Source organism: Rhodohalobacter sp., from assembly GCF_034521535.1.
Taxonomy (GTDB): Bacteria; Bacteroidota; Rhodothermia; order Balneolales; family Balneolaceae; genus Rhodohalobacter.
This window is the reverse complement of sequence record NZ_JAXHMF010000002.1, coordinates 519,043-576,713: the sequence shown is the minus strand read 5'-3', so window position 1 is coordinate 576,713 and position 57,671 is coordinate 519,043. Positions and strand designations below refer to the sequence as shown.

49 protein-coding genes (2 of these 49 only partly in view) are annotated in these 57,671 nt (G+C 44.5%); 19 read left to right on the top strand and 30 right to left on the bottom strand.

Annotation, left to right across the window (positions count from 1 at the left end):
• The 3 genes in view from dnaN to U5K35_RS04835 are tightly spaced (at most 52 nt apart) and all read left to right on the top strand, a layout consistent with a single transcriptional unit that may run on beyond the window.
• Positions 1-16 carry the final stretch of a DNA polymerase III subunit beta gene (dnaN, locus tag U5K35_RS04845; RefSeq protein WP_322570337.1) on the top strand. The gene continues 1,100 nt to the left of window position 1, outside the view, so 16 of the gene's 1,116 nt are visible here — the last part of the coding sequence; the start codon falls outside the window, past its left edge; its stop codon occupies positions 14-16.
• Between the two features lie 6 nt (positions 17-22).
• Positions 23-811 (top strand): SAM-dependent chlorinase/fluorinase, encoded by a 789-nt coding sequence (locus tag U5K35_RS04840; RefSeq protein ID WP_322570336.1) that lies wholly within the window; start codon positions 23-25, stop codon positions 809-811.
• A 52-nt stretch (positions 812-863) separates the two neighbouring features.
• The gene (locus U5K35_RS04835; protein ID WP_322570335.1) at positions 864-1,715 is read left to right on the top strand and encodes a class I SAM-dependent methyltransferase; all 852 of its coding nucleotides are present in this window, start codon (positions 864-866) and stop codon (positions 1,713-1,715) included.
• 484 nt (positions 1,716-2,199) lie between these two features.
• Here U5K35_RS04835 and argS read toward each other — a convergent pair whose 3' ends face one another.
• Together argS and U5K35_RS04825 are read right to left on the bottom strand one after the other, a co-directional pair.
• Positions 2,200-3,834, bottom strand: a complete 1,635-nt coding sequence (gene argS / locus U5K35_RS04830) for an arginine--tRNA ligase (protein WP_322570334.1) — start codon at positions 3,832-3,834, stop codon at positions 2,200-2,202.
• Between the two features lie 134 nt (positions 3,835-3,968).
• On the bottom strand, positions 3,969-4,526 hold the full coding sequence (locus U5K35_RS04825) for a hypothetical protein (protein WP_322570333.1): 558 nt from the start codon (positions 4,524-4,526) through the stop codon (positions 3,969-3,971).
• A gap of 164 nt (positions 4,527-4,690) precedes the next feature.
• On the opposite strand from U5K35_RS04825, the gene U5K35_RS04820 reads away from it, so the two are divergent.
• The 5 genes from U5K35_RS04820 (at position 4,691) to U5K35_RS04800 (ending at position 12,534) form a co-directional block, all read left to right on the top strand.
• A complete protein-coding gene (locus U5K35_RS04820; protein ID WP_322570332.1) occupies positions 4,691-7,180 on the top strand; it encodes a prolyl oligopeptidase family serine peptidase in 2,490 nt (829 codons plus the stop codon).
• Between the two features lie 108 nt (positions 7,181-7,288).
• Positions 7,289-8,878, top strand: coding sequence for a D-aminoacylase (locus U5K35_RS04815; RefSeq protein WP_322570331.1), 1,590 nt, complete (start codon positions 7,289-7,291; stop codon positions 8,876-8,878).
• Positions 8,879-9,038: 160 nt separating this feature from the next.
• Complete coding sequence (locus U5K35_RS04810; protein WP_322570330.1) at positions 9,039-10,943, top strand: penicillin acylase family protein; 1,905 nt, start codon at positions 9,039-9,041, stop codon at positions 10,941-10,943.
• A gap of 17 nt (positions 10,944-10,960) precedes the next feature.
• On the top strand, positions 10,961-11,344 hold the full coding sequence (locus tag U5K35_RS04805; RefSeq protein WP_322570525.1) for a penicillin acylase family protein: 384 nt from the start codon (positions 10,961-10,963) through the stop codon (positions 11,342-11,344).
• Positions 11,345-11,694: 350 nt separating this feature from the next.
• A complete protein-coding gene (locus U5K35_RS04800; RefSeq protein ID WP_416221589.1) occupies positions 11,695-12,534 on the top strand; it encodes a bifunctional helix-turn-helix domain-containing protein/methylated-DNA--[protein]-cysteine S-methyltransferase in 840 nt (279 codons plus the stop codon).
• A gap of 40 nt (positions 12,535-12,574) precedes the next feature.
• Here U5K35_RS04800 and U5K35_RS04795 read toward each other — a convergent pair whose 3' ends face one another.
• Positions 12,575-14,017: a SusD/RagB family nutrient-binding outer membrane lipoprotein gene (locus U5K35_RS04795; protein WP_322570328.1), complete on the bottom strand. Its 1,443-nt coding sequence runs from the start codon at positions 14,015-14,017 to the stop codon at positions 12,575-12,577.
• Between the two features lie 18 nt (positions 14,018-14,035).
• Positions 14,036-17,116 (bottom strand): SusC/RagA family TonB-linked outer membrane protein, encoded by a 3,081-nt coding sequence (locus tag U5K35_RS04790; protein WP_322570524.1) that lies wholly within the window; start codon positions 17,114-17,116, stop codon positions 14,036-14,038.
• 462 nt (positions 17,117-17,578) lie between these two features.
• Here U5K35_RS04790 and U5K35_RS04785 point away from each other — a divergent pair, with 462 nt between their 5' ends.
• Positions 17,579-18,928: a D-alanyl-D-alanine carboxypeptidase gene (locus U5K35_RS04785; protein ID WP_322570327.1), complete on the top strand. Its 1,350-nt coding sequence runs from the start codon at positions 17,579-17,581 to the stop codon at positions 18,926-18,928.
• An 806-nt stretch (positions 18,929-19,734) separates the two neighbouring features.
• Here U5K35_RS04785 and U5K35_RS04780 read toward each other — a convergent pair.
• Positions 19,735-21,486 carry a T9SS type A sorting domain-containing protein gene (locus U5K35_RS04780; RefSeq protein ID WP_322570326.1) on the bottom strand — a complete coding sequence of 584 codons (1,752 nt, stop codon included), beginning with the start codon at positions 21,484-21,486 and terminating at the stop codon, positions 19,735-19,737.
• A 332-nt stretch (positions 21,487-21,818) separates the two neighbouring features.
• On the opposite strand from U5K35_RS04780, the gene U5K35_RS04775 reads away from it, so the two are divergent.
• Both U5K35_RS04775 and U5K35_RS04770 read left to right on the top strand, forming a co-directional pair.
• Positions 21,819-22,802, top strand: coding sequence for a rhodanese-related sulfurtransferase (locus tag U5K35_RS04775; RefSeq protein ID WP_322570325.1), 984 nt, complete (start codon positions 21,819-21,821; stop codon positions 22,800-22,802).
• Positions 22,744-23,631: a pseudouridine synthase gene (locus U5K35_RS04770; protein WP_322570324.1), complete on the top strand. Its 888-nt coding sequence runs from the start codon at positions 22,744-22,746 to the stop codon at positions 23,629-23,631. The genes U5K35_RS04775 and U5K35_RS04770 overlap by 59 nt, the downstream gene beginning before the upstream one ends.
• Positions 23,632-23,666: 35 nt before the next feature.
• On the opposite strand, the gene U5K35_RS04765 is transcribed toward U5K35_RS04770, so the two are convergent.
• From U5K35_RS04765 to U5K35_RS04725, 9 genes are all read right to left on the bottom strand, one after another.
• On the bottom strand, positions 23,667-24,056 hold the full coding sequence (locus U5K35_RS04765) for a hypothetical protein (protein WP_322570323.1): 390 nt from the start codon (positions 24,054-24,056) through the stop codon (positions 23,667-23,669).
• Between the two features lie 437 nt (positions 24,057-24,493).
• Positions 24,494-24,721 carry a hypothetical protein gene (locus U5K35_RS04760; RefSeq protein ID WP_322570322.1) on the bottom strand — a complete coding sequence of 76 codons (228 nt, stop codon included), beginning with the start codon at positions 24,719-24,721 and terminating at the stop codon, positions 24,494-24,496.
• A gap of 9 nt (positions 24,722-24,730) precedes the next feature.
• A complete protein-coding gene (locus U5K35_RS04755) occupies positions 24,731-25,093 on the bottom strand; it encodes a hypothetical protein (RefSeq protein ID WP_322570321.1) in 363 nt (120 codons plus the stop codon).
• Positions 25,077-25,316: a hypothetical protein gene (locus U5K35_RS04750; protein ID WP_322570320.1), complete on the bottom strand. Its 240-nt coding sequence runs from the start codon at positions 25,314-25,316 to the stop codon at positions 25,077-25,079. The genes U5K35_RS04755 and U5K35_RS04750 overlap by 17 nt, the downstream gene beginning before the upstream one ends.
• Before the next feature lie 8 nt (positions 25,317-25,324).
• Positions 25,325-25,825: a hypothetical protein gene (locus U5K35_RS04745; RefSeq protein WP_322570319.1), complete on the bottom strand. Its 501-nt coding sequence runs from the start codon at positions 25,823-25,825 to the stop codon at positions 25,325-25,327.
• 200 nt (positions 25,826-26,025) lie between these two features.
• The gene (gene mdh / locus U5K35_RS04740; RefSeq protein WP_322570318.1) at positions 26,026-26,982 is read right to left on the bottom strand and encodes a malate dehydrogenase; all 957 of its coding nucleotides are present in this window, start codon (positions 26,980-26,982) and stop codon (positions 26,026-26,028) included.
• A gap of 132 nt (positions 26,983-27,114) precedes the next feature.
• Positions 27,115-27,984 (bottom strand): NAD(+)/NADH kinase, encoded by an 870-nt coding sequence (locus U5K35_RS04735; RefSeq protein WP_322570317.1) that lies wholly within the window; start codon positions 27,982-27,984, stop codon positions 27,115-27,117.
• Positions 27,981-29,474 (bottom strand): ABC transporter substrate-binding protein, encoded by a 1,494-nt coding sequence (locus U5K35_RS04730; RefSeq protein ID WP_322570316.1) that lies wholly within the window; start codon positions 29,472-29,474, stop codon positions 27,981-27,983. The genes U5K35_RS04735 and U5K35_RS04730 overlap by 4 nt, the downstream gene beginning before the upstream one ends.
• A gap of 2 nt (positions 29,475-29,476) precedes the next feature.
• Complete coding sequence (locus U5K35_RS04725; RefSeq protein WP_322570315.1) at positions 29,477-30,658, bottom strand: D-alanine--D-alanine ligase; 1,182 nt, start codon at positions 30,656-30,658, stop codon at positions 29,477-29,479.
• A gap of 152 nt (positions 30,659-30,810) precedes the next feature.
• Here U5K35_RS04725 and U5K35_RS04720 point away from each other — a divergent pair, with 152 nt between their 5' ends.
• Positions 30,811-31,263 carry a GxxExxY protein gene (locus U5K35_RS04720; RefSeq protein ID WP_322570314.1) on the top strand — a complete coding sequence of 151 codons (453 nt, stop codon included), beginning with the start codon at positions 30,811-30,813 and terminating at the stop codon, positions 31,261-31,263.
• 43 nt (positions 31,264-31,306) lie between these two features.
• On the opposite strand, the gene carB is transcribed toward U5K35_RS04720, so the two are convergent.
• From carB to U5K35_RS04695, 5 genes are all read right to left on the bottom strand, one after another.
• Positions 31,307-34,135 carry a carbamoyl-phosphate synthase large subunit gene (carB, locus tag U5K35_RS04715; RefSeq protein WP_322570313.1) on the bottom strand — a complete coding sequence of 943 codons (2,829 nt, stop codon included), beginning with the start codon at positions 34,133-34,135 and terminating at the stop codon, positions 31,307-31,309.
• Between the two features lie 143 nt (positions 34,136-34,278).
• On the bottom strand, positions 34,279-34,596 hold the full coding sequence (locus U5K35_RS04710) for a glutamine amidotransferase-related protein (protein WP_322570312.1): 318 nt from the start codon (positions 34,594-34,596) through the stop codon (positions 34,279-34,281).
• The gene (locus tag U5K35_RS04705) at positions 34,574-35,383 is read right to left on the bottom strand and encodes a carbamoyl phosphate synthase small subunit (RefSeq protein ID WP_322570311.1); all 810 of its coding nucleotides are present in this window, start codon (positions 35,381-35,383) and stop codon (positions 34,574-34,576) included. Before U5K35_RS04705 ends, U5K35_RS04710 begins: the two co-directional genes overlap by 23 nt.
• Positions 35,384-35,738: 355 nt before the next feature.
• The gene (locus U5K35_RS04700) at positions 35,739-37,448 is read right to left on the bottom strand and encodes an AbgT family transporter (protein ID WP_322570310.1); all 1,710 of its coding nucleotides are present in this window, start codon (positions 37,446-37,448) and stop codon (positions 35,739-35,741) included.
• 35 nt (positions 37,449-37,483) lie between these two features.
• Entirely contained in the window at positions 37,484-37,837 is a 354-nt protein-coding gene (locus tag U5K35_RS04695) for a hypothetical protein (protein ID WP_322570309.1), read from the bottom strand.
• 263 nt (positions 37,838-38,100) lie between these two features.
• Here U5K35_RS04695 and sucB point away from each other — a divergent pair, with 263 nt between their 5' ends.
• From sucB to panD, 3 genes are all read left to right on the top strand, one after another.
• Positions 38,101-39,900, top strand: a complete 1,800-nt coding sequence (sucB, locus tag U5K35_RS04690; RefSeq protein WP_322570308.1) for a 2-oxoglutarate dehydrogenase, E2 component, dihydrolipoamide succinyltransferase — start codon at positions 38,101-38,103, stop codon at positions 39,898-39,900.
• 94 nt (positions 39,901-39,994) lie between these two features.
• Positions 39,995-40,843, top strand: a complete 849-nt coding sequence (gene panC, locus U5K35_RS04685) for a pantoate--beta-alanine ligase (protein ID WP_322570307.1) — start codon at positions 39,995-39,997, stop codon at positions 40,841-40,843.
• A gap of 15 nt (positions 40,844-40,858) precedes the next feature.
• Positions 40,859-41,275, top strand: coding sequence for an aspartate 1-decarboxylase (panD, locus tag U5K35_RS04680; protein WP_416221580.1), 417 nt, complete (start codon positions 40,859-40,861; stop codon positions 41,273-41,275).
• 438 nt (positions 41,276-41,713) lie between these two features.
• On the opposite strand, the gene U5K35_RS04675 is transcribed toward panD, so the two are convergent.
• From U5K35_RS04675 to U5K35_RS04655, 5 genes are all read right to left on the bottom strand, one after another.
• A complete protein-coding gene (locus U5K35_RS04675; protein ID WP_322570305.1) occupies positions 41,714-43,087 on the bottom strand; it encodes a dipeptidase in 1,374 nt (457 codons plus the stop codon).
• Positions 43,088-43,182: 95 nt separating this feature from the next.
• On the bottom strand, positions 43,183-43,950 hold the full coding sequence (locus U5K35_RS04670; protein ID WP_322570304.1) for an SH3 domain-containing protein: 768 nt from the start codon (positions 43,948-43,950) through the stop codon (positions 43,183-43,185).
• A complete protein-coding gene (locus U5K35_RS04665) occupies positions 43,947-45,746 on the bottom strand; it encodes a BatD family protein (RefSeq protein ID WP_322570303.1) in 1,800 nt (599 codons plus the stop codon). Before U5K35_RS04665 ends, U5K35_RS04670 begins: the two co-directional genes overlap by 4 nt.
• A complete protein-coding gene (locus tag U5K35_RS04660; protein ID WP_322570302.1) occupies positions 45,712-46,425 on the bottom strand; it encodes a tetratricopeptide repeat protein in 714 nt (237 codons plus the stop codon). The genes U5K35_RS04665 and U5K35_RS04660 overlap by 35 nt, the downstream gene beginning before the upstream one ends.
• A 72-nt stretch (positions 46,426-46,497) precedes the next feature.
• Complete coding sequence (locus U5K35_RS04655; RefSeq protein WP_322570301.1) at positions 46,498-47,259, bottom strand: YebC/PmpR family DNA-binding transcriptional regulator; 762 nt, start codon at positions 47,257-47,259, stop codon at positions 46,498-46,500.
• Between the two features lie 223 nt (positions 47,260-47,482).
• On the opposite strand from U5K35_RS04655, the gene bshA reads away from it, so the two are divergent.
• The 3 genes from bshA to U5K35_RS04640 all read left to right on the top strand — a co-directional run bounded on the left by bshA (position 47,483) and on the right by U5K35_RS04640 (position 51,867).
• On the top strand, positions 47,483-48,613 hold the full coding sequence (gene bshA / locus U5K35_RS04650) for an N-acetyl-alpha-D-glucosaminyl L-malate synthase BshA (protein ID WP_322570300.1): 1,131 nt from the start codon (positions 47,483-47,485) through the stop codon (positions 48,611-48,613).
• Positions 48,614-48,682: 69 nt separating this feature from the next.
• Positions 48,683-49,870, top strand: coding sequence for a serine hydrolase (locus tag U5K35_RS04645; protein WP_322570299.1), 1,188 nt, complete (start codon positions 48,683-48,685; stop codon positions 49,868-49,870).
• Between the two features lie 236 nt (positions 49,871-50,106).
• Positions 50,107-51,867 carry a sensor histidine kinase gene (locus tag U5K35_RS04640; protein WP_322570298.1) on the top strand — a complete coding sequence of 587 codons (1,761 nt, stop codon included), beginning with the start codon at positions 50,107-50,109 and terminating at the stop codon, positions 51,865-51,867.
• A 287-nt stretch (positions 51,868-52,154) separates the two neighbouring features.
• On the opposite strand, the gene sucC is transcribed toward U5K35_RS04640, so the two are convergent.
• Entirely contained in the window at positions 52,155-53,363 is a 1,209-nt protein-coding gene (sucC, locus tag U5K35_RS04635) for an ADP-forming succinate--CoA ligase subunit beta (protein WP_322570297.1), read from the bottom strand.
• 157 nt (positions 53,364-53,520) lie between these two features.
• Between sucC and U5K35_RS04630 the strand changes: the two genes are divergently transcribed.
• Complete coding sequence (locus U5K35_RS04630; RefSeq protein WP_322570296.1) at positions 53,521-54,069, top strand: hypothetical protein; 549 nt, start codon at positions 53,521-53,523, stop codon at positions 54,067-54,069.
• Here U5K35_RS04630 and U5K35_RS04625 read toward each other — a convergent pair.
• The 5 genes in view from U5K35_RS04625 to U5K35_RS04605 are tightly spaced (at most 28 nt apart) and all read right to left on the bottom strand, a layout consistent with a single transcriptional unit that may run on beyond the window.
• Positions 54,066-54,785, bottom strand: a complete 720-nt coding sequence (locus U5K35_RS04625) for an N-formylglutamate amidohydrolase (RefSeq protein ID WP_322570295.1) — start codon at positions 54,783-54,785, stop codon at positions 54,066-54,068. The two genes, U5K35_RS04630 and U5K35_RS04625, sit on opposite strands and share 4 nt — an antisense overlap.
• Positions 54,763-55,740, bottom strand: a complete 978-nt coding sequence (locus U5K35_RS04620; protein ID WP_322570523.1) for a glutamate-cysteine ligase family protein — start codon at positions 55,738-55,740, stop codon at positions 54,763-54,765. Before U5K35_RS04620 ends, U5K35_RS04625 begins: the two co-directional genes overlap by 23 nt.
• Before the next feature lie 28 nt (positions 55,741-55,768).
• Complete coding sequence (locus U5K35_RS04615; protein ID WP_322570294.1) at positions 55,769-56,017, bottom strand: hypothetical protein; 249 nt, start codon at positions 56,015-56,017, stop codon at positions 55,769-55,771.
• Positions 56,014-57,480 (bottom strand): RimK family protein, encoded by a 1,467-nt coding sequence (locus U5K35_RS04610; protein WP_322570293.1) that lies wholly within the window; start codon positions 57,478-57,480, stop codon positions 56,014-56,016. The genes U5K35_RS04615 and U5K35_RS04610 overlap by 4 nt, the downstream gene beginning before the upstream one ends.
• A 4-nt stretch (positions 57,481-57,484) precedes the next feature.
• Positions 57,485-57,671, bottom strand: partial view of a C39 family peptidase gene (locus U5K35_RS04605; RefSeq protein WP_322570292.1) — the final stretch only. 515 nt of this gene lie beyond the right edge of the window; only the last 187 of its 702 coding nucleotides appear in the window; the start codon falls outside the window, past its right edge; the stop codon is at positions 57,485-57,487.

The window sequence follows — 57,671 nt, the reverse complement described above, 5'->3', positions numbered from 1 at the left end:
TAACAACTATGCATAGGCAAATATGTCGAACATTGTTACACTTACCACAGACTTTGGCCTGCAGGATCACTACGTAAGTGTAATGAAAGCGGTGATGCTGGGAGTCAATCCGGATCTTCGCTTTATTGATATATCCCATCAAATCCCTCCGCAGGATATCATGGCGGGAGCATGGGTGGTTCGCAATGCTTCTCTGGAGTTTCCTCCGAATACGGTTCACCTCGTTGTAGTTGATCCCGGCGTGGGAACTGAGCGCGATGCCGTTGCGGTCAAAATCAAGGATCAGTTGTACGTTGGTCCGGATAACGGGATTTTCTCTCTGATTGGGGATGAATTTGAATACGAAGCCTACCGCCTTTCAAACCAATCGTTCTGGAAAAAGAAACCCTCCAACACTTTTCACGGCAGAGATATTTTTGCGCCGGTTGCGGCTCATCTTGCCAGTGGCGTAAAACTCAGTGACCTTGGCGAACCGGTTGAAGAACTGGTAACCTATCGCTGGGCCGTTCCGATTTCAGATAAGGATGGAATCCAGGGATGGGTTATGCATATCGACAGGTATGGAAATCTGATTACCAATATCACCTCAGATTTGATTGCTGAATCAGTTGGCGCATCTAAATTCCGGATCTACGCCGGAAATACCATTCTGGACGAAATTGTACCGACGTTTAACTCTGTAGCCGATGGCGAACCGGCCGCGTATATCGGAAGCTCTGAAACTCTTGAGATTGCAATCAATAAAGGCAATGCCCGGGAGATGCTCGGTGTTCAGAAAGGAGCTCAGGTATCTATAATCATACAGAAGTAGCAATTCCGGCTATTGCAGTTGGGCTGTAACTCTGCTGAAAACCGTTCGTAGAATGAATATCAGGAAGTTACAGTTCATCAATGAAAAAGCTCTATTCAATATGAAATTACAGGTTCGCTCCCCCAAACACGATCGCGAAGTTATTGAGATTCCGCTTAAGGCTGCTGAATTGTCTTCACAGTTTAACGGCTCGATAGCCTCTCCAAAAGGTGATGAATACCCTATTGAAAATAATATTATCGATCTTCTGCCGGAAGAAAAAAGTTACTCGATGGCACAGAGCACAAATCATTGGAAACTGACGGCATCTGTTTATGAAGATTTGTGGAGAAAAAGATCGCTTTCACTGCTCACCGGCGAAGAATTTCCTATAGAGAAAGAACAGGAACTATTGGGCGACTGGATTAATCCCCAACCGGAGCAATGGTATCTGGATCTTGGATGCTCAACAGCACTCTATGCCCGAACCCTTAAAAAACGGGAGCCAAAGAGCCATCATGTTGCTGTAGACTTTTCAAAAGCGATGCTTGAAGAGGCAAGAATTAAAGCAGAAGCTGAACAGTTGGATCTTTTTCTGATCAGGGCAGACGGGAGATCGTTACCATTTTTTGCCGGTACGTTTGACGGATTGAGCATGGGAGGAACTTTAAATGAATTGACGGACGAACTGAAAGTACTGTATGAGTGCCGTCGAGTTTTAAAAAGTGACGGTGTATTTTTCATGATGCATCTTGTTAAGGCCGCATCGTGGTACGGAAGACTTTTTCAGGAATCGGCAGAATGGGGAGGATTGCAGTTTTGGTCGGTAGAAGAGAGTAACGAGCTATTCAGAAGAGCCGGGTTCAAAGTGGAAGATCAGTTCACAAAAGGAATCGTCTGTTTTACCAAGCTAAGGCCGAGTTAATTATAGCTTCCTGAAGGGAAGCAATATGATTAGCCTCGGGTGCAACCCGGGGAATAGAGGGATAAGTGGATCTGCAACCCTGTAAGGGTTGAATTAAAAAATTGGCATCTGTCAGATTGAACCCCTTTAGGGTTCTGGAACCTTGCTTTTCTTCATCCACCGGTTGCGCAGACTTTGTCTGCTTTACCCATGGCTAATCACATTCAACCCCATTCGGGGTTTGAAGACATTCGTTACTTAGTGTGAGTTCGAGATAAGAATTTGCTAAAGAGTGTCCCCCTTTTGAAGGGGGCAATGGGGGATGAAAAGTGGTAGATTCAAAGTTAATGATGAATTTTCAAGCCAAACCTTAGTCTATCAGGATCTATCTCCTTCGTCCGTCGGCTGCATGGACTCTCCGCCAGCTTAGCGAAGGAGGACTTTTGGTATCAGTTTCTTATCTCGAACTGACGTTACTTAGTTTGGATCAAGTAAAAAGACTAAATCACATCCGGTCCGGAGCGGTAATCCCAAGAATAGAGAGGCCGTTTGCCAGAACTTGTGCTGTAGCTTTTGCCAGCTCAGTGCGGGCATACATCAAATCTTCATCTTCACCTAAAATCCGGCAGTCGTGGTAGAACGTTGTGAATCCGGACGCCAGTTCGTTCAGGTATGTAATCATCCGATGGGGTTCACGATGTTTTGTTGCCAGCTCAATTGCCTCAGGAAAGCCAAGAAGTTTTTTGATCAATGCAATCTCAGCTTCATGTTTGAGAAGCGATAAATCAGCATCTTCGGATAAATTAGCGGTTTCATCTACTTTTCGTAGGATCGACTGAATTCGCGCGTGGGCATACTGTAAATAGAAAACCGGATTTTTCTCACCGGCTTCCTTAGCCTGGGCAACATCAAACTCGAGATGTGTATTCGGTGAGCGCATCAAAAAGAAAAACCGGGTAACGTCTTCACCCACCTCATCCATGAGTTCATCAAGCGTGACAAAATTGGCTTTCCGGGTACTCATTTTGAAGGGTTTGCCATCTTTCACCAATGTCACAAACTGGTAAACCAATACATCAACCTTCGATTTATCATATCCCAATACGCCGATGCCGTTCATAACGTCGGGATAGGTGTCGATGTGATCTGCACCAAAAACATCCAGGCAGAGATCAAAACCCCGATCCAGTTTATTGGCGTGATAGGCAATATCCGGCAGACGATAGGTGGGCTCACCTGTACTTTTGATCAGCACGGTATCTTTATCTTTACCGAACTCGGTGGTTTTAAACCAAACGGCCCCTTCTTTGTCGTAGGCCATCTCTTTTTTGCGGAAGGTCTCCACGGTTTTATCGATAGAGCCATCTTCATACAGCGTGTTTTCGTTGAAGAAGGAGTCCATCACAATATTCATTCGCACCAGTGTTTTTCGGATTTCATCGAAAATCGCGGATTCTGCCTCCTGCTTAAACTTCGACTCGTCTGCCTCATCAAGCAATGAATCTCCATGCTCATCAATAAGATTTTGGGCAATTTCCTTTATATACTCGCCCTCATAACCGCCTTCAGGGAGTTCAGCGTCTTTGCCTAAAATCTGCAGATACCGGGCCTGAACGCTTTGACCCAGCACGCGCATTTGCCGGCCGGCATTGTTGAAGTAGTACTCGCGTTGAACATCCGCTCCCGACCACTCAAAAAGTCGGGCAACGGTATCACCCAAAACGGCATTTCGTCCGTGACCAACCGTAAGCGGTCCGGTGGGGTTGGCGCTCACAAACTCTACCAATACTTTTTTGCCAATGTGTTGATCTGACTTTCCATACTCGACTGATTCTTTCAGAATTACTTTCAGTTCATCATAGAGATAATTTTCTGCAAATCTGAAATTGATAAAGCCGGGTCCGGCAATTTCCACCGCGCTGATTTTTCCGGGATCAGTATCCATTGTTTCGACCAGCTGTTCAGCAATTTTTCGCGGATTATTCCGCAGCGGTTTGGCAAGCTGCATCGCTACGTTTGTTGCGGCATCACCGTGGGAAGGATCACGTGGGGTTTCAATTACAATTTCCGGAATCTGATCTTCGCTCAGTTCCATCTTTAACAGTGCTTTTCGAATGACGTTTTGCAGATATTGATCCATCAGTACTAGTGTCCTACAGCAGCCGGTTGGCTTTTAGAGTTGATAAGAAACGAATGTAAGCTAAAATTCAGCTTCAGTTTTATGAGCTCTTAAGATATGATTTTTTAAAGCCCATTTCTCCCCATAATAGGGATTTAAAAAAGAGTGGCCTGATCGCTTCCGGATTTCTCCCCTTTGGAAAGTGAAGGGTCATGATGAAAGGCGTGGAGCATTTCAGGCATAAACCGTTTGCCGTAAATTCTTCGGGAAATTCCCTGCAGTGCCTGTTCTCCCCTTGAGGTAATCGTTAAAAAGCCGTGTTCATCTTCCTGTATAAATCCGAACTGCTTGATGTCGTTCACTATCAGGTAAGCCAGTTTAGGGAGTATGCCGATGTTTTTTTCTACGTACTCTCTGTGCGGAGGCTCTTCCGACACTACAATGAGTCCCAGCAAATTCAGTTCCGATTCTGTAAGGGGATATCCCTCAGATCCTTTGGTTAGCAGTTCGTCCCACGCTGTTTGGCTATAGTATAGGCCAAACCACCATTTTGCTTCTTTGAGAAGTTTTCTGGTAACCGCACACGCCAGATACTTCCCCGGCGCGGCCCGGCGAGGTTCACCCCTGTCTCGATACATACTTACCATGGTGGCAAGATCGAGCTCTTGAAGGTTGGGCGGATAAGAAAAAACAAAGTCAGATATCTTCTGCATAGCGAGTTTATTTTGGAACGCTAACTCATTGAAATTGTACCCTTTTTTAGGAAGAAATGGAAGCCATACACTAAGATTGGCAAAATTATGTAAATCTCAATTGTCTGTTAGTTTGAATGTTTGTAGTGTAATTGAATATGTATAACTGTAATAAACTGTATAACATGAGGAAAACGATAATATTTAACGTAAAGTTTTGTGTACTTACGCTTCTGTTTACCGGAGGAATGAGTGCCTGGGCTCAGCAATCACCTGATTTTAACGACAGCTATCTGACCCCGCCGGAGGCAATTTCTGAAGAGATATTGGCTCCAAGTCATCTGAATGTGACACTGGATGAACTGAGTCCTGCTGGTGACTTTTTTATAAACCGCAAACGATCCGGGATCACCCCTCTTTCAAAATTTGCCAAGCCACACTATAACATTGCGGGCCTGCAAATTGATAAAAGAGCAAACCGAACCCGTTCTCTTACAACTCAGCGAGCTACCACGGGTTTAGAGTTGGTAAATTCACGGACCGGTGAGCGAAGAGAATTGAACGTGCCGGACAATTTGACCATCAGCAATCCCCAATGGTCACCCGACGGTTCAAAGATTGCCTGGATGGGACATTCCGAGGATGAAACTCATATCTATGTAACTGACAGGGAATCCGGGAATTCAAGACAAATTACCCGTCGTCCGCTCCTGGCAACACTAAACAGTTCGTTTGAGTGGACATCAGACAGCCGGTCTATTTTTACAGTACTCATTCCGGAGAATCGCGGAGCAGAACCTGTGCGTCCGGAAACTCCAACGCAATTGATTGTTCGATCCACAACAGAAGGTGATAACAGGTTGCGAACCTATCAGTCACTGCTGGAGGATAGATTTGAAGGAGAACTGCTGGAATACTACATCACGGGTCAGCTGGTGAAAATTGATACGCAAAATCGCAGAGCCAGAAATATTGGTTCTCCGGCGATGATACGAAATATCGATGCTGCTCCTTCAGGCGATCATGTCATCGTTCAAACCATTCAAAAACCGTTTTCCTATATCGTACCGGTAAGCCGGTTTGGCTGGACGGAAGAGATTTGGGATCTGGATGGTGAGATTTTGGCTACGTTACGTTCTTCAGATCCTAACAAAGGTGACCCGGATGAAGAGTATATGGAAGATAGTGGCCGGAGAAATATTCAGTGGCGTCCGGACGGAGAAGGCCTCAGCCTTTTGGTAAAACCTGAAGAGGAGGAGGAAGAAGAGGGAGAGGAGAAACCCGAAGAGGAAGAAGAGTCTGAAGAGTCAAAAATTGCAGATCGTGTAGTTCAGTGGATGCCTCCATTTGGAGAGGACGATCAGAAGGTGCTTTATGAGTCGGAGCGGGAAATGCAGTCTGTTGCTTATTCTTCCGATGGCGACATTTTGTTTATCACTGAGCAAAACAATGACAGCGAGGAACTGTTTGCCGTTTATGCTGCCGATACAGCATCTACATATCCTATTTATAAATATGATACAGACGATTTCTACGACAATCCGGGAAATCTCTCCTACCATCGATCTTCCACCGGAGAGTGGGCTGTTCGACTTAGCGAAGACGAATCGAGTGTTTTTCTAAGTGGCACGGAATATTATGAGGATGTAGAGGAAAATGCGCCTCGTCCGTTTATTGACCGTGTGGAAATACAATCGGGTGAAAGTGAGCGGCTATTCCAAAGCTCAGAGGAGTATTATGAATCGGTTGAATCTATTCTGACAGCCAATTCAGATCAGATTATTATTGAGCGTGAATCATCGGATGAGTATCCAAACTATTGGTACGTTGATTTGAACTCGAATGAACGAACTCAGCTGACGGAGAATCAGGATTATAACGAAGCTCTTGCTCAAGCCCCGCGCGATCGTTTTAAAGTGATCAGATCAGACGGTATTGAGTTCTGGATGGAGGTGGTCATGCCGCCGGAATGGGACGGTGAACCGGTTCCCGGATTTATCTGGCACTATCCTCGTGAGTACGATGATCAGGAAGATTATAACGAAAGTATTCGGCGCCACAACAAAAACAGCTATCCGAGAATTGGAACCCGAACGGCTGATATCATGGCTAAAGCCGGTTATGCGGTTCTGAAGCCGGACTGGCCTATTGTTGGTGATAGCGGAACAGCTAATGATAACTTCGTGTGGAGTATTGTTCAAAACAGTACGGCTGTGATTGACAGCTCCGAAGCCAAGGGATATATCGATCGTCATCGCATGGCGATTGGCGGGCACAGCTATGGTGCTTTCGGAACATCCAACGCGATGATACACACCTCATTTTTTAAAGCCGGTATTGCAGGGTCGGGGAATTATAACCGCACGCTTACCCCGCTAGGTTTCCAACGTGAAAGCAGCGATCTGTGGCGTGGAATGGACCGTTATATGCAGATGTCGCCTATTTTCTGGGCAGACCGAATGGACGGTGCGCTTCTGATGTACCACGGTGAGGAGGATCAAAATGTGGGTACCTGGCCGACAAACTCCCGCAGAATGTTTCATGCGCTGAATGGCATTGGGAAAACCGCTGCGCTATACAGATATCCTCATGAAGCACACGGTCCTGCAGCTGAAGAGACACTGCTCGATATGTGGACCCGCTGGGTAGACTGGCTGGATGTGCATGTGAAGTAACTATTGATAATTCACAAAAGCCTGGCAATACGGTCAGGCTTTTTTAATTTGCTCAAAAAGACGTTCGAGCTTCTTTCGCAATAACTAATACTTAGATCAAGGTTTGATATGAAACAGTGTGCCCTTTTTTTAGTTCTGATGATTTGGTTCATAGAACCGTTTGATATCCATGCTCAATCCGGCTTACAGAACTTCGACATACTCATCAAAAATGGAAAAATACTGGATGGAACCGGGAATCCATGGTTCTATGCGGATATTGGGATTAATGGCGACAGAATCGCCTGGATTGGGGAATCGGATGATGTAACCGGTAGGGAAATTATTGACGCTACCGGGCTGTACATTTCTCCGGGCTTTATTGATGTACATACTCATGCAGGACCCGGTCTTGCTTCAGAATCATTGAGTCACGGTCGGCCACTGCTGGCTCAGGGTTTAACCACGGTAATGATCAATCCGGATGGCGGCGGAAGTTTGGACATTGCCGGGCAGCGGGCCGCGCTGAAAGAACATGGAATTGGAGTGAATGTAGCCCAGTTTGTACCCCATGGCAGTGTGCGAAGAGAAGTTTTAGGGCAAGCCAACCGCGCACCCAATACAGATGAACTGGAACAGATGAAAGCTCTTGTGGAAGAAGGCATGAAAGAGGGCGCCTTTGGTTTGTCAACGGGGCTCTTTTATACACCTGCCGCCTATGCCGAAACAGAAGAGGTGATAGAGCTGGCGAAAGTGGCTTCAAGATATAACGGAGTTTACAGCAGCCATATCCGGGATGAATCTGACTATAATGTGGGATTGATCTACTCCGTAGACGAAGTGATTCGTATAGCTGAAGAAGCTGGAATACCCGGGATTGTGACACATATTAAAGCGCTCGGAACCGGTGTCTGGGGGTATTCTGCCGCCGTGATAAGCCGTGTTGAGCGAGCCAGAGATCGTGGGGTTGAGGTTTATGCTGATCAATATCCCTATCCGGCTTCATCCACAAACCTTACAGCTGTGCTGATCCCCTCCTGGGCCCGCGAAGGCGGACGCACAGAAATGCTGCAAAGACTGGATGATCCTGAACTGATCGAAGATATCAAAGTTGAAATGGTGGCCAATCTAAAACGACGCGGAGGCGCTGAGAGCATTCAGATTGCTTCTTATTCTCCCGACAGATCCTATGAAGGTCTACGGTTGAGTGCTATTGCGAATCAAATGGGAATGGATCCTATTGAAACGGCACTCACTCTGATTAAAGAGAGAAATCCTCAGATTGTCTCATTCAATATGCACGAAGATGATGTGGAACGTTTTATGAAGCAGCCGTGGATGATGACAAGCTCTGACGGTGGTTTGGTTGAGATGGGCGAAGGGGTTGTTCACCCGCGTAACTACGGCTCTTTTCCACGCAAAATTTCAAAATACGTGAAGGAGGACAGAACTGTTGATTTGGCTTTTGCAATCAGAAGTATGACCAGTTTGCCTGCATCGGTGTTTAATCTTCACGATCGGGGAGTGATTAAAACCGGACAAATTGCAGATATCACCATTTTTGATCTGGATCGTATTCAGGACAAAGCCACGTTTGATGATCCTCACCAGCTTTCCGAAGGAGTAGAATATGTACTTATCGGCGGTAAATTCGCTATGAAAGCCGGAGAGTTTCAGCCTGAGTTGGTCGGTAAAGTTCTCAAAAATAAAATCGATTAAAATTTAGCACCCAAACCTCCAAGGTTTTAGAAATCCCCCTTCGACTTGTCTTCCATTGCTTTAGCGAAGGGAGAAGGGGGTATGGGGGATGATAAGAATCGCCTTTGTTCTTTATGATCCTCAAATAATCTTAGTTCTCAAATAAAATCAATCCTTGCTCATGCGATATTTCATACCACTTATCATTGTCTCCATTAGTCTATTTTCATGTGGGGCCTCATCGTCAGTTACAAACGATGATAACCGGCAAATAGAAACTCAAACCGATCCGGATGATCTTTCCCAACAGGTCATCATCCGGCGGACAGAATATGGTGTTCCCCACGTCAATGCCGATAACCTGGAAGCGGCAGGTTTTGCCCTGGGATACCTTCAAATGGAGGATTATGGTGAAAGAGTGGCGGAACTGCTTTTGAAGGCCAGAGGTGAGTGGGCGAAATATAATGATTTGAGCGGTGCTGAAAGATCAGCAGCAATTGACAGTGATGCGTCCAGCAGGCTGGAGCATAAACGGGCTGTAGAAACCTGGCAGGATCTGGAAAAAGATACGCGCGATTTTATTCAGGGCTTTGCAAAAGGTGTCAATCGATATATCGAACTGCATCCGGATGAGTTTGATGACTGGGTGAAACCTCATTATTCGGCTTATGATGTTCATGCCAGAAATATTGTCTCGCCAAGCAGCAGTTCAATCCGCAGATTTCTCTCTGCTTTTGAACGGCAGAAAAACAGGGAAAATGATGATGAGATGGCGATGATCCACAGTTCAAACGAAATCTTTCAGCTTGAGGATCAAACCGTATGGGCCAGGCTTGCGGCACGGTCACAGGAACCCCATCCCGATGTGGGTTCCAATGTGTGGGCGTTTGCACCTGAGCGGACTACGTCAGGAAATGCCATTTTGGTTAGAAATCCACACCTGTCGTGGGATGCAGGATATTATGAAGCGCAAGTAAAAGTGCCGGGTAAATTTAATTTTTACGGCGATTTCAGAATTGGTCAGGCAGTTGGAATCATCGGGGGATTTAATGAAAAACTTGGATGGTCTACCACAAATAACGGCCCCGACCTGGATGAGGTCTACTCGTTTGATGCCGACCCCAACAAGCCGGATCATTTTATTCTGGACGGGGCGTCTGTTCCGCTTGAAAAAGAGTTGGTTACCGTTGAGTACAAATTCGGAAATGCCATCGGTACCGAAACCAGGGAGTTTTGGTCTACGCCGTATGGGCCGGTTATACTCAGGGAAGATGGAAAGATTTACGTGATGAAGTCGGCCGGTAACGGTGAATTCAGAACCGGTGAGCAGTTCTTCAAGATGATGAAGGCACAGAACCTGGATGAGTGGAAAGAGGCGATGCAGATGCGTGCCCGGATTTCATCCAACCTGACCTATGCGGATGCCGATGGGAATATTTATTACGTGTGGAATGCAAGTATGCCCGATCGCCCACACGCGGCCGGCGGAGATACGACCGCGTTTCATGTGACATCTTCTGATGAGATGTGGCAGGATTTTACGGACTGGGAACTGCTGCCACAGCTTGAGAACCCTGAAGGCGGATATCTGAGAAATGAGAATGATACCTATCACTTTACCAATCTGAATGAAGTGTTACGACCGGAAGACTATCCTTCATTCTACCCTGAGCCCATTTTGAGACTTCGCAGCCAGCATTCACTCGAACTGGTTCACAATGATGAAAAATTCTCACTCGAGGATATTGTTGAACTGAAGCACAGCGATAAAATGCTTATGGCTGATCGTGTAAAAGAGGATTTGATTGAAGCCGTTGAGCAGACCGATCCGGAAGGTGAAGTTGCTGAAGCTCTACAACTCATCAAGGATTGGGACAATACGGTAACGAGAGATAGCCGTGGTGGAGTGCTCTTTAAAACGTGGTGGAATCGATACTCTTCATCGGCCGACAGCCAGCGCGTGCAGGGTTCGCCGGCATCAGTAGGCTATTCAGCCACTCCCGAAAAACTGTTTAAAGAGCCCTGGTCGTACGATGATCCGACAACCACACCCCTCATGGCCTTGCTGACTATGAACGCGCTGTAGAATCATTTAAATGGGCTATTGATGAATCCAAAGATCGGTATGGTCACTGGAATTTACCTTGGGGCGAAGTTCACAGAGCTGTAATCGGCGACCTGGACCTTGCAGTCGGCGGATGTACAGGCATGCTTGGCTGCTACAGAGTGATCTGGTATACTGATCATGAAGAGGATGAGCAGAAGCTTCAGGTCCGTGGTGGCGACGGTTGGGTATTTGCAGTCGAGTTTGGCGAGACACCCAGGGCCTATACCATTTTGGCTTATGGACAAAGCAATAAAGAGGATTCACCGCACTACAATGACCAGCTTCAAAACTTTGTCAACAATACGATGACACCCGTGGCATTTACAGATGAAGATGTTGAAAATAGTGTGATAAGGGAATACCGTCCCGGTGTAAAATAGATGATTTCCGTCAGGCCGCTTAGTACGGAATATCAGGTGGAATAAATTTACTAACCTAAGTTCGATTAATAATATCTTGATTTAGATGGTTGAAAGTTCCCCTCCTTTTCAAGGAGGGGATTTAGGGGTGGTTTAATTGATGAATTCAGGACACTAAAGACTCAAAACCCTAAGGCTACCTCCCCTGACCCCTCCTTACACAGGAGGGGAACTCAATAATCAGCATTTTAGAATCGAACTCAGGTTACTACTTAACCTTGGAGGTTTCAAAGACCTCCTAAGGTTTTTTGTTTTCTAAAAACCGCAAGAATCGGGTTTTTGGTTTGACTGAACCTTTCTACATTTCCACTATGAATCCCGACTACGACCGAATAGAAAAAGCGATTAACTATCTTCGCGAGAATTTTAAAAGCCAGCCCCGGCTTGATGAAGTAGCTGCCCACGTTGGATTGAGTTCATACCATTTCCAGAAAATGTTTACCAAGTGGGCCGGAGTCAGTCCTAAAAAGTTTCTGCAGTTTATTAGTGTAGAGTATTCAAAACACCTTCTAAAAAAGAACAGAACCCTGTTTGATGTAAGCCATAAAACCGGATTGTCCGGAACCGGCAGGCTTCACGATCTCTTTGTGAATATCGAAGCGATGACGCCCGGTGAGTATAAAAATGGTGGGGCCGGGTTAACGATTCATTACAGCTTCGGTGAAACACCTTATGGAAAAGTTCTTATTGCATCAACGGAAAAAGGAGTTTGTCATACATCCTTTATTGAGGATGATGAACTGCCGGAAACCATATTAACTCAACATTTTCCTAAAGCAGAACTATTGCGGGATAGAAATGAAGTGCATGATAAGGTGCTGCAGCTTTTTCAGGCGAATCTACAGGAGAAAAAATCGATTCAACTGCATTTAAAAGGGACACCCTTTCAACTCAAAGTTTGGAAGGCACTTCTTGAAATACCTGCAGGTGAAGTAAAAACGTACGGTAATCTGGCTGAAAATATTGGGCATCCGAAAGCATATCGAGCCGTGGGCACAGCCGTAGGACAGAATTCTATAGCATTCATTATTCCCTGCCACAGGGTGATCGCATCAACCGGAGTGATTGGTAATTATCGCTGGGGGAGTGACCGAAAAACGGCCATGTTTGGAAGAGAGGCGGCACAAAATAAAAATGCCCGACTTCAGTGAAGAAGCCGGGCATTAAATAATTTAAGGTTTACTCAGTAAATCACTGGGCATCCCAGAATACTCGATCTGTCATAGACCGGTTAGGTACGTTGGCCTCGTTTCTCTGGAGTTCAGAGTCGGGGTAACGAACCAGTCGAATCATCTCGCCACCCAGTGCTGAGTTTACAGGTGCATCGAAGTCAGCATATTGGTAGTCGTATCGACGAGCATCATTCCATGTTTCCGGATTGAGGAAAGTAGCAATGTACTTCTCCTTCATGATTTCGTCGATGGTTAGGTTGCCGGAACCGACTGAAACAACCGGATCATTCCAGTAGTCATCAATGTCAGCAGGATCGACTCCCAATTTCTCCATATGGGCGCGGATTCCGGCTTCGTAAGCTTCGTAAGCCCTGATATCCTGATTGTCGGCCAGTGCAGCTTCAGCTTCAATAAACTTCAGCTCAGCATAGGTCATGTTTTCCAATGGAGTTGTTGGTTCGGCTGCATAGTAAGAATCTACGGCTAATACAGCTCTGACTCCCTGTTCCGGATCGTTTCCTCGACCGGCACCGTTTGTGGTACCTACATACTCACCAAGTCGCGGATCGGACTCATCGGAAACAGGTTCAGTTATGAACTCAATACGGGGATCGAAAACTCCGTACGTTTCACCGTTCAGATGATCTACTGTTTGCTCAGATAACCATCCGCCCAGTAACAGTCCGGCGTTGTTTACCGCAACCCGGTGCCATGGATTGTTGCTCGCATTGCTATCGTCAAAGAACGCCATTTCGAAGTCTTCATCACTGCTTGAGAAGCCGTTATCTACGGCTGTCAATACAGCACCCGGATCATAAGAACCAAGCTTGCTGTAGTGATTCAGAAAACGAGCCTGAAGTGAATACGCTGTACGTGTCCATGCTGCACGGTCCCCGCCAAAAATCATATCGTCTCCGGAAGGCGATGCAGCAGATTCAGCAGCGTTAAGTTCACTGATCGCATCTTCGATATCCTGAAGGATAACAGTGTAGATGCTTTCAGAACCGTCGTAAGTAGGTTGAAGAATTTCAGAGCTGAATGCTTCTGAGTAAGGTACATCACCAAACATATTTACAAGAAGGCTTAGGTTATATGCTCTGAGAACTTTAGCTACTCCGGAATAGTGAGGAGCACCTAATTCATTTGCTTGTTCAATGAGGATGACCAGGTCGCCAATATTGTTGTAAAGGCTCGACCAGGTTCCACCATATGATACAGGTTCATGAATATCAGTACTGGTAGCTGTATTCGGAGATGCAAAATGCTGAACGAAGAAGGATGTTGTAGATCCAACCCGCTGAGTATTCCGCGTAGTTTCGAACGTAGTCTGATACAACAACCCTTCGATAGGGGCTGAAGTCGGATTGTTCGGGTCATCATTAATGTCTAAGTAGTCACTACACCCTAATGCCATGAGTGTAGTCAATACAAATACAAAGAGTAATTTTATTGATTGTTTCATTGTGTGATACCTCATGGATTAAAAGGAGAAGTTTAGAGAGAATACAAGACTTCTTGTACCCGGATAAGCCAGGTCAACAAGTCCGATCAGGTTACTGCCTGAACTTACAAAAGCTTCAGGATCGTACTGTGAAAATGGAGTCCACAACAAGATGTTGTTTGCAGTTACACCTGCGCGAACTCTTGTAAGTGGTAAGTTTTCAAGTACGGACTGCGGAACTGAATACCCAAGCGCAACACTTCTAAGTTTCATGTAAGAAGCATCTTCAGTTGATTCTTCTACAACTCCGCGGTAAGTATTTCTGTGGTAACCTGCGCCGTAGTTTCTGCCGGATTGTGGATCAGCGCCTTGCCCTAACCACACTTCCTGGGTATTTGGAGTTCCGTCTTCCAACACACCATCAAATACAACATAGTCTTCTCGGTTCAGTGTTTTGGTTGTGTGACCAAAAGCAGCATCCCAGTTATCAAGTTTGTTGTATTTATCAACCCCGTAAACAACGTCCAGGTTAAATGAGAAGTCCCAGCTTCTATAGTTAAATTGATTAAACATATTCCATGTCCAATCCGGTGTAGCATCACCTACAATTTTCGGATCACCGTTAACGACAGGGAATCCATCATCGCCAATAATAATTGGCAGACTTGTATCGATTGTGTTTGACTCGGGATCGGCTCCATAACGGGCATAACTGGTTCCCCAGATTGCACCGTAAGATTCGCCCGGAATCAGCTGCATGAATGGATTATTTACATACGCTGAAATACTTCCGAGGAAAATTGCATCAACTCCATCCCGGATACCTACCACTTCGTTTCGGTTTCTGGTAAAGTTAGAAGTGATGTTCCATTGGAAATCCTGAGAGGTAACCGGTGTAGCGTTTACGGTTAGCTCAATACCTGTATTTTCAATTTCACCGGCATTTGTCACAAATCGTGAAGAACCTGTTGCGTTAGAAACAGGAACAGGGATAATCATATCCTTAGAATTTGCTTTATACCAGGTTAAATCAAAACCTAAACGGTTATTGAAAAAACGTAAATCAAGACCAAACTCAGTAGAGGTTGTGCGCTCAGGTTTCAGATCGGAAGAAGCAATGGTAGCTCCCTTTGTAAAACCGGTCTGTCCTGCAAGTGGAAATATTGAAGGCGCAACAAAAACACTCTGAGTTGAGTAAGGTGGTGCATCTTTACCTACTTCTGCATAAGAAGCGCGAAGTTTACCGTATGTCATCCACTCTGGTGTATCAATCATATCGCTAAATACATAGCCTAAGCTAACAGATGGATAGAAGAATGAACGGTTGTCTTCAGGCAGTGTGGATGTCCAGTCATTACGGCCGGTCACATTTAAGTAAACGATCTCGTTCCAATCTAGATTCAAATCACCGTAAGCACCGATCAATCGTCTTTCAGACAATCTTTGATATATGCTCACATTTGTAGCATTACTGAAATGATTGAACTCCGGAACAACAAAGCCTGATCCATAGGCTCTCACAACGTTGGAAGATCTGTCAAAAACATCATTACCCAGTCTTAAACTCATTCCAATCTCTTCGGTGAGATCAGTATTAATGCTTAATGCGAGGTTAGATGTCAGGTCAGTACTTACAATTCTTTCTTCCTGTCTGTATCCTCCAACACTACTCCAAACGAACTCATTTTCAAGTCCTAATGGACCGGGTTCAATGTCTGTTCGTTCGTCGGTGTATGTATCAATTCCCAAGAGGTACTCAAGAGATAACCAATCTGCAAACTCGTATGAAGTTCGAAGATTACCAATCAAACGGTTCACATCATCAACGTAGGTATTGGTCTCTGCGTCGTAAATTGGGTTACGTCCTGAACCACGTCCATCCCTGCTGTCAGATTTCATTGTTCCATCTTCATGTCTCCAGTCAGTAACATCAGCACTTGTATTCCAATATGATAATCGCGCCATAAAGTTAATAAATGGTACGCGGTTACCGCCTGAGTTAATGTAGTTCGCGCTCGCTGCAACAGTAAGAGGTCCTTGGAAAAGCTCACCTGAAAGACGAATATTAGTCCGATCCCAATCGTTGTTCGGTATAATACCTCTGTTGTTAGAGTGCGAAACAGATGTAAAGAATGTGACATTATCTGTACCACCGGAAACACTAATGGAATTGTCAATGCCGATACCGGTTCTCATGGAATTTTCCCAATTGTTATAATAGGTCAGGTCGGGAGTTTCACTGTAAGGAGCTCCCCAGGCCGGCCAGAATCCGTCGGGAGAAGAAGTAAAACCAAATCCGGGTCCATAAACATCCTGATAGTCCGGTCTGTTAATTACATCTTCACGGCTTACGCTGTGAGAAAAGTCGATTTGAAGGTCTCCGGGCTGTCCTTTTTTAGTGGTTATGATGATTGCACCGTTTGCGGCACGCACTCCGTAGAGAGCAGTGGCAGGTGCACTTTTGAGGACAGAGACGGATTCAATATCATTTGGATTCAAATCCATCGCACGGTTTGATAAACCGCGAACATTAATGGCAGCTTCATTTGTAGAGTTATCTATGGGTACACCATCTACAACAAAAAGCGGCTGGTTGTTTGCACCGGGGTCAAGAGATGTAAATCCACGAATAAAGATTTGAGATCCCTGGCCGGCTCCACCACCACCCTGGTTAATTTGCACACCGGAAACTTGTCCCTGAAGTGCGTTTAATAGGTTAGCCGATCCGGTTCGTCCGATATCCTCGGCACTTACGTCCTGGATTGAGTAACCGATTGAGCGGCTTTCTCTTTCAACACCAAAAGCAGTTACGATAACTTCTCCGAGCTCATCAACTGCTGCAGACATTTCAAAGTTTGCGATAACCTCTTCGCCGTCATTAACCGTAATGGTTTGCCGCACTGTAGAAAAACCCACATAGCGAGCCTCAATACGATAGTCTCCGGCGGGGACGTTCGATAGTAAATAGGTTCCGTCCGGGCCAGTTGCATCGCCAATATTAAGCGATGGAATGACCACATTCACACCAATAAGCTCTTCGCCTGTGTCTGCATCTGTAACCGTACCTGAAACTGAGCCTTGAGCAAAGGCCTGAGTGGCAGAGAACAGAAGGAAACACACGAGCAAAGAGAGCAATTTGAATTGTAGCATCTTTTGCATAATTCTCCTTTTTTCTTTGATTGATTGGTTTGGTAGATGAAAGGCTGCCGGATACATTTTTTGCACCCGGTAATCTTTTCCCATCTTATTTTTTTTGAGCAAATTTCGGTTTTGTAGAGTATTACCGAAATAACACACCTTATATTCAATAATATCTTGTAAATATTCAAACGGAATCTTCCTTTTCCGTTTGTCCGGAAGAAGCCGCTAAAATGAGATAATAATGCAGGATATATTGATGCTTATAATTTGTATAAATGGCTGTTAATTAATTTTATACGCGATATTCTATTTTTTATGGAAGCGCTTGTTTAGGCAAATAGTAACGAAAGTTTTTACAAATTTTCTTATTCAAAACTTTCATTTTAGAGCACGAGCCTTTACTCTGATCAAACGAACTTTTCATTTAATGTACATTCCTCTATGCGGCAACTGCTTACCATTTCTGTCCTATTTGTTTTTCTGGCTTCATGTAAATCCACGGAAATACCGGCTTCGGTTGAACCAAGCAGTGATCTGCCGATCCATACCCTCTTTGAGGAATCTGAAGCATTTTCCCAAAGTATGACCGGTTTTGCACTTTATGATCCGGAATCTGATTCATTGTTGTACGAACGGGATTCAGATCAATTCTATGTACCGGCGTCGAACACAAAAATGTTAACGCTATACGCCTCGCTAAAAGCCCTGCCCGATACACTTCCTTCTCTCCGCTACACTGTACGGGATGATACGCTCTATTTTCAGGGAACGGGCGATCCGGGATTTTTAAATCCCAATTTTGATTTCACAGAGTCGTACGAGTTTCTATCCGGAAGGGATGAGGTGCTGGTTTTTACGGATCAAAATTATACGGATGAACATTTTGGGGCAGGCTGGGCCTGGGACTGGTATCCGGCCGCCTATGCTCCCGAGAAATCGCCGTTTCCGATATACGGTAATATGATGCGGCTGCAAACTGAACAGGTCGCCTTGGTTCAATTGAATGAGGAGACTCCGGTTAAGCCTGATTTTTTTGAACGATACATCAATCGGGATGAATGGAACGGTGAGGAAATTCAGCTGGTAAGACGGTCGCACCGATCGAACGATATTCTCTACACACCCAAGGCAGACACAGCAAGACAGGAACGTAACGTGCCGTTTGTGTATGACAATGAGCTTCTCGTGGAGATGCTGTCTGATACATTAGGCAGAGATGTGCACTATGCTGAATCAGTTGATCTGGCATTTAATGAGACGATCTACAGCACACCGGCCGACTCACTTTATAAACGGTTTATGGTGGTGAGTGATAACTTTATAGCTGAACAGCTGTTGTTGATGATTTCCGAACAGGAGTTTGGAGAGATGAATACGTCTCGTGCAATCCGGCATGTACTTGATGAATATTTTGAGGATCTGCCTCAGAGGCCAAACTGGCGAGACGGATCAGGCTTGACAAAATACAATCTGATTACTCCTCATTCCCTGGTCGTTCTGCTCGAAAAAATGATGGATGAGTTTGGTGAAGAGAAAACGCTTGGGTACTTCCCGATTGGCGGCGTGCGCGGGACCATCAGCGGACTTTATAAGGCCCCGGAAGGTGAGGATCCGTACGTCTATGCCAAAACAGGAACCCTGAGTAACACCACGGCTCTCAGTGGATATATCTTCACCGATTCCGGACGACGGCTAAACTTCAGTTTTCTGAATAATAACTACGTGATCAGCAGCAACCAGATGAGGCTCGAAATGCAAAAAGTTCTCGAATTTATCAAAGAAAACTACTGATGAATTTGGCTGAGGGTACTCGTGGCACGACTTAAAGGTTTGCCACGAGGCTTAAAAAGATTAACTCCGTAGGAGTGGCTCGTCAATTGCCCGGGGTTTCAACCCCGGGAATAAATTGAGCACACCTTTTCCCGCCGAAGAGAGGGCGTTGCTGGTAAGGAATAAAGATAGAGGCGGGTATGACAACAGCCGTGATTCAAAAAAACCTTTAAGGTATGGTTTAAATCTCTTGATCAAACCCGTCGGTCCGTTAGAAGAGTTCTGACGGTGACCGGAGCATTAAACCACACTTGGCACAGCTCAAAGCCATACCAAGATCGTTTTTATGCAGCAGAGCTGCATGCTTGTCGTCTCGGAGCGGAGCTCTGGGACGAGGGATGGGCAAGGATTCCACGTCGAGGTTTTGATTTATTCTGCAGTTCGTACTTCCACTTACACACCCCTCGCTCAATTCAACAAGCTTCGCTTTTGACTTGAGCCTTTCCCCTCTCAAGCCACACCTGGTCCCGATTTTTCGGGGAGGGGATTTCTTATAGTCTCTCCTAATGAGAGAAGATATAATCCGGAATACCCAACGCTGGGTGAATTTTGGATCACCCCGGCGGGGTGGCCTGTTTATAGAATGAGGAAGGTGTAAATAAATCACCGCCGAATAGAGAGCGTAGTTTGGAGCTTTGTATATAAAAGAGGCGGTGCTTGCAAAGATAGTTTTTATGCAGCAGAGCTGCGTTCTTGTCGTCACGGAGCGGAGCTCCATGACGAGGGGGGAGAACGGCGAAATCCAAAAATCCGCTTAATCCGCGTCTCTACTTGATTAGCAGCATTTTCTTGTCCATTACAGTCTGATCGGTTGTGATTCTGTAAATGTACATTCCGGATGCAAGTCCGCTGCCGTCAAAATCAACGGAATAAAAACCGGCAGAGTGATCCCCATCCACTAAAGTTTGAATTTTGCGTCCGACTACATCAAATACCTCAATTTTAACCGGCTGGGTTTCCGTGATGGCATATTCAATCTTTGTGCTCGGATTGAACGGGTTTGGAAAATTTTGAGCAACCAGATCCTCTTCAGGCAGGACTGATGAAACATTGAGCAGGTAATTGGCCGTCCCTGTCCGGTTTGTGTTTACAACGGCAATGGTAATATCGGTAAGGTCTTCCCACGCCCAGGTTGTTTGTAAAGACTGAATTTCACTATCGGATTGGAGGGCTAACTGAACATCCGTACTCCCATCTCTGAAATATCCAATGACTCCAAGACCAATGCCTGTAGCGTCAGATTCAAGGGTGAACTGAGGCTGACCGAGAGCAACATTTGATGGTGATGCCTCAATAAAATGAGCGGCCATTGAGCGGAGGGTAAATCCGTTGGTTTGTCCCGGAGCAATACCGAGATTATTGGAAAAATTTGGTGTAGGGTAGTTTTCACGATCCTCAAAACCGAAATCAAAGGCCGAGTAGATCGGGCCGGATGCAATATGCCAAAGCATGTTGTTCAGGTGGTCTCGCTCCAAAGTTCGCCCTTGATCGATCAGTGACTCATCCACTGCATCAAAAAACGATTTGGTTCTGTCTTCGATAAACTGTTCCCAAACATCTACCCAGAATTCCATCCCATACTGTTCGGCAAAGTAGAGCATCCAGGTCATATGCCAGTAGGCTCCCGGTGTTGCGGAGCCGGGGGCTCCGAAAATAGACAGGCTGTTGGGTTCATCCGATTCAAAATCCTCTTTGATGTAGTTATAGTAATCGTCCACGTCAGGATAGACGATCTCTTCCATCAAGGTAGCGTCCATCTCAATCCAGTCGAAGCTTCCTGCACTTCCATCCCATCCGTTGGTTGCATATTGAACAGCGTGTTTGATTTCGTGGGCGATGGTGGCGTATAGAGCACCGATTACATCCCCGTCCGGATGAGCGTTTTCAGGGAAGTTCTCAAAGTTGTTGTTGATGGTGATAAAAGAGGAGGAGCCGGATGACGTGGTGGTGCCATAAAAAATAATATCTTCAAAGTATATCTCATAGGGTTCACTTCGCAGAAAATCGACAAAACCGAGTTCTTCAATCTGATAGCGGTACGATGAATCTGCCGATTCTGCAGCCAGATAGATATAATCCGGAATACCTGGCTCGATGGTACTCTCTGCTGGAACTGCATTCTCCCCTTCGGTTTCGTAGTAGAGTACAAAGTTACCTGAAGCGGATAGATACTCCTCAAGGTGCGAAGTTTCAGGTCGCTCAAAATAGGGTTCAATTTCAGCAATTGTTGTTGCCGGCAGTTGATCTTTTAGGTGAAGAAACTCGGCGTGAAGGGGAACCGTGCATTTGATAGGCGCATGCTCTGCTTCAGCGTGCAGTTGTTGATGAGATTCACCGGATCGATATGTAAATCTGAGTTTTTCGATCAGCGCGGTTTCTCTTGAAATCTCTCCCCGATTCAGCGCCTCATCAAGTTCTCTGAAAACCGGATGCTGAACAGTCTGGGCCAAACTGTCGACGGATACGACGTTTAGTCCAATCAAGAGGAATAGTAAAATCAGATATTTAGAGTAGCGCATGTTTTAAAACAAAGAGAGACAATAATGTATGGAATAATTCGTAATTTTAAGGCTGAGTAAAATCAGGGAAAATCTTGAGTTTGACTAATAAATTTGATTACTGAGTTCCCCTCCTGTGTAAGGAGGGGCAAGGGGTGGTAGCCTTAGGACTTAAAGTCTTTAATGTTATGAAATCACCGATTAAATCTCCCCAAAATCCCCTCCTTGAAAATGAGGAGACTTTCGACTACTTAATTGACATTTATAGATCAAGCTCAAAATATTTCCAGGCTCAGTAAAGTTAACACAGAAACAGAAGTATAACGACTCCAGCTAATAAAACGTCTATTTCCATGCAGTACGAAGTTATTCTCTACTACAACTTCAAACATATCGAAAATCCTGAACAGTTTTGTGAGGATCACAAAACCTTTTTGAAAGACCTGGGTGCAAAGGGCCGCGTGTATATCAGCGATGAAGGCTTAAACGGTACTTTGGGCGGCACGCCGGAACAGATGCAGGCTTATAAGGAGTACGTCTGGAGTCTGCCGGGATTTGAAGACACAGAGTTTAAAACGGACATGCACGACACCGTGCCGTTTGCCAAACTGAAGTGTAAAGTGCGGGAAGAGATTGTGGCACTTCACATGGACGAGGTAAATCCTGAAGATGGAGGATATCATATGCCTCCAAATGAATGGAGAGAGACGATGGAATCCGGAGAGGATTATGTGATGATCGATGTCCGTAACGACTACGAATCAAAAGTGGGCCACTTTGAGGGCGCAGTTAAACCTCAGGTTGAAAACTTTTTCGATTTTCCGAAGTGGCTTGAGGAGAAAGAGCAGGAGATTCCAAAAGACAAGAAAGTTTTGATGTACTGCACGGGCGGCATTCGCTGCGAAAAGTTCTCCGTTCTGATGAAGAAGAAGGGATGGGAAGATGTGAATCAGCTCCACGGCGGTATTCTAAATTACGCGAAGGAAGAGGGTGGCGAGCACTTTAAGGGAAAATGTTTTGTGTTTGATGATCGCCTCGTCGTGCCGGTGAATAAAGACAATCTGGAGCCGGTCGCCCACTGCGAAATTACCGGGAAGCCGGCCGATAACTACATCAACTGCGCAAATATGGAGTGCAACAAGCTTTTTGTCTGCTCCGAAGAGGGTGCCCGGCTGATGGAAGGCTGCTGCAGCGAAGAGTGTAAACAGAGTGAATTCAAACGACCTTTTGATGCGGAAAACGCGTTCCGCCCGTTCAGAAAATGGTATAACTACTTTGATGACGAATTTAAAGATAGAGAGATCAGCGTGCCCGGTTCGGGTGGTTGCTCCGTATGAGCTGACCCGCAAGATCAAAATTAAACCGGCTGATGCGGGAAAGACCGTGCTCGATTTCTTTGATGAGCGATTTCCCTACCTGGGACGCGATTGCTGGCTGGACCGCATTGATCGTGGCTGGATCTTGGAGAACGGCATTCCTGTATCATACGCCGATATTCTGAAAGAAAATCGGGAACTGCATCACTACTCCCCGAAAGTAAAAGAGCCGGCCGTAGCATCGGATATCCGTGTATTGGACGAGACCGATAACTGGCTGGCCGTTTACAAACCGGCGCCTCTGCCTATGCACCCCGGCGGCAGATATAATAAAAACACACTCCTCTACATGCTCAGTGAGATGGGCTATGAGCATCTGAAAATGGTGCACCGGCTGGATTCGGTGACGTCCGGTGTGGTTCTGCTGGCAAAGCATAAAGAATCAGCGAAAGAGTTAAGAGCTGCTTTTGAAGCGGGAGAGGTTCGAAAAGTGTACCATGCGGTTGTAGCCGGTGAGATGCGAGAGCCCATTGTTGTAACAGCACCGATTCGACGAAAGAGAGGATTTGTATTTGAGTGCGGTGAGGATTTACCCGGAGCGAAGCCCGCTACGACAAAGTTCTTTCCGGAAGAAGTGGTTGACGGAAAGACGATTGTGCGATGTGAACCTGTTACCGGACGAACCCACCAGATTCGCCTCCACTTGAAACACTCCGGATTTCCTATTTTTGATGATCCGATCTACGGACCAAACGGAGATGACAGCGGCCTAAAACTACAAAACTCCGCAATTAGCTTGCGGAGTTCCGGGTTGGAGATTCGTGGGTTGGGGGTTTTAGTGAGTATTTAGTTTTCGTAAACACTCATTTGTTGAAAATAATATTGCTATTGAGATATGCCTTGAGCTGCCTGATCAGCATACTCTTGTGCTTGACAATCATATTTAATATCAGGCGTTCCTCTTAAATTGTAAATCAAATGTTTGATACCTTTGATAGTATTTCCAATTAATACTGAACCATTAATTACTGCATTACCTCCCATATCTAATTCAAAGGCATTTTCAAAAATGACTAAACCGTCAAATTGGAAACTTCCTTTAGCATCAATCCCTCCATCAGTTATTTCACCGTCAACTTCAATTTTTCCACTATTTCTTACAATTAATAATTCCATGATCCTTGTGATTACCAGCTGACCTTCAGATTTAATATTATTTACAACGTATATACCTGGGTTGTCAGCAGTTCCTAAATCATCCTTTATAGCTTCCATCGTACAGATAGTCTTGCGCATAGGTAGCTAGAGTTTCAATTAGATTTCGAAAACTTCATCAAATTTAAATCCCTCTTAAATTCTAAGGTCGGGATCTCCTGCTACACTAGAAGATCACCGGAAGCATTATTCACGTATCTTCATACTCATCATTAGATGTGATTAATCATTACACCTGGAACTATGCAGGTTCACAGCTCTGTACTATCGCATCATTACCATCAATTCCAGCGATTTCCACTTACCGTAAAATTAAACAGTCATCAGGATCTTCGTCATCACATAAACCCAAAGCAGCAATGAAATGTTGGAACCACTGCTGCTTGCTCTGCTTTGAAAGTAACAGTGTAATTTCTTGTGTTTGGTTATTAAATGTTCCTGTAGATATCAATCTAATATTGATCATCTGATCAGATATCTCTTAACAGATACGAGAACTATCTCCACCACCAATATGTAAAGTTGTCATTTCTCCAGTCTTCATCAGCAATCATTTCCTGAATGGCAAGTTCAGTTCCCATATAGGCAATATTTTTTGCCTGCGCGGTTTCAGCGTAGTTCGTGGAATGGCCGGCCAAATTATTCAGGCCTCCAAAAACGGATGTTTGTGTGATGCCGAGCGAAATCAATACGCCGGCTACAATAATAAGCATGGCTCGTCCCATAGGATTACCTCATAAGTTTAAATTTGGCGGAGTAAATACTCTGTGCCAGGATGATGTTGTGAATTGGTTATTGCGGCCGGTACCTTCTCTCGGCTGCACTTCCAGTATGACTTCAATTCTGTTTATGTTATCTGTATTGTGCATGTACGGGATGTCATAGACATGTCGGATGCCGAAGCTATCAAAGTTGTAGTACTTAATTTCAAATCGGGTCACACCTACGTTAATTTCTTGTATATCTGTACCTTCAATTCGAACCAGTGTCCGATGGTTTGCATTGTTTGAACCTGCAAGAGAACCGGATTCAAGTCTCCAGGTTACAGTTTCTTCACTACCTGAATTATCCAGATTGGCCTTAAATCTGAATTTCATCCTCTTTAGCAATTTCAATTGGATTATCAATCGGTTCATCAGTATCATAGCCAATCTTTGGAAAATCATATTGGATCAAATCACTGATGGCACTCACATGGTTTTGGCTCATGGTATGCAGTGAGATATCCTGGGTGCTCTGACTCATTCTCAAATTCATGGATACGATTGAGAGCATCAGAAGCGCGGCGATAATAAAACTTGTAACTAAGCCTAAGTTCATAATTTCTCTCAGTTGGTATTATTGTAAACCCGAATGTAGCTCAGATTCACGTCATTCATCATGGATTCGTTCGTGACTGTAACTGTAATTCTTTTAAATCTCGTTTTCGAACCCGTTGTAGAGGAAGTACCGTCTGAGGCTACGTCCATATATTCAACCACTGATGAAAGTTCAAAATTACCTAAATCAGAAGGGATCGTCTCAGTGAAATCGTTAAACTCTTCAAAAGCGACAATAGCCTGCCGATCTTTGTTAAATTCAGGTATTGGATTTGATACAAAATCGTCGGGGACATCGTCAGGTATGGTGTTGCCTTTAGTAGCGGCATCGAAAGGAACTGTTTTGGAAAACTCGATCAGATCCTGTGCGATGGAAACAGCACGTACTTCAACTTCTGAGCTCACTCTTACGGTATCGTTGTTGAGCATGAAGCGATTTGCCGTAGTAAGCACTAAAGCAAAAATAATCATGGCTCCCATGACCTGTATGACTTCAGTATATCCCATCATAGCGTTATCGGTTAAATTAAATGTTTTGGTTTCAGCTTCTATGAGCTGAGCTACCATCTACAGTATAAAGAGAATAAACCTTGGTTTTTGTTACAGTTTTCTTAATTGAGGGGCTCTGCGATTAAAAAACCCCAATACGGCGGGGCCATATTGGGGCTTAAATGCAAGTAGTGAAGACTAAGCCTTCTTTTATTTGCGGTTTATTTGTCCATCAGCTTTTTGAAGTCTTCCAACGTGGAGCGGACTGCTTTTTCTGATGCTCTTAAAAGTTCGGTTTCTGATTCGTCTAAATCAACCTCAATAATTTCCTTAATTCCACCGTGACCCAGTTTAACCGGCACGCCGAGGAAAATATCTTTAATGTCGTATTCTCCTTCCAGCAACACGGCACATGGGAATATACGATTCTGATCGAGCATTATTGCCTCAACCATCTGTGCAGCTGCTGCACCGGGTGCATACCATGCGGATGTTCCCATCAGGCCAACGATCTCGCCGCCGCCTTTTTTGGTTCGCTCAACAATAGCGTCCAGCTTGTCCTTGTCAATTAACTGAGTGACCGGAATTCCGGAAACGGTTGTATAACGAGGCAATGGAACCATGGTGTCTCCGTGTCCGCCCATCAAGAGAGATTGGATATCTTTAGGTGATACATCCAGCTCTTGCGCTAAAAAGGCTCTGAAACGGGCAGTATCCAGGATACCGGCCATTCCCATCACTTTATTTTTATCCAGTCCGCTTGCTGTGTGAGCAACATAGGTCATCACATCCAATGGATTGGAAACAACGATAATAATGGTATCGGGTGAGTGTTTTATCAATTGCTCAGTTACACCCTTTACAATTTTACTGTTAATTTCGAGCAGATCATCACGGCTCATTCCTGGTTTTCTTGGCACACCGGCAGTAATTACACAAACATCGGATCCCTTGGTGTCTTCATAATCAACGGTTCCGGTCAGGCGTGTATCAAATCCAGAGATAGGTGATGCTTCCCACTGGTCAAGCGCGCGACCTTTTGACGGGTAAAACGTTTTATCTCCATCTTTCTTTTCAATATCAACCATTATAACTTCTTTGGCGAAATCCCGTTCAGCAATACTTAATGCTACGGTTGAGCCAACATTTCCACCGGCTCCTACAACTGTTACTTTCATGATTTTTCTGTTTTTTAGTTAGAAATAAATTATTTCGATAGAATCTTTAGCATTTCAAGTAGTTTCCCCTGAAAAATGCCCTTCTTTAAAATAACGGAAAAATGAGTGGAATTGAAGTAATTTTGGAGATCTTTATCCTTTTCTTCGATCCATTCCCCACATCAGCTTGTTTCGCAATGTTTCAAAGTAGTTTTGCTCGGGAAGCTGAATTAACTGAATGGTATAGTCACTTCGTTTGATCTCTACCTCGAATTCCGTTTCACTGGGCTGAATGATGCCATCGTAGGCAAATAGCGTATGTTTGCCGCTCTCAGCACTTCTGATGGTTAGAGTGTTGTGATCGGGAAGTACAAGCGGCCGGGTTGTTAAGGTGTGCGGATTGATGGGAGTTAGCAGCATTACGGGAGTGGATGGCATTACAATCGGTCCGCCGGCAGATAGGTTATAGGCGGTAGAACCGGTTGGAGTAGATACCAGAAGTCCGTCTGCCCAGTAGTCGTTGATAAACTCTCCATTGTAATCCGCGCTTAGCGTAATCATCGAAGAGGTATCTTTTTTTGTAAACAGAAATTCATTCAGGGCAAAGTAGGTATTTCCTTCGTTTGAAGTCGCCTGGAGCAGTCTTCGACGGTCAATCTTGTAGTTTTCAGCCGAAATTTGATCAAGTGCGTGATGAATGAAATCCGGCTGGATATTTGCCATAAATCCAAGTTTACCAGAATTGATGCCCAATACCGGCTTGTCGATCTCTTTGATAAGGTGCGCCGTGTGGAGCAGGGTTCCGTCACCGCCAATGGCAATGATGATATCCGAATTCCGGACAGCTTCAATTTCTGTTTTTACCGTATTTACGTGGCTTGGCCAGCTCACTTTTGGAAATTGAGACTGAAGCGATTCCGTTAAAGAGATGGTGTGTTTGTTCGTTGAACACCACTCAAAAACTTGCTCAACAGGCTTCTGTATAGAGTATTTTTCCGGATTTGCAAGAATGCAAAATTTCATGAAGCATCCTGTTCTGGGCGGTCTACAGTCAGTCCTTCCAGTGGGAGTAGCCACGGAACGGATGATGGCACAATCCCATCAATAAAACTATGGTGAATGCCAATTATTACTGACTCTGCCGACAGCCAGTAGCCTGCGTAATTTCTGCCGTTAAAGAATGGATAGTGGAAAGAGTCTGTCCACCGGCTGTAAAGTGAAGTCTCCGGTGTAACGGCCCGGATATCCAGAAATGCCAGCTTTGTCTCAGGCTGGAATACACTGTTGTTGATATCGGTTAAGAGGGTTTTTGCAAAAGGATTATCCGTAAACGGGATGTACAATTCAGATGGAGTCTCTGCCAGAGAATCAGCATCGGATGCTTCAAAAGGTTCAAATGAAACTGTACCCGTTGAAGTGAATTGATCTGCATTCAGTTCAGATAATTGATTTTTAACGTAATCCATGTTCTGCTCACTGTTCTGATTCACATAGATCATAGTAAGTCGCTTGGCACTATTTTGAACCAGAGTGAATTGATTTTCATAAGCTGCGTTGAGATTATAACCATCAACGGTTACCTGCTTTTTTATCTGAGGTCCTAATTCAGGCATCCAGTCGATGTTTTCCCGGGCAAAACTCTGAAACATTTCTGATTCTGAAGATTGATACACAAAGTCGATTCGATTTACAGGATACTTTTCAATTTGATCAGTAAATCGTGGTGAGGGTTTACGTGACAGAACAATTTCTCCTTCAGTTGCAGAATTCAGAACGTAAGCACCGGTACCAACGGGTGCGTTTTTCAGGCTATTATCGCTGTTTTGTGCCGCCTCTCTCGGGTAGATGGATAAATATGGAGATGCCAGCTTATGAAGAAAAGTATCGTCCGGTTGTTTGAGCGTGATGCGAATGGTTTCAGCATCTACAACTTCTATTCCTGTAATTCGGTCTAAAACACGTTTTGATTCATCATAAATGGTGCGCTGTTCAATAAAATAATTTTCGTACCCGGAGATATTCATCAACAGCTGCGATGCTGTTGGTGGCACATGAGATTTTGCAGTTCTTTCAAAAGCCCAGCGAATATCGTCTGCCTGGATCCGGCGTCCTACACCGGCACCAAATACGTTACTGTCGTGAAAGTAGAGATCCCTGTTGATTGTCAATTCATATTGGCGGCCGTCTTCCGAAACTGAATAATCACTCACCAAAGCCGGCTCCGGTTCACCTTCCGGATTCAGTTTAAACAATCCGTCATAAATCAAAGCGATTACGCGCAATGTGCTCAGATTATCGGCAAACAGCGGATCGAAGTTTGTAATGGGTTCCAGGGTTCCCACTCTTAGCTGCTGGAATTCATCTCTCGGTTGTGTTGATTCGTCTCCATCCTGAGCAGTTGCGGATTCAGGAGACTGTTCCACAACGGTTACGGTGTCTGTTGTTCCGCAACCATACAAAAGAATCATCAGTGGAAGCAGAATCAGTAGTTTTTTTGATAGTGTATTATTCATAGCTATTTATTGCCTTTTAGACCTTTAATCCCTTTAACAGCTTTCTGACTGAGTAAGTTTGTTTCGTAAGTGAGAACACGGCCGTTTTTCTTTTGATGGGTTGAGACGGCGAGTTTGATCAACTCCTGAAGCAGCTGATCAAAATCTATCCCCGACTCTTTCCATAAATAGAACGAGAAAGATCCCGGAATGGTGTTGATCTCATTGAAATAGAAGTTTTCCGTGTTTGATTCAACCAAAAAATCTAGCCGGGCAAGGCCGCTGCAGTTAAACAGCCCGAATACCTTTTTTGATGTATCCTGAATAGATGAAGAGAGAGAGTCCGGTATATCAGCGGGAATAACCCGATCTGCTGACGCCATTCCCTTGGCGGCATCATCGCGCATATATTTGTCTTTGAACGAAAGGAGCTCTTCGGTTCCCATTGGTCTTTCGCAGACGCTAGCCCTGCAATCCCGGGAAGAACCCATCACCGAACAGTTGATTTCGGTCAGGGGTGAGATCGCCTTTTCTACCAAAAGATGTTCATCAAAGCGGAATGCAATTTCAACGGCTTCTATCAGTGTCTCTTGATCGGGGCAAACTTTCACTCCGATGCTGCTGCCAAGATGAACCGGTTTTACGATAACCGGGTAGTTCAACTTGTCAATTTCGTTTAAAATGTTGTCTTGCTCATCCACCCACTGATTTTCAAAAAAGTCGGTTCCGTCTACAACAGGTATTCCCGCTGATTTGCAGAGCGCTTTTGCGGTTACCTTGTCCATTCCCACGGCAGAGCCCATCACACCGCTGCCGGTATAGGGAATGTTGTACATTTCACAAACGCCCTGAAACGATCCGTTTTCGCCGGCTGCACCATGAAATGCGGTCAGTACGGCGTGTATGATGTACTCCTCATTTTTTGAAAAAAGTCCGCTTTTAACTTCAGTTAGAATAGCTTGTCCCAATTCGTTGTGCGTGAAATGGCAGGAGGAGGCTTGCTTGGTCAGCTTATCAAGATCCTCGTAGTGCTTCAGGTCAAGCAGGTATTCTCCGGAGTACCATTTTCCATTTTTTGCAATGTAGAGCGGACGAATTTTGTAGGGTGAGTTTTCAAGTGCTGAAATTGCCTGCATGGCCGTAAGAACGGATACTTCATGTTCCGGTGAGGCACCGCCAAATGCAACGATTAGATTTTTTTCCATGATCTGTTAATGAATTTGTTGGATGATACAAAGTTCACCCTTTAATTAACAGACTTGAGGCGGTCAAGTTTCAATGGGGGTATTTTTGAGGGAGCCGCAGATTTTATCACTGATTACGTTGATTGCGCTTATTACTTGAACTCAGATAATTTATGAGGAGAAAGTTTGTAAGGTTGTTGCTCTTTTCGGGTCTTACAGATAAAACCGGAAAAGTGAGTTACATCAAACCAGAATACAAGCACAGTAAATTGACTGGCGCTATTTTAGGCTGTGCTTTTGAGGTTTACAATGAACTGGGCATGGGTTTTCCTGAAAAAATCTATCAGAGAAGTCTTGAATTAGAATTCAAGAATGCTGGCTTAAGTATAGATCGTGAATATACCATTCCTGTTTATTTTAAAGGCGTGCTCGTCGGTAAAAGACGACTGGATTTTGTTGTTAACAAAAAAGTTGTCGTAGAAATTAAAGCTCGCCCTTACCTACACGATGCTGACTTTATTCAACTCCGTAACTATCTCAAAATGGCGAAATTGGAAATAGGACTGCTTATGAACTTTGGGTCCACATCAGTCCAATACAGGCGTTGTATTCAATCAATTAATTAAAACTGAGCCATCAGTGTGATCAGCGCAACCAATCAGCGAGTTTTTACTTGCTCAAATACAAACTCTTAAACTCATACGGTTTTTTGAAGTGATCATCGTTGAAGTCCTTGGCGAAGTAGATGCTCTCACCGGTTGATTTCATCTCAGGACCCAACTCTTTCTTCACCTCAGGGAATTTATCAAATGGGAACACCGGCTCTTTGATGGCCCAGTTCTTCAGTTTCGATTTCAGATCGAACTCTTTGAGTTTTGCGCCCAGCATTACTTTTACTCCAATGGCCGCTTCGGGAATCTGGTTCGCTTTGGCCAGGAACGGGATGGTTCGCGTGGTTCGTGGATTGGCCTCCAGCACATACACCTTCTCATCCTTCACCGCATACTGCACGTTCAGGAATCCGAGGATCTCCATGTTTTTAGCGATTTTCAACTGATACTCTTTGATGGTTTTGATGACCTCATCACTCAGAGAATAGGGAGGCAGCACCGCTGTGGAATCTCCGGAGTGAACACCGGCCGGTTCGATATGCTGCATGATTCCGGCAATGTGAAGCTGATCTCCATCGTACACCGAATCCACATCCACCTCTACGGCATGCTCCAGATACTTATCGATCAGGAAGGCATTTTCGGGATGGGTTTTGAGGATGTTGGCTACATATCCTCGAAGCTCTTCTTCTTTCACCGCGATCCGCATTCCCTGTCCGCCGAGCACATAACTTGGTCGGATGAGTACCGGATAACCAATCCTTCTGGCAATGCTCAAAGCTTCTTCCACCTCTCTTGCTGTACCGTATTCCGGGAAAGGGATATCCAACTTCTTGAGGAATTTGGAGAATTCTCCGCGATCTTCAGCAAAGTCGATCATTTCAAAGGCTGTTCCGAAAATCCTGATGCCTTCCTCCACAAATCGTTTACCGAGTTTGAGAGCAGTCTGGCCACCGACCTGCAGAATCACTCCTACCGGTTTTTCGTGATCGATGATATCCAGCACACGCTCCCAGTACACCGGCTCAAAGTAGAGCTTGTCGGCAAAGTCGAAGTCTGTTGAGACAGTTTCCGGATTACAGTTCACCATGATGGCTTCATAGCCCATCTCTTTGGTGGCAAGTACCGCATGCGTACAGGAGTAGTCAAACTCGATGCCCTGTCCGATCCGGTTCGGGCCACTTCCGAGGATCAATACTTTTTCCTTATCGGTGACTTCGCTTTCGTTCTCGCCTTCGTAGGTTGAATAGTAGTAGGGAGTTTGCGCCGGGAACTCGGCCGCACAGGTATCTACCATTTTGAAAGACGGGGTTAGTCCAAGTTCTTTTCGGCGATCACGAACTCTCTTATCGTCTACTTTTTCTCCACTCTTGCTGAGCAGGTAAGCGATCTGCGAATCCGAGAAGCCCGCTTGTTTCAGTTCGAAGAAGTCATCTTTGGTAATTTCTTTGAGGTCCTGTCCTTCGGTTCTGTTTTCGAGCGATACCATGTACCGGATCTGCTGCAGGTACCACGGATCTACTTTTGTGATGTCGGCAATTTCCTCAACCGAAGCTCCCAGCTTAAAGGCGTTCCGGATCTGCATGGAGCGATCCCAGTATGGTTTCAGCAGTCGCTCACGCACGGTTTTTCGATCAAATTCCTCATAACCGTCGGCTCCCAATCCATCGCGGCCTACTTCCAGTGATTGCCACGCTTTGTTCAGTGCTTCCGGGAAGTTTCGTCCGATGGACATCACTTCACCAACGGCTTTCATCTGGGTGGTCAGCTCTTCGTCCACATTTGGGAATTTCTCGAAGTTGAAGCGCGGTATCTTGCAGACCACATAGTCGATGCTTGGCTCAAAACAGGCCGATGTGGTTCCGGTGATCTGATTTTTAAGCTCATCCAGCGTATAGCCAACCGCCAGCTTGGTTGCCACTTTCGCGATCGGATACCCGGTGGCTTTGGAGGCAAGAGCCGAAGATCGGCTTACCCTTGGGTTGATCTCGATGGCCACCAATCGGTCGGTTCCCGGCTCCATGGCAAACTGTACATTACACCCGCCGGCAAAAGTACCGATACTGCGCATCATCTTGATGGCGGCATCCCGCATGTGCTGAAGCTGTTTATCGGAAAGCGTTTGGGTTGGTGCCACCGTTACGGAATCTCCGGTGTGTACTCCCATCGGGTCCATATTCTCAATAGAGCAGATGATGATCACGTTGTCGTTGGCATCACGCAGAAGTTCCAGTTCATATTCCTTCCACCCAAAAATGGACTCTTCAATCAACACCTCGTGTACCGGACTCATCTCCAGCCCGCGCAATACTTTTCGCTCAAATTCATCCTCATTCCATACGATACCGCCTCCGGCTCCGCCCATGGTAAATGATGGGCGAATGACGATCGGCACTCCTCCCAGTTCTTCCTTGATCTCTTTTGCATCCAGCAGCGATTTTGCTGAGCGGCTTTTACACTGCTCAATCCCAATTTCTTCCATTTTATCCCGAAAAAGCTGCCGGTCTTCAGTCAGCTCCACCGCATCAATATCCACCCCGATAATGTGGATGTTATTCTCTTTCCAGAAGTTCACCTTTTCCAAATCGCGGCAGAGGTTCAGCCCGGTTTGTCCCCCCATCGTTGGGAGTACGGCATCGGGTTTTTCCTTGGCTACAATTTCCCGGATGGAGTCTGTGGTCATCGGCAGCATATATACAGCATCGGCCATAATCGGATCCGTCATGATCGTTGCCGGATTCGAGTTGATGAGTACGATCTCATATCCCTCTTCCTGAAGGGAGCGGCAAGCCTGTGAGCCGGAGTAGTCAAATTCGCAAGCCTGGCCAATTACAATAGGTCCTGAACCAATGATCAAAATTTTGTGGATATCGTCGCGTCTGGGCATGTTTGAGTTTCGTTATTTGTTAATTCTTCAATGGTATAGTGGTTATTTGAATCTCGAATAATGAATATTGAACATTGAATACTGAATGGATTTTTTGACTTTCACTTCGTTATTGAATATTCCTCTGTTCAATATTCGATATTCTATTTCTGCTCTTTCATCATGTCAATAAACTGATCGAACAGGTATGCTGAATCATGCGGGCCGGGTGAGGCTTCGGGGTGATACTGCACCGAGAACCCCGGGAAGTTCTTGAACTTCAGCCCTTCAATGGTTCCGTCATTCAGGTTGATGTGAGTGACTTCTGCTATCTTCTCATCAAGTGAGTCTTCAGCTACCGCAAAGCCGTGGTTTTGGGTTGAAATCTCCACCAGTCCGGTCGAAAGATTTTTTACGGGCTGATTGGCTCCGCGGTGACCTACAAACATCTTGGTGGTTTTAAGTCCTTCGCTGAGTGCCATCAAGCTGATGCCCGAGACAAATTCCAAATACCGGCTTTCCGGTCTCCTTGGCGTAATTCACAGTTTCCAGTGCATATTCGGCTGTTGCGGTTGGGTCGCCCGGGCCGTTGCTGAAAAAGTATCCGTCGGCTTTCCACTCTTTAATTTCCTCTACAGATGTTTTTGCGGGGAAGATCCGCAGTGTGCATCCGCGCTTGTTCAAATTGTTAATGATGTTCTGTTTGATGCCGTAGTCGAACGCAGCGACGCGGAAATCATCCTTCCCGTTTACGGTTTGAGCTTCCGAGCGGGTTACTTTGGTAGCCAATTCCAGGCCAACCATGTCATCCCACTCTTTGGCCATTTGGACAAGTTTCTTTTCATCCATCTCTGTACTGGAAATCACGGCGTTCATCACTCCCTTTTCTCTTACATGCCGGACGAGTTTCCGGGTATCCACTCCGGAAATTCCTGTAATTTCATTGTACTCCAGATATTCCTGAAGGCTTCGGTCGGCCATCGGGTTGCTGTATTCGTGAGAAAATGCACGGCAGATCACACCTGCAACCATCACCTTACGGGCTTCATCGTCGCGGGGTTGAGTACCGTAGTTACCGATGTGCGGGTAGGTCATCATCATTAACTGACCGTAGTAACTGGGATCTGTGAAGATTTCCTGATAGCCGGTCATGCTGGTGTTAAAACAGAGCTCACCGCCCGTGATGCCTTTATGACCGATGGCTTCTCCGTAGACAACGGTTCCGTCGCTAAGTGCAAGTATGGCTTTATTTCGTGGATTTAGAGACATTTATCAGATTGGTTTCTGGTTTTTTGAAAGGTGAAATGAGCCTTACTCCACACGCTTTGCGTATGAGTATTGTGATTTGTAAGGCTGTTTAAGACAAGTTTTGAGAGAGGAACTTCAAAATTTAGCCCAAAAAAAATCCGACTACGGAAACCGTGTCGGATTAGGGAATTGGTATTGACAGTTAAAAATGCCATTAATTGCACAACCTCCATCTTTGAGTTTGTGCTGGCAGAAATTCAATTCTATAGATTACTGTCGGGATGATTTTATTAAATGCTTTTTTGAAGTTTGATCAAGATAAGGAGTGGGAAGATTTGATTCAACGTTCTTTAGGATTTTAATAAATCAACAAGAATTAATTTCCTCCGGCCGCTCCCTCAATCATATAGTAGATCTCTTCACCCGGACCTACCGGAATTCCAAGACCGAATACCATTATATAGAAGAGTATAATCCAGCCTATTAAAAAGAAGATACTGTACGGCAGCATCATGGCGATAATGGTTCCAATTCCCAGATCTTTATCATACTTGTTGGCAAAGGCCAGAATCAATCCAAAATAACTCATCATCGGGGTGATGATGTTGGTTACGGAATCACCTATTCGATAGGCTGCCTGGATCACCTCCGGTGTGTAACCGATCAGCATCAGCATGGGCACGAAAATAGGTGCGGTTACCGCCCACTGTGCGGACGCGGAGCCGAGCATCAGGTTTACAGATCCGGATACCAGGATGAACCCAATGAAAATAATCGGTCCGGTGGCTCCCATGCTTTGCAGGAATTCGGCACCTTTCACGGCGAAAATCTGGCCAAGATTACTCCAGCCGAAGTAAGCCACAAACTGAGCGGCAAAGAAAACAATTACGATATAGAGTCCGAGAGTAGACATGGCGTTCGACATCCCTTTAATGATGTCGCGGTCTGACTCCATGGTTCCTACAAGTTTTCCGTACACAAATCCGGGGACAAGGAAGCAGATGAAAATAAATGCCACAACACCGCGGAGGAATGGAGAGTCTTTCCAGTCGCCTGTTTCGGGATTTCTTAAAATTCCGTTTTCCGGTACAATTGTGAGTGCTAGAATAGCAAACATAATAACGATGGAGACCCCGGTCCATTTGAGTGCGCGAATCTCTTTTTCAGTCAATGGATCCATGGAAGCTTCGTCGGAGAGATCTTCCATTGCCATGCTTTCGTCATATTCGCCTAGTTTTGGCTCAACAATCCGGAGCGTTACAAATGCACCGAGAGCTGTAATCATAAAGGTACTTACAAACATAAAGTAATAGTTGGCGGTAGCGACAACCACGTAGTCGGGGTCAATCAGGTTGGCTGCTTCCTGAGTAAGTCCGGCCAGCAGCGGATCGATGGTTCCCAACAGAATATTGGCACTGTATCCTCCGGACACACAGGCAAAAGCACATGCGAGTCCGGCCATTGGGTGACGGCCCATGGAGTGAAATATGACTGCGGAGAGAGGCACAAGTACCACGTAGCCCATTTCTGAGGCTGTGTTTGAAATCACGGCTGAGAAACAGATCGCAATTGTCACCAGGTTTTTCGGCGTAACAATAAATCGATAGATTCTTTTTGGGACTGCAGTAATACCGGATCCAACTTTGCCTTCCGGCTTGAATGATGCTGCTTTGAGTACAATACCCCGAATTACAGCGCTTATCAAGCCTGAATGCTCTGCAACGCCCACTCCCAACAGAGCTACCAATACAACGCCGAGCGGGGCAAAACCTGTAAAGTTGGAGACCATATTTGTAACGATCATTCGAAGGCCTTCGGCGTTCAGCAGGCTAACCGGTCGGATGATTCCATCCGGTGCTCTTCCTCCGGAACCTTCAGGCCGAGGATCGGCAGCGCTCCAGTCCATCCATTCGGCAAATCCACTCAGTAAGACTACGCCAAAAGCAAAGAGCGCAAAGAGTGTAACGGGGTGTGGCAGCAGATTCCCGAGCCATTCAACAAAGTCTAGAAAACGGGTAAATAGTGTTCTCTTCTCTTTATCCTGTTCGGGTACGTTTGGATCATCTGTTTTTGGATATTCACTCATAAAATCTAAAGAGGTCTAACGGGTTAAGTCGGTTATCACTGATTAGGGGTACCGGTTTTAAAGGCGGAATTGAAGAGGAACCCTGTGGATGCTGCTACGGCTCCTAACACGCCTCCAACAATAAAAGTAACTAAGAGAACATTTTCTGCACTGTTTACCTGAAGCATGGTTGCTATGCGATTGGTAAGGATACCTTCATTCATAATGTGGATGTAAAATGCCTGAACAAACCAGGCAAACCCAACACCTGAAAATCCGATCAGAAAAGCGTGCAGCCAGCGGTCGAGCATCAGTGCACCAACAGCAATTGCCGGTAAAATGCTAATCCACCAGGGGAAGAAAAGATTTAAAAACCAGGTTAGGGCAAAGATGATAAAGAAAGCGAGCATAGGTATGACTCAAGTTTGAAATTACATCTATGGAGTATATCAGTTTAATCTGAAATCTGAAATTAAACTGTGGATGATATTCTTTTGGCGCAACGGAATTTAAAATAATGCATAAAACTTTTAAAAAAGCGATTTTCTTTACCGTGAGCGGGGCAGAACTTATCGTCTCAATTTTGATCTGATATCGATTATTCTGATCTTTCAGCTCGTTATTTTATAGCGCTTAAAATACATTCACAAATAGAAATTAAGTATACATCAGCATGGCAAAGGTTGAAGTCGTGATGCCCCAAATGGGTGAATCCGTAATGGAAGGAACCGTTATTGAGTGGGCTAAACAGGTAGGTGACAAGGTAGAAGTAGACGAGACGCTTCTTGAAATTGCAACAGATAAGGTAGATACCGAAGTCCCTTCCCCCGAATCAGGAGTACTTGTAGAAATTTTAGTAGAAGCTGATGAAACTGTAGAAGTGGGTCAGGCGATAGCCATTATAGATACTGACGGTGATGCATCCGCCACAGCTTCTGATGATTCCGGAGATGATGAGGAAGAGGAGTCTTCTGATGAACAAGAAGAATCATCTGATGAGGATGCAACGGAAGAAGTGGAAGAGGAAACTGTTCCTGAAGCATCTGAAGCTGAATCCGATTCTGATTCTCAGTCTGACTCCGACTCAGGCGGATCTGATGAAGGCGAGCGCATTGAGGTTGTAATGCCACAGATGGGCGAGTCTGTGATGGAAGGTGAGGTCATCGAATGGCTGAAGAGTGTGGGTGATACCGTAGAGGTAGACGAACCGCTGCTCGAAATTGCCACTGATAAAGTGGATACCGAAGTTCCATCACCCGAAGGCGGAACACTCGTGGAAATTTTAGTAGAAGCCGGCGACACTGTTGAAGTGGGTCAGCCAATTGCAATTATCGGAACCGGAAAAGCTGCCTCAGGCGGATCATCAGCACCTAAGAAAGAGTCTAAGCCTAAAGCTGAAGAGAAAAAACAGGAAGCATCGGATCAGGAAAAATCAGAACCGGCACCTGCAGCCGCTGAAGGTTCGGAGCCACAGCGAGTTGGAAGTGATGGACGTTTCTTCTCTCCTTTGGTTCGATCGATTGCCAAGGAAGAGGGAATCAGCCAGGAAGAGCTTGAATCTATCGAGGGCAGCGGTAAAGATAACCGTGTGACCAAAGATGATGTTCTTCAATATCTTGAAGATCGCAAGGCTGGCAAGGCAAAAGCCCCTTCTGCTTCTAAAAGCAGTGGATTGTCCAAGCCGGGAGCATCTGCTTCAGGTAAAAGTACCGGTAAGATTTCGGCAGGCGAGTTGAATATCTCCAGCCCGGACGGGAATGTTGAAGTCATTAAGATGGACCGCATGCGCAAGATGATTGCAGAGCATATGGTTCGATCCAAGCAGACTTCCGCTCATGTAAGTACGTTTAGCGAGGTTGACGTAACCAACATCGTGAATTGGAGAAATGCGAATAAGAAGAAATTCCAGGAGCAAACGGGTTTGAAACTGACCTACACTCCGATCTTTATTGAAGCCTTTATTAAGGCTATCGGTGAATTCCCACTGATAAACAGTTCTGTGAATGGTGATGAGATCATCCTGAAGAAAGATATCAACTTTGGCCTTGCCGTTGCGCTTGGCGAAGGCGGTAAAGGTGGACTGATTGTTCCTGTGATCAAAAAAGCACAGGATCTGAACTTGAAAGGAATTGCCAAAGCCGTTTACGATCTGGCGAGTAAAGCTCGAAATAAAGAATTGAGTCCGGATGACCTGGTAGGCGGTACCATAACATTGACCAACTACGGAAGTGTGGGTAACCTGATGGGAACGCCGATTATCAATCAGCCGCAGGTAGCTATTCTGGGTACCGGTGTGATTGAAAAACGTCCGGTTGTGATGGAAACATCGCAGGGCGACATGATCGGAATCCGCCACATGATGTTCCTTACTATGACTTACGACCACAGAATTATTGACGGTGCTCACGGAGGTGCGTTTACAACCCGGGTTAAAGAGTTACTCGAAGACTTTGATCCCGATCGCGCAATTTGATATCGGATGAAATAGAGTGCATTTAAAAGAAGCGGCATAAGTGATTGTGCCGCTTCTTTTGTTTAGTTTACATATAAAAAATGAATCACACAGAATGGACGTTTGCAAATCAATAGATGAAATTCGGGAAGTTGTTAAATCATTAAAATCTCAGGGGAAGCGAATAGGTTTTGTTCCAACGATGGGCGCTTTGCACGAGGGGCATTTGTCGCTAATTCGACAGGCAAAAGAGAAAGCGGATGAAGTGGTCGTTTCTATATTTGTGAATCCTGAGCAGTTTGGTCCGAATGAAGATTTTGAGAGCTATCCGAGGGAGATGGAAGAAGATCTGAAGAAGTGTGAAGATGAAGGTGTATCTGTTGTTTTTGCTCCAAACCGGGACGATGTATATGATGAAAAGAAATACATCCGGATTGAAGTAGATGAACTGAATCGCCATATGTGCGGCGGAAGCCGGCCAGGTTTTTTTGAGGGAATTCTGCTGATTGTCAACAAACTGTTTAATATTGTGAGCCCTGACGTGGCGGTGTTTGGTCAGAAAGATATTCAGCAGTTTCAGATTGTGAGCCGAATGGTTTATGAGTTCAATCACAATATTGAACTGATCATGGCTCCTATTGAGCGGGCAAACGATGGGCTGGCACTGAGCAGCAGAAATAAATACTTGAGTTTAGAGGAGAGAGAAATTGCCCCGGGACTCTACAGGGCGCTGAATTACATTGAGAAGCAGATCCAAGGTGGCGTGGATACACCTTCACTTTTATTGAAACATCAAAAGAGTGAGCTTGAAGCAAAAGGGTTTAAAATTGATTATCTTGATATGTTTGATAAAAAAACATTACAGCCTGTAGAAACGTTATCAAAAGGCAGTGAATATATTCTTGCCGGCGCCGTATGGCTGGGCAAAACACGTTTAATAGATAATTTTTTGATTGAATTGTAAGAAGTACGTCTTGATATGAAACTTTCGATGTTTAAATCCAAACTGCACCAAATGCGGGTAACTGAAGCGAACCTGATGTACGAGGGGAGCATCACGATTGATGAGGATTTGCTGGACATGGCAAATATTCTACCGTATGAAAAAGTGCAGGTGGTAAATATTACGAATGGATCACGCCTGGAAACCTATACAATCCCGGGTGAAAGAGGCAGCCGGATATGTTGTCTGAACGGAGCTGCAGCACGACTCACACAGGTGGACGATCGCGTAATCATTATGGCATACGCTCAGATGGATCCGGAAGAGGCCAGAAACTACAAGCCTACGGTTGTTGTGGTAGATGAGAACAACGAACCGAAAGATGTGCTTGAAAATGTGAGCCACGGTAAAAAATACGGACTTGAAAACGGAATGATTGAGAATCCGAATTAGAGAAAAATTCAGAGACATTAAAAAAAGCCCCGATTTGATAGATTCAGATCGGGGCTTTTTTTGTGAGATCATTTCCCCCTTTGAAGTGGGCTAGGACGTTTAAGCGCTAGTTATTTTTTATCAAAAAGTTGTTGGAATATGTAGAATCCCCTCCTTATGAAGGAGGGGCAGGGGTGGTTGGATCATAAATAATTTATAAAAAAGTGTGAAAAATGAGCTCAACCTGTTTGAACCTCCCCTTAATGAGGTTGTCCAAAAAGGTACATCAGTTCGAATAGCGCTTAAATAATTTAGCTTTCTCATTCAGACTCACCCTATATCCCTCTCTAACTAATAGAGAGGGATATAAAGTTTAAATTATTTAAGCTTGGTTCTATGTTGACTCACTTTTTGGACAGCCTCAAATTGATCCAAAATAGAGTGCATCATTCCTCTTAATTACCCCGAATACTCCGGTAACAGTTCAAAAAACTTAGCTGAAGTCTGGATTCCACGGTGAAAATCTTTCAGAGAAAAACTCTCATTGGGTGAGTGCAGGGCATCTTTGGTTTGTCCAAAACCCATCAAGATTGAGTTCACACCCAATACTTTTTTGAAATCGGCAACAATCGGAATGGAACCGCCTTCACGGGCAAACAGCACATCTTTGTTGTATACCTTTTCAAAAGCTTTTGCGGCAGCCTTTAATCCATAAAAATCGAGATCTATCACAACAGGGTGGCCACCGTGATGCTCTTCCACTTCAACGGTCAAGGTTTCCGGTGCAATGGATTTTACGTAATCGGTAAACAGTTTTGCGATTTTCTTGGGATCCTGATCCGGAACCAGTCGCATGCTAATTTTGGCTCCCGCTTTGGCAGGAAGTACCGTTTTGGCACCTTCACCCTGGTATCCGCTCCATAAACCGTTTACATCCAGTGATGGCCGGGCAGACTCTCGCTCTAAAGTGCTGTACCCTTTCTCACCGTGAAGGGCTTTTAAATTTAAATCTTTTTTGTAGCCCTCTTCATCAAAAGGCAGCTTTTTATATGCATCACGCATCTCGTCCGTCATCGGTTCCACATCATCATAAAAACCGGGTATCTGAATAACTCCGTTTTCATCTTTCAGCTTTGCGATGATTTCAGCCAGCGAGTTGGCCGGATTTTCTACCGCCCCTCCAAACACACCGGAGTGGAGATCACGGTTTGGACCTGTAACGTGAACTTCCATGTAAGCCAAACCCCGTAATCCATATGTAATGGACGGCTGATCTTCACCGAACATGGCTGTGTCGGAAATCAGAACCATGTCGCATTCCAAAAGATCTTTATTCGCTTTAATGAATGGAATCAGATTTGGTGATCCGATCTCTTCTTCACCCTCAAGAATAAACTTCACATTAACGGGAAGATCGGTTCCGGTTTTCATGTAGGCTTCAATCGCTTTCACATGGGTGAAGGATTGTCCTTTGTCATCACTCGAGCCACGAGCATAAACACGGCCCTCTTTTACGGTTGGTTCAAACGGAGGTGTTTTCCATAATTCATCGGGATCGGAAGGCTGCACATCGTAGTGCCCATAGATTAGAACCGTGGGCCGATCATCATGCGGACATTTTTCGGCAGTGATAATCGGATGTCCTTCCGTTTCGTGCAGAGTAACTTTGTCCAGCCCGATCTCGTTAAGCTGATCAATTAAAAACTGTGCTGCTTTTTTGACGTCCCCTTTGTGTTTAGAGTCCGTACTCACACTTGGAATACGGAGAAAATGAAATAGTTGTTCTTCAAAGTTTTTAGCGTTTTCCTGAATATATTTTTCTACAGAACTCATAATAAATTTTTGTCAGTTAGATTCTTAAAAAGATACGTTTTTAACGGCTGAATGTCATTTGAGATTGGGATGTTTCAAACTGTGAAATGATATTATTACAGTGCTTTTACGGCTTGATTCTCGATCCAGCCTTTCATCCCGTTTTCCAGGCGGATATAAATCCATTCTTGCTGGTTTTCACTTTCGTGATAGTCTACTCTTACGGTATATCCTTCGTACGCGGTGCTTACTTCACCCGAAGATGTGTCGGGTGATTGATAGACGATTGACTGCTCCTCAACCACAACTCCTGTTCCATATCTGCTGTCGAAGTATTGTATGTAAAACGCAGTAATAAAAAGCAGGAGCGACATTACTACAGAGCTAATGCCGGCGTAATAGGAGTAAGTGCGAAATTTACCGTAAAACCAGAAAATCAAAATCCCGGCTATACCCAAATAGAGAAATGTTAGTGCCATTGAGTAGAGGGAAGATGCTCCAACCTGATTATTGAGATAGTTGGAGAACCGTTCCCAGGGTAAAGTTGGGAGTGTTGCCGAACGGCGGTTAAAGCGTTCGTTTACGTACTCAATTGCGTTTTTGGCATCAGCTTTCGTTTCCGGATAATCAGAAGATTTTAGAAAGTAGTATTTAGCCAATCCAAGTGAGTCAAGTTGAGTATAGGCGATGCCGATATTGAACCACAGTGCGCCGGAATGATGTCCATTGTCGGCTATTTGTTGATATTGGGAAATCGCCTCCCGATAGTTTTGCTGCTGAAGCTCTTCAGTTGCCCGATCAAAGTTTGATTGTTGAGCAAACGCAAGCGAAGGAGCAAACAGGGAAGCCGCTAAAAAAAGGAGTGCAGTAGAGAGTGTTTTCAAAACAGCTTTTTTAACTCTTTAATTAAACGTTCCGTTTTGTCGATATCAGCCTGCTGGTCAGCCATGGAGCCGGCCGGAGCGTAGCTGATGGTTGCGCATTTGTCCAAAAGTTGTTTCAAAAGCTTTACAGTTTCTGAATCAGCGTTTTCCTCTTTTACTTTTTCAATCAGATCAGAATCTGAAATACCTGCTTCCGGGAGTCCGGCTTTGTCGCTGATGAAGCCGGTCAGTGCTTTATGAAGCTGATTATAGAGCTCTTTCGGTTTCTGGTTTTCATGAGCTTGTTTTGCCTGTTCAATTCTGGCTTCAGCTTTTTCCAAGGCATTGTAACTGCGGGAATAGTTTCGATCCGTTTTCAGGCGATCGAGCTGATTCTTTTTCAAATAACCGGCTATTAGCGCTATAAACGGAACTCCCAATAAAATCCAGAATAGTGAGGTTTGGTGCAGCGGTGTACTTTCCGGATTGTTCCACACGGCAAGTCCTGTAATAGGGCCGGGCAAGTCTTGGTTGGAACCGGATGTTGCGGCTAAATTTCTGCTTGAAGACGGATTTGCAGTAAAGGATACTGTCGGCAGTGTAATATATTCGTAGCGACTATTCCGGGCGTCAAAAACGGCGATTTTCTGTTCGGGAATAGTGTAGCGACCCGGTGCGCGAGGAACAAGAAGTTCAGTAAAAGTTTTATCTCCACGGATACTCAGCCCCCGGCGCTCAACATTGCTGCTCTCCTCCGGAGTATAGAGATCTAAACCGTCCGGAAGGTCATAAATCGGCCGGCGCAGAAGGGGTACATTTCCGGTGCCCCGGATCGTGGTGGTCAGTTCCACGGTTTCGCCGGTCACAACTTCAGTTCGATTTAGGCTTCGATCAATATTCAGATCTCCAACGGCATTAATGGTGACGGCATTCTCATCTGCTTCCGGCAGCGGCTTTACGTTTATGTCAATGGGTTCAGACTCAAGACTTACGCGACGTTGATTAACGCCACCTCCAAAAAAGCTGCCAAATGGATCGTTTCGCGTGGGTCGGGTTCGAACACCTACACTCATCGGGTATTCAGCCAGGGTAAGTTCACCATTTTGGCTTGGGAAAAGTGCGTAACGAAGCAGGGTGGCCGTTCGATAGCGGACTCCATTCAAAATAACAGATTCAGGTTCCGGCTGACGCGTATTCTCAAGTTCTTCCTTCCAGAATCCGTCGGTTCTCCATCCCGCCGTTGGCTGAAAGGATGTGATCTCAATACCTTGCTTAAAATATAGTACAACACTTGCTACAATCTGCTGACCTGTAACGGGATTTTCATCGTCCAATTCAATTTCAAGGAAAATATCCGGGAGTTGCTCGCTTCCGTCAGTTGAGAGATTTCCTTTTTCGATAATCTCAATCTGAATAGGATCGGTGGTTCGTGTTTCCCCGTCAATTTGGATGGAAACCGAAGGGATTGTGTGAACTCCTGTATCTCTTGCAATCAAGGAATAACTATAGGTAGTACTGGTGGTGGTTCTGCCATTTATTATGGAGATACTTGTGCTTCGCGAAGGAGTAGAAGATAGCACACGCACCCCCGATAGCTGAGGCAGAGTTGGCAAGGAGACATCCCGCATGGATGATCCGGAAACTTCAATACTGAGGTTGAATTGCTCACCTACAAAAATTCTGTTTTCAGAAACGGTGGCTTCCAGGGTAAAGTCCTGAGCAAAGAGATCAAGAGGAAGTAACAGAGCAGGAAGCAGCCCCAAAAGGAATAAGATTGAGAATTTACCAGTCTTTATCATTTTGCTGTCTTCTGACATTGGCCTCTTTTTCACGATTTTCCAGAAGTTCTCGTTCGATCTGTTCCAGCGCGTCCAGGATGTTTTCCGCTTCTTGCTCACTCATATTTGTGGGCTTCGGAAGCTGCTCTTGATCTTGTTGTGACTGATCCTGATTCTGAGGCTTCTGGTTGGGATCCTGCTGCTGATTTTCATCCTGATTTTCATCATTCTCCTGATCGTCTTCACCTTCAGAATCGTCCTGATCTGATTTCGAGTCTTGTTGCTGGTCTTGCTGTTGTTGCTCTTGCTGCTGTTTTAATCGCTGAGCCAGTTCATAGTTAAAACGTGCATCTTCATCATCCGGATTTTTACGCAGGGCTTCCCTGAAATGGGAAATAGCTTCATCAAAATTTTCCTGTTCAGAAAGCAGCTTGCCCTTGTTGTAATCAGCCAGAGCTTGCTGATTAATCTCTTCAGTCATATTTCTGAACTGTTCATAAACTTTCATTGCTTCCTCGGTGTACCCGGCCTTGGCCAAGGCATTTCCGAGATTGAAATAGAGACGTGAGTTATCCGGATTTTGATCTATAGCCTGTCTGTAGAGCTCTACAGCAAGTTCATAGTCTCCATTCTTAAATGCCTCATTTGCTTTGCGGGCATCATTCAGAGATGACGCAATAAATAAGAAGCCGATAATAAGTAGAATCAACTTATTCATGTGAGTATATCAATTTTGTCAACAGCTGCTGAATAAACGGCTCAAACAGAGATGAAGTATGGAAGAGATCAATCAGGATTCTTCATCGAGAAGAGCCAGTGTTTCCTCATCCAGTTTCAGATTGGTGAAAATGTTGGACACATCGTCATTATCATCAAACTTGTCCATCATTCTTAAATTTTTGCGGGCTGTATCCGGGTCGGCAGATACTTCAGTCATTGGAATACGAATTAGCTCGGCACTTTCCACTTTGATATCATTCTCTTCCAGATTTTCACGCACATCAAAAAGCTGCTCTCTGGAAGTGATGACTTCGAAGAAATCGTCCTCAATGTTTACATCTTCCGCGCCTGCGTCAATGGCCGTGAGCATAAACTCGTCCTCATCAAGCCCCTCGGCATTCACCTTTATAGAGCCCTTTTGCTCAAACAGGTAGGCCACAGAGCCGTCTGTTCCCAGATTTCCGCCGGATTTGGTAAAGATGTGGCGAATCTCTCCAACCGTTCGGTTCAGGTTGTTGCTTGTGGCTTCCACAAAGTAGGCAATACCGCCCGGGCCGTATCCTTCGTAGGTAACCTCCTCGTAGTTACCGGATCCGTCATCCAGTTCACCGGTCCCCTTTTTGATGGCACGTTCAATATTATCCTTGGGCAGGTTTACGGCTTTTGCATTTTCGATAGCCAGCGATAACCTGGGGTTTGAGTCAGGGTCGCTACCGCCTTCACGAGCTGCAACCGTCAATTCACGGATATGCTTGGTGAAAACTTTTGCTCGTTTGGCGTCTTCCTTAGCTTTTTTATGCTTGATGTTAGCCCATTTCGAATGTCCTGCCATGAGTATATAATCAGTGTTTAAAGGGGAAATTGAAGTGATAAATATAACGGAAATGTCAAATTTCACCTAATGTCTTCTTCGCAATCCGGAAATATTGAGTATGAATAAAACGAATATTAGGAACGGTTTGTTTTTAAAGATCAATTTAGAGCAGTGTAAGTATATTGGTACATTCTCAGCAAAGATAGAATCACTTTATTTAAAATCATCTAAACAGTAGAATATGAACATAGGTATTGTCTGTTATCCTACGTACGGAGGCAGCGGAGTTGTTGCCACAGAACTTGCCAAGGGTCTCGCGAACCGGGGTCACAATCTGCATATTTTAAGTTATGCACGTCCGGCGAGGCTTGATTCGCTGCGTACAGATATTACATTTCACGAGGTTGACCTAAGCAGCTACCCGCTCTTTGAGTATCCGCCTTATGAACTTGCTCTTGCGAATAAAATGGTGGATCTAATTAAGTACGCCAAGCTGGATATTCTGCACGTTCATTACGCAATTCCACATGCTACAAGTGCATATCTCGCCCGGCAGATTGTAAACAGTGATTCCTGTAAGGTTCCGGTTATCACTACACTTCACGGAACAGATATCACACTTGTAGGAAGCAATCCTACCTATAAACAGATTGTAGAATTTTCAATTAACCAAAGTGATGGTGTAACAGCAGTATCGGACTATCTGAAAGAGGAGACCTACAAGCTTTTCGATATCGATAAAGAGATTAAAGTGATTCCGAACTTCATCGATTTAGAACGATTTAAACGATCAAAAAAAGAGCATTTCAAAAAAGCGATTTGCCCGAATGATGAAAAAGTAGTGGTTCATGTTTCTAACTTCAGGGAAGTAAAAAGAGTAACCGATGTAATCGAAGCTTTTGATCAAATTCTTAAAAATGATGTGCCCGCTAAACTTTTAATGGTAGGCGACGGGCCGGATCGCGCAAAAGCAGAACAGAAGTGCCGCGATTTAAAAATGTGCGAACACGTTCGGTTTTTAGGTAAACAAGAGCAGGTTGAAGAGGTTCTTTCCATTGCAGACCTGTTTATGATTCCATCCGGAAGTGAAACATTTGGGCTTGCCGCACTTGAGGCGATGAGCTGCAGCGTGCCTGTTATTAGCTCTGATGTTGGCGGGCTGCCCGAGGTAAATATTCATAACGAAACAGGTTGTGTGTGCAAACTGGCTGATGTAAAATGCATGGGAAGATGTGCTACAAAAATTCTAAAGGATGAGAAACTGCATAAGAAAATGGCAAAAGCAGCCCGTAAACGTGCTGAAGTGTTCGAAGTAGACAAAATTGTATCAATTTACGAAGAGTACTATTTGGAAATAAAAGCAGGGATGTAATAGATCATAATGATGGACAGACCGAATCTCCCTGTTCTCTGGGGCCTTTGTTTATTAATTCTGTTTTTCATGTCCTGCGAGAATGAACAGGAAACGAATTCTGAATATGAGTTCTCGCCTCAAATTGATGAAGCGATCGAAAGAGGGCTAAGTGAGTCGAGCTTTACAGGAGCTGTGGTATTGGTAGGCTCTGCCGAAGAAATACGCTATCAAAAAGCATATGGCTACGCTACTCTTTATGATCGGGATCTTAAAGTTGTAGAGAATCCGGACAATACTACCGTTGAGCATCTTTTTGACATTGCATCTCTCACAAAAATTTTTGCCACCACATATGGCATGATGGCTCTTCATAGTGACGGGCTTATTCAACTGGATGATCCGGTTTCTGATTACATTGAGGAGTTTGCAAAACCATCACATTCGGAGATTACGATTCGGCATCTTCTTTCACACACTTCAGGATTGCGCCAATGGTATCCTACATACTACGCTATCGACAATTCATCGGAATTTGTTAACTGGGTTGTTGATTTAGATTTATCAGGATCACCGGGAGAAAATCGTCGATATAGCGACCTGGGATTTATGGTGTTGGCTGAAATTATCAAAAGAGTGACGGAGCAAAATGTTGAGGAATATTTGTATGAACGCATTTATGAACCTCTTGGGCTTAAGAACATCGGTTTTAATCCGAATAGTGAAAGTGAGCAGAAAATAGTTTCTACTTCTCACGGAAATCCGTTTGAAAGAAAAATGATTTCAGACGACAGCTTTGGATACCGAATAGATGTTGATCCGAATGCCTGGGATGAATGGAGAGATTACACTTTGAATGGGGAAGTAAATGATGGAAATGCTTTTTATACATTCAGCGGTGTGACCGGTCATGCCGGACTTTTTGCCCCGGCTGATGAACTTTCAACTCTATTGCAGCTTATTTTGAAAGATGGATACTGGAATGATAGAGAGATCATATCAAGCACTACAGTTGAAGAGTTTACGACAGAGGATCAATTTGAAAATGGCCTGGGTTGGGCTATGGATCCCGGATTCCTGCACGCCGAAAATTTACCTGAAGGCAGTGTTGGTCATACGGGATTTACGGGGGTTAATTTTGTGATGAGTCCAAAAGACGATTTATACTACATATTTTTGACAAACCGCCAACATGTTGGCGTAGATAAGAGCGGCAATTATCCGGATTTAAGAAGCATCAGAGAAGAGTTGAGCAGCATTATTTTTAAAGATTTATAGGGAAATAAATTGAATTGTGTAAAGGGTTCAATAGTTTAAAATGATGTAAGTAGATGTGCGGGATAAACATTTAAGTTTGGAAAAGCTGCAAGTTCTGAATAGACTATTACATTAATTATTGTATTTTTCCGTGCTACAGTTAAATAGCATGTTGTGCGAAAAGTTAAAGTCTCAAAAATATGAGTAGAGTATTTTTGACTTGAACCATTTTAAAAGCACAAATTTTATAAAGTATCATGCAGGCAGGCGTTTGGTTTAATTCGAAAAATAAAATAACAGCAGGGCTGGTAATTGCTTTTCTTCTGCTGGCCGGCAGTCTATACACGGTAAATTATTATAGCAGCGGATTGCAGATTGGGATGAGGTCTTTCAATTTTGGAAGCAGCCAATTTATGAAGTCTCAGCAGCACGCCGTAAATGAATTGGTTCAGTTTATCCATACTGAAGAAACTGAGCACATAGAGGCTTTTTACAATCATATCAAAGTTGTAGAGCGACTAAAACAGGGTAGAGATTTACTGGTCTCAGAAAGTGGTAGTAGTGAGGAAATTATCAAATATCTTCATCTCGGTGATACCGAACCACACGGCGTAAAGGAACTGGTAAGACTGTATGACTTCTTTTCCCATACTGAAATTGTTCAGCAACTGATTTCTATTTGGCAACAGACCGATCAAAAAGTAGCTGATTTACAGCTTCTGGCAAATGAGTTAACCGAACGATCCAATAATGGTGAATTAAACCAGGAAACCAAGCAGGAGTATCTCACCCGGATTTATGCGTTGACAAATGAAATAACGGAGCTCGATCAAAAGTTTTTTTCCAATTTGAATCGGGCAGGTGTCTGGATTGATCAAATTGTAAATCAAATCAACCTGGCTGCAATTGTCATTCTTGTACTGTTGCTCGGTTCGTTTACCTGGTTGCAGCTGAGAACCGTTAGGAAATGGAATGAGAAAATTTCCGAATCGGAGAAGAAATTTAAAGTGGTACTGAACAATTCTCAGGATGTAATCTACCAAATGGATCTGGAAACCGGTAAGTATGTGTACATGAGCCCCTCAGCAGAAAACATGCTTGGCTATGATATAGAAAAGTTGAAAGAGGGTGGAGCTGAATTTATGCTGAAAATCACACATCCCGAAGATCTGAAACGGATGGAAGAACAGGTTGAAAGCTATAAGTCGGAAGATCTTGAACAACGACTGGCTGACGACACCCAGTTTCGGGTCAAAAAGAAAAACGGGGAGTATATCTGGGCAAACAACAAGCGAACTTTGTTGAGAGACTTAAATGGAAATCCGAAGTATATAATTGGTAACGTCAGGGATATATCGGAACGTAAAAAATATGTTGATGCGCTCGATCAGTCGCTAAAAGAGAAAGAGATGCTGTTGTCGGAGATTCATCATCGGGTAAAAAATAACCTATCGATTGTTTCGAGCCTGATTGAGCTTCAAAAAGGAACCCGGGAAGAGATTACGGAAGCAGATTTGAAAGATATTCAGGATCGTATCAGATCGATTGCGCTGGTTCACGAAAAACTGTATCAGGCCGAAACGTTGGCAGAGGTGGATCTTTCGATTTACATAGAAGATTTACTCAAGATGATTGAGTTATCTTTGGGGTCAAAACAGAAAAATGTGGAGATCGTAAGTGATCTGGATTCAATTATAATCGATAATAAGAAAGCAGTGCCTGTGGGCCTGCTCATAAATGAGCTTGTGAATAACTGCTACAAATATGCATTTTTGGATAAAGAGAGTGGTGAAATACATATTTCGCTGAAGAAAAAGGATCAGGACGTTTTACTGAAAGTTGAAGATAACGGAGCAGGTTTGCCCGCGAATTTTGAAGAGAAATCGAAGGAATCGTTGGGAATGACTCTGGTTCGGGCATTTACTCGTCAACTTAAAGGAGATCTTGATTTTAAATCTGACCAGGGCACGAAGTTCAAGATTCAATTTGAGCTCCCGGCAAAAAATGGAGAGAAATAAAAAACCCCAATCTCAAAAGAGAAAGGGGCTTTGTGACGGAGAATCTTGCTGTACTGACGTTAATACCTTATTTGATTCTTACATGATGATTATTGCGTTCCCCTCCTGTGTAAGGAGGGGTCAGGGGAGGTAGCCTTAGGATTTCGAAACTATGATGTGTTGAATCAAAAGATTTAACCACCCCTAAATCGCTTGCGCGGGAATCACTATCGCTCGGAGCCCCTCCTTGAAAAAGGAGGGGACTTTCAAACTTCTAATCGACATATTATTAATCGAACTCACGATAATTAGGCAGCCAATACCTTGGAAACCTCTTCAGCTGCTTCTTTCAGAAGAACAGCAGAAATCACGTTCAGGTCGCTATTGTCGATGATCTCTTTCGCTTCCTCAGCATTGGTACCCTGAAGACGTACAATAATCGGAACGTTTTTCACCTTGTCGGCAATTTCGGGATCCTTAACCGCTTCAATCACACCGTTGGCAACACGGTCGCAGCGTACAATCCCGCCAAAGATGTTAATAAGGATCGCTTTTACATTTTTGTCATCCAGGATGATGCGGAATCCATTTTTAACGGTTTCTACATTGGCACCGCCGCCCACATCGAGGAAGTTCGCAGGCTCACCGCCCGAAAGTTTAATGATATCCATGGTTGCCATTGCAAGTCCGGCGCCGTTCACCATACACCCAACGTTTCCGTCCAGCTTGATGTAGTTCAGGTCGTACTTGGAAGCTTCCAGTTCAATCGGATTTTCTTCAGCTGTATCGCGCAGTTCAACGATTTCTTTGTGGCGATAGAGCGCATTTCCATCGAATGTTACTTTGGCATCGAGGGCCATAACATCGTCGTCGGTTGTAAGTACCAGCGGGTTAATTTCCACCATGTTGGCATCTTTCTCAACGTAGAAGTTGTAAAGTGCCATAATAAACTTAACTGCTTTCTTGAAGGCAGCTCCTTCAAAACCCAGTGCAAAAGCAAGTCTGCGAGCTTGTGCAGGGAACAACTCCATTCCGGGTTCAACCCACTCTTTTACAATTTTTTCGGGGGTTTCTTCGGCAACTTTTTCAATTTCAACACCACCTTCAGTTGAAACCATAATAACGTTTTGGCTCTTGGCACGGTCGAGCAATATTCCGAGATAGAACTCTTGCTCGATATCCACACCGTCGGTAACATAAATGGTCTTAACTTCCTGCCCTTCTTCTCCGGTTTGAATGGTTACCAGCGTGTCCCCCAAAAGTGACTCAGCGGCTTCACGAACTTCGTCGATGGATCGACAGAGAATTACACCTTTTGCATTATTCTTTTTGGTGCGCCCTTTACCGCGTCCTCCGGCATGAATTTGCGCCTTAACTACAAACAGATCAGTTCCGTTGGCCTTCATCTCTTCTGCAGCTTTTACAGCTTCATCAACAGAAGATGTGGCAACACCTTTCGGAACAGCAATGCCTGCTTCTTCAAATAACTCCTTTGCTTGATACTCGTGAATTTTCATGATTCAATTGGTTAATCAGTCAGCTTTTTGATTTTAAAATTTCGGTTTAATAATACCCAAATACGTGAGCAAATAAAAGTGAGTGAGACGTTTTGCTGTAAGGCTTTGCAAATTTTTGCCTCTTACAGAAAAGGAGATCTAAAATTAAATTTGAATTATGAGTAGAAGATCAAGAAACAGAATAAAGGAGCTTTTCTATGTAGAGCTGAAAGTGGCGGGTGAAATTCCTGTTTTTGTAAGAAAATCGGTTTCTAATAAGGTAACCGAAGGTTTGAAATGGTGTTGCGAAAAGAGAGGGCTTCGGATTTATGACTACACAATTTTGCCGGACAGAATATTATTTGTGGCGGATACAGCGTGGGGTTCACTGCCGGAAGTAATCGATTCTTTCCGGGGCTTTTCTTCTAAAGCAGTGATGAAGGTATTACAGGCAGAAAGACAATCGAGGCAAGCGGACTGGATGCTTAAGTTAATCGATAAAATCGGAAGTGTGGAACAGACAGGAGATCGTAATATTTGGGAGTTATCACCGGTGATAGAGAAGCTGATCAAACAAGAGCAGCACGATAAACATGCAGAATTGATATCCAATCGTATGGTTCGGCAGGGATGGGTTCATAAACCGGAGCACTACATATTATGCAGCTCTTCACCGCGGCATCCCTTAAACGGCTGGATTGTGGAAGGCATTGATCCCTGGAGTTAATGGGGGATCAAGAGTGTCTGTCCGATGGTATGGGTGATTAACTTTCTGATCTCTTTAGGAAATTGGTTTTTCCGGTTCAGAAATCGTTGATTCACTTCCAGCTCAATCCCAAGATAGTGGGTCTCGTTTATTTGATTTCGTAAATAGGTGGTCAGTCCGTCATCTGCTCCCTTGTAGGGTTGATTACTGAGAATTTTAAAATGGGGCAGGTTCTGTTTTAAACTCTTTTTTAAAAGATTGCAGTATCGCTTTTCATAACCTCGGGCAGGATCATATAAAAGGCCAATATCGCAACTTCTGGTAGAATTTTTAAATACCGGAGTAAACGTATGAACTCCGATATGAATGATCATTTTCCCGGATCGGTTCAGTTCTTTGATTTTCTCTTCAACAGAATTTCTGTAGGGTAAGTAAAAGAAGTTAAGCAGCCGGTTTTTATCTGCTTCAGGCAGATTTGAACTGTATTCTGAAAACAAACTTCGATGGCCTACAGAACGATTGATTTCAATAAGAAGGCGTGAAATCTCAAACGTAAAGAATGGGGTGTTTAAGTGGTTCGCAATATCTCTCGCCAGCCTTAAAGCTCCGGGATCCCAGCCGCGATGAGAGCTTAAAACATCATCCGCTTCCGGGAACAGATGTGAGTACTCTGCAGGGATTTTATTTCCGGCATGCTCACAGCTGATAATGATCTCAGGGGATAAACGGTTTTCCATATTTCAGACAGTCACATAATTGGCGGTAGACGTTCTCTAAATCTCTCTTTTGAAATGTTTGAGGCAGTGAATTCAGAATTCTTCTTGCCAGAGGGCCCTCATCAAAGATCAGGTTCAGGATTTCTGAGGTGCCGGATGAGTAGTCGCTCGGAGAATCGAACTCTTGAAATATATGTTCGCAAAGTTCTCCTGCAGACACAGATGAGGCTGAGATGCCAAATATTTCGAGATATTTCTGATTGGTAATCACAGCTTTTTCCCCATGCTGAATGGTTGACAAGAGTATGGGGTAGAGTTCGTTCTCATGCCAGCTCTTTTGGAGTTCAAGAGAATATAAATCTTCTGAAATGAACAGTTTTGTTACGGCAACGACCCACTCGAGTATTGCAAGATCAATTTTAGGACACTCCTGAACGTCCATTACCCTGACTTCGATGGAATTTCGATCCCAGCGAGGCATTAGGCCGCGGGAATTGAGCCACTCCTCCTGCAGTATCGCATCCGGGTCAAAAGGGGCAATTTCCCGATACATTTTATCCAGAACCTCGGTTTGATATGCTTCCCGGCTAAAAATGGCCTCAGGTACAATAAGTCCCGTAATGGATGGAATTTTGATGGAGTTGGTTCGATACATCTCCATTCTAAAATCAAGGAATGGTTTCTGCTCCATGTCTGCAATAGGCGAACTTGCGGCCATTGCAGGAATCAGAGGAAGAACAAGACGCAAAGCAGCATGTAATTTCTCAAACTCCTCATTACCGCAAAAAGGAAGATTTAGATGAGTGCTTTGCACGTTAGACCAGCCGTGGCCCGAGCAGTTAAAGATCCGGTTGTAGGCTTCATAGATCGGATTGTACTCGTGCGGCCATAATTCAACGCCGTTGTAGGGATCCATCCACGGATGAGCAGCACCGGGCATAAGGCGTGCGCCAAATGGTTCGAGAAGTGTGTCAATCTTTTCTACGTGCTTTTGAAATTCAAGGTCAACTGAGGATAAGCTTCGTTGCCGGACCGGCCGTTTTTATTTCTATAACGTGCAGCGCCAATTCATTACTCCAGGCTACACCGTCCAGTACTAATTCATTTACAACTTCAGCTGAATTATTTACCAGCACCCGGTCAGAAATCGGCATGATGTCGAGACTGTCCCGGTTTACGATCATGTATTCCAGTTCCACTCCAAATCCTTCAAAAAGATGAAGAGGCCGCTTTTTACTGATTAAAAGGCTCATTTTGATCGAACTCCTTTACGTTCTTCAATCCGGCGAAGTATATCACTCATGATAAGATCATACAGCTGATCTTTTAGTAAAGTATCCTCAAAACCCGAATCGATACTTGGATTGTCGTTAATTTCAATTACGTAAACCTGTCCGTTGTGCTCTTTCAGATCCACGCCATATAATCCATTTCCAATCAGATTGGCGGCTTGCAGTGCAATATCCAATATATTTTTCGGTACTTCATTAAACGGGATGGTATCAGAATTTCCAGCATGGGTCTTCCCGTCACCGGTTCGTTTATAAATTTGCCAATGTTTTCGTGCCATATGATACTGGCACGCATATATGGGTTTGTTATTTAATATTCCTATTCGCCAATCGAATTCAGTAGGTATGAAGGATTGGGCAATCAAGAGGTCGGATCGCTGTAAGAGTTGTTTAGTCAGCTGAACGTAACTTTCTTGATTATCAGCTTTTACCACACCTTGCGAAAATGAGCTGTCCGGTTGTTTGAGAATACATGGAAACCCAAGTTTTTCTGCTGCAGCTTGTGCATTTTCGCTGCTAATAATAAGTGTTTCCGGTGCCGGAATTTTATGACGGCTTAATAGCTCAGCCAGGTAGACCTTGTTGGTGCATTTCAATATAGATTCAGGGTCATCAATCACAACCAGGCCCTCTGCCATCGCCCGCCTTGCGAACCGATAGGTGTGATGGTTTACACCGGTTGTTTCTCTGATGAAGAGCGCGTCAAATTCATTGAGCCGGGAGTAGTCTTCCCGCGTGATAAGTTCTGTGTAAAAACCCATCGACTCAGCGCTTTTTATAAATCGTTGAATTGCCCTGTCATCGGATGGTGGAAACTCCTCTTTAGGATTGACCAGAATGGCCAGATCATAGATGTATTGTTTTTTTGAAATGGATCGATTTCTTTTTTTGAAATATTCCTGGGCAACGGTAGTTACAAAATCCCGGTGTCCCTCAGGTATATCGCTCGAAGAGATCGGATGGATGGTCCGCAGGGTCCACTCGCCATCTTTTTTTAAAAACTCTGCCCGTAGAAATGGTGCCTGAAACTGATTAAAAAGTTGTGAAGCTAATTTATCATACCGCTTGGCCAGATTTTTACCAAAGTAGATGCTCAGTATAAATGATTCGGATTGTATACCTGAAAAGCTTTTTTGAACTAATTTTTGCAGCTCTTCAGATACAAAACGAATGATAGTTTGAGATTTTAAATCCTGAATGGTTAAAATATTGGGTATAGGTGTGTGCCCCCTTGCCGCCGCCAGTAGTGAAACGTAGTAGCCGGTGGACTGATACCTGTAGCTTTTGCAGAGGTTGTAAACTTTGGCTCGTTTTAGCTTGCTGTACGCTTCATCCATCAAGTAGATTTTTGCTGGAATGACATCTACACCGGGGATCTCAAAATCCCAGCTTTTTGGGTTGTCAACGATGATGAGTTGTCGCATGATCTCAGGTGTTTTTTTTCGGTGTTATAATGATAAGATTGGCATCGTATGTAATAATTCCCAGCAAAATCGCATTGATGACCCGGTCTATTTTCATTTTGTAAACCATGCCTTCCCCTAGCGGGTTGAGACTAATGGGATCGGCGATCTGCACTTCCCTGGTTTCAGGATCGTATCCGCTCAGCAATACA

Coding starts and splice junctions, on each gene's coding strand:
- mdh (WP_322570318.1), bottom strand. CDS start 26,982: ATGAAAGTAACAGTTGTAGGAGCCGGTGGAAATGTTGGCTCAACCGTA.
- U5K35_RS04730 (WP_322570316.1), bottom strand. CDS start 29,474: ATGAATAATACACTATCAAAAAAACTACTGATTCTGCTTCCACTGATG.
- U5K35_RS04760 (WP_322570322.1), bottom strand. CDS start 24,721: ATGGGACGAGCCATGCTTATTATTGTAGCCGGCGTATTGATTTCGCTC.
- U5K35_RS04835 (WP_322570335.1), top strand. CDS start 864: ATGAATATCAGGAAGTTACAGTTCATCAATGAAAAAGCTCTATTCAAT.
- U5K35_RS04720 (WP_322570314.1), top strand. CDS start 30,811: ATGAGGAGAAAGTTTGTAAGGTTGTTGCTCTTTTCGGGTCTTACAGAT.
- sucB (WP_322570308.1), top strand. CDS start 38,101: ATGGCAAAGGTTGAAGTCGTGATGCCCCAAATGGGTGAATCCGTAATG.
- carB (WP_322570313.1), bottom strand. CDS start 34,135: ATGCCCAGACGCGACGATATCCACAAAATTTTGATCATTGGTTCAGGA.
- U5K35_RS04800 (WP_416221589.1), top strand. CDS start 11,695: ATGAATCCCGACTACGACCGAATAGAAAAAGCGATTAACTATCTTCGC.
- bshA (WP_322570300.1), top strand. CDS start 47,483: ATGAACATAGGTATTGTCTGTTATCCTACGTACGGAGGCAGCGGAGTT.
- U5K35_RS04820 (WP_322570332.1), top strand. CDS start 4,691: ATGAGGAAAACGATAATATTTAACGTAAAGTTTTGTGTACTTACGCTT.
- U5K35_RS04780 (WP_322570326.1), bottom strand. CDS start 21,486: ATGCGCTACTCTAAATATCTGATTTTACTATTCCTCTTGATTGGACTA.
- U5K35_RS04840 (WP_322570336.1), top strand. CDS start 23: ATGTCGAACATTGTTACACTTACCACAGACTTTGGCCTGCAGGATCAC.
- U5K35_RS04705 (WP_322570311.1), bottom strand. CDS start 35,383: ATGTCTCTAAATCCACGAAATAAAGCCATACTTGCACTTAGCGACGGA.
- U5K35_RS04745 (WP_322570319.1), bottom strand. CDS start 25,825: ATGATGGGATATACTGAAGTCATACAGGTCATGGGAGCCATGATTATT.
- panC (WP_322570307.1), top strand. CDS start 39,995: ATGGACGTTTGCAAATCAATAGATGAAATTCGGGAAGTTGTTAAATCA.
- U5K35_RS04645 (WP_322570299.1), top strand. CDS start 48,683: ATGTCCTGCGAGAATGAACAGGAAACGAATTCTGAATATGAGTTCTCG.
- U5K35_RS04700 (WP_322570310.1), bottom strand. CDS start 37,448: ATGAGTGAATATCCAAAAACAGATGATCCAAACGTACCCGAACAGGAT.
- U5K35_RS04615 (WP_322570294.1), bottom strand. CDS start 56,017: ATGAGCCTTTTAATCAGTAAAAAGCGGCCTCTTCATCTTTTTGAAGGA.
- U5K35_RS04660 (WP_322570302.1), bottom strand. CDS start 46,425: ATGAATAAGTTGATTCTACTTATTATCGGCTTCTTATTTATTGCGTCA.
- U5K35_RS04665 (WP_322570303.1), bottom strand. CDS start 45,746: ATGTCAGAAGACAGCAAAATGATAAAGACTGGTAAATTCTCAATCTTA.
- U5K35_RS04725 (WP_322570315.1), bottom strand. CDS start 30,658: ATGGAAAAAAATCTAATCGTTGCATTTGGCGGTGCCTCACCGGAACAT.
- U5K35_RS04750 (WP_322570320.1), bottom strand. CDS start 25,316: ATGAACTTAGGCTTAGTTACAAGTTTTATTATCGCCGCGCTTCTGATG.
- sucC (WP_322570297.1), bottom strand. CDS start 53,363: ATGAAAATTCACGAGTATCAAGCAAAGGAGTTATTTGAAGAAGCAGGC.
- U5K35_RS04770 (WP_322570324.1), top strand. CDS start 22,744: ATGACGAATTTAAAGATAGAGAGATCAGCGTGCCCGGTTCGGGTGGTT.
- U5K35_RS04610 (WP_322570293.1), bottom strand. CDS start 57,480: ATGCGACAACTCATCATCGTTGACAACCCAAAAAGCTGGGATTTTGAG.
- U5K35_RS04795 (WP_322570328.1), bottom strand. CDS start 14,017: ATGAAACAATCAATAAAATTACTCTTTGTATTTGTATTGACTACACTC.
- U5K35_RS04675 (WP_322570305.1), bottom strand. CDS start 43,087: ATGAGTTCTGTAGAAAAATATATTCAGGAAAACGCTAAAAACTTTGAA.
- U5K35_RS04785 (WP_322570327.1), top strand. CDS start 17,579: ATGCGGCAACTGCTTACCATTTCTGTCCTATTTGTTTTTCTGGCTTCA.
- U5K35_RS04630 (WP_322570296.1), top strand. CDS start 53,521: ATGAGTAGAAGATCAAGAAACAGAATAAAGGAGCTTTTCTATGTAGAG.
- U5K35_RS04810 (WP_322570330.1), top strand. CDS start 9,039: ATGCGATATTTCATACCACTTATCATTGTCTCCATTAGTCTATTTTCA.
- U5K35_RS04625 (WP_322570295.1), bottom strand. CDS start 54,785: ATGGAAAACCGTTTATCCCCTGAGATCATTATCAGCTGTGAGCATGCC.
- U5K35_RS04765 (WP_322570323.1), bottom strand. CDS start 24,056: ATGGAAGCTATAAAGGATGATTTAGGAACTGCTGACAACCCAGGTATA.
- U5K35_RS04710 (WP_322570312.1), bottom strand. CDS start 34,596: ATGGCACTCAGCGAAGGACTTAAAACCACCAAGATGTTTGTAGGTCAC.
- U5K35_RS04695 (WP_322570309.1), bottom strand. CDS start 37,837: ATGCTCGCTTTCTTTATCATCTTTGCCCTAACCTGGTTTTTAAATCTT.
- U5K35_RS04755 (WP_322570321.1), bottom strand. CDS start 25,093: ATGAAATTCAGATTTAAGGCCAATCTGGATAATTCAGGTAGTGAAGAA.
- argS (WP_322570334.1), bottom strand. CDS start 3,834: ATGGATCAATATCTGCAAAACGTCATTCGAAAAGCACTGTTAAAGATG.
- panD (WP_416221580.1), top strand. CDS start 40,859: ATGAAACTTTCGATGTTTAAATCCAAACTGCACCAAATGCGGGTAACT.
- U5K35_RS04735 (WP_322570317.1), bottom strand. CDS start 27,984: ATGAAATTTTGCATTCTTGCAAATCCGGAAAAATACTCTATACAGAAG.
- U5K35_RS04640 (WP_322570298.1), top strand. CDS start 50,107: ATGCAGGCAGGCGTTTGGTTTAATTCGAAAAATAAAATAACAGCAGGG.
- U5K35_RS04775 (WP_322570325.1), top strand. CDS start 21,819: ATGCAGTACGAAGTTATTCTCTACTACAACTTCAAACATATCGAAAAT.
- U5K35_RS04655 (WP_322570301.1), bottom strand. CDS start 47,259: ATGGCAGGACATTCGAAATGGGCTAACATCAAGCATAAAAAAGCTAAG.
- U5K35_RS04815 (WP_322570331.1), top strand. CDS start 7,289: ATGAAACAGTGTGCCCTTTTTTTAGTTCTGATGATTTGGTTCATAGAA.
- U5K35_RS04825 (WP_322570333.1), bottom strand. CDS start 4,526: ATGCAGAAGATATCTGACTTTGTTTTTTCTTATCCGCCCAACCTTCAA.